This window comes from Pararhodobacter marinus (genome assembly GCF_003122215.1).
Lineage (GTDB): Bacteria > Pseudomonadota > Alphaproteobacteria > Rhodobacterales > Rhodobacteraceae > Pararhodobacter > Pararhodobacter marinus.
Window position 1 is genome coordinate 340,308 of sequence record NZ_QEYD01000002.1, and the last position, 54,231, is coordinate 394,538.

The following is a 54,231-nucleotide window of genomic DNA, read 5'->3' on the forward strand; positions in this document are numbered from 1 at the left end:
CGTCGTCACCCGCATGACACTGCCCATCGCGCTGATCGTCGGGATCTACATCTTCCTGCGCGGGCATAACGAGCCGGGCGGCGGCTTCATCTCGGGGCTGGTCGTGGCGATCGCGCTGTTGATGCAGTACATGGCGTCGGGTTTCGCCTTCAGCACCGAACGGCAGAGGGTGGCCTATCACGGGATGATCTCGGCCGGCGTGCTGATCGCTGTGCTGTCGGGGCTGGCCAGCGTCGTGCTGGGCTGGAACTTCCTGACCTCGACCAATGAATACCTGTATATCCCGGGGCTCGAGCGGATTCACCTGGCCTCGGCCGTGTCGTTCGACCTGGGCGTGTTCCTGACCGTGGTCGGCGCGGTGATGCTGGCGCTGGCCAGCCTCAGCCGGATCGGCCTGCGGGCGGGCGAGGGGGTCAACCTGACCCCGATGGATGTCGATCCGAGCGCCGACCATTCGCGCACCGAGATGCGCGCCGACAGGCAGAAGGAGAACTGAGATGGAAGTGCTTGTCGCGATCTCCATCGGCGCCATGACCGCATCGGGGATCTACCTGATGCTGCGTCTGCGCACCTTTACCGTCGTGCTGGGTCTGTCGATGCTGACCTATGCCGTCAACGTGTTCCTGTTCGCCTCGGGAAGGCTGGTGACCGGCGCCCCGCCGATCCTGGGCTCGCTCGACACGCTGAGCGATCCCTTGCCGCAGGCGCTGGTGCTGACCGCGATCGTGATCTCGTTCGGGATGACGGCGCTGGTCGTGATGCTGGCGCTCAGCGCCTATCTGAACGCGGGCACCGACGAAATCGATATCGAGAAGCCCGGCGAGCAGCCGGAAACCGGGGGTTAAGCGCCAGCCATGGTTCACTGGATTGTTGCCCCCGTGATCATCCCCGCGCTGTTCGGTGCGATGATCATCCTGACCATGCGCCACGACACGCTGCTGCAGCGCGTGGGGTCGCTTGTCTCGTCGGTACTGTCGCTGGCCGTGGCGATTGCGCTTCTGGTCGGCGCCGGAACGGGCGAGGTGTTCAGCTACGAGCTGGGCTCGTGGCCCGCGCCCTTCGGCATCGTGCTGGTGCTTGACCGGCTGAGCGCGATGATGGTGCTGCTGACCGCCGTGCTGGGGTTGGTCGTTCTGTGCTATGCGATCGCCACCAACTGGGACCAGCGCGGGCGCAATTTCCATGCGCTGTTCCAGTTCCAGATCATGGGCCTGTTCGGCGCCATGCTGACCGGCGACATCTTCAACCTGTTCGTGTTCTTCGAGATCCTGCTCATCGCGTCCTACGGGCTGATGACGCATGGCGGCGGGCGGATGCGGATGCGCGGTGGCGTGCAATACGTCATCTACAACCTTGCCGGCTCGACCCTGTTCCTGTTCGCGCTGGGGACGCTTTACGCCGTCTTCGGCACGCTCAACATGGCCGATCTGGCCGAGCGCGCGCCGCAATTGCCGGCAAGCGACGAGGCGCTGGTGCGGGTGACGGCGGTGCTTCTGCTGATGGTCTTCGTCCTGAAGGGCGCGCTTTTGCCGATGCATTTCTGGCTGCCCAACACCTATGCGCTGGCCCCGGCGCCGGTGGCCGCGCTGTTCGCGGTGATGACCAAGGTGGGCGCCTATTCGGTGATCCGCGTCTTCACGCTGATCTTCCCCACCACGCTGGGGGCGGTCGGCGGGCTTGTCGCGGATGTCATGGTGCCGGCCGCGATGGTCACGCTGGCGGTGGGCATGATCGGCGTCCTGGGCGGCGGCACGCTGGCGCGGACGGTGTCGTTCGGGGTGATCGGCTCGATGGGGACGCTGTTTCTGGCCATCGGCACCTTTACCGAAACCTCAATTGCCGCGGGTCTCTATTACCTGCTCCATTCCACGCTGGCCTCGGCCGCGCTGTTCCTGGTGGTCGACCAGGTCCGCGCGCGGCGGGGCAATTCCACCCTGCTGCCGCAATCCCCGATGGAGGGCGCGGGCTTGGTTTCTGCCTTGTTCTTCGTCTCGGCCATCGCCATCGCCGGGATGCCGCCGCTGTCGGGCTTTCTGGGCAAGCTGATGATCATGCAGGCGATCCGGGTCGAGGATTGGTGGGTCTGGGGCTGGGCCTTCATCCTGTGCACCTCGCTTATCGCGGTGGTGGGGCTGTCGCGCGCGGGCTCGGTGCTGTTCTGGCGACCCTTCGACAATGCCTCGCCGCAGGATGACGATTTCACCGTGGTTCCGGGGACCACCGCGCCCCTGGGCACCGCCGTCATGGGCGCGCTTCTGGCGCTGATCGTGCTGCTGACCGTCGCGGCCGGGCCGGTGACGCGCTATGTTCAGGCGACCTCGGCGCAGCTGTTCGACACCCAGACCTATATCTACGCGGTGCTTGGCTCGCCCGAGGAACGCGCCGCGCGCGCCGCCGCCGAAGAGGCGCTCGCCGATGACCTGCACGGCGCGGATCACGGCGCGCCCGTGCGCCGCGAAACCAACGGCCACGAGGAAGGATACTGACATGCTCTCGCGTTTCCTGCCGCATCCGCTGCTGTCGCTTACGCTGGTTGTCGCCTGGATGCTTCTGGTCAACCAGATCACCGTGAACTCGCTGGTCTTCGCGGTGATCCTGGGGCTGGTGATCCCGGTGATCACCCGGCCCTACTGGCCCGACATGCCGCGCCTGCGCCATCCGTTCCGGGCGATCGAGTATGTCTTCGTGGTCCTCTACGACATCGTGAAGGCCAATATCGAGGTCGCGCTTATCGTGCTGTTCAAGCCTAACCGCGACCTCAGGCCCGCCTGGATCACCGTGCCGCTCGACGTCCGCTCGCCCGAGGCCATCACCATGCTTGCCGGCACCATCACGCTGACGCCGGGGACGGTATCGTGCGACCTGGCGGCCAATGGTCACGCGGTCCTGATCCATGCCCTTCACGCGCCCGATCCCGACGTCGTGCGCGACACGATCAAACAGCGCTACGAGCGCCGTCTCAAGGAGATCTTCGCATGATCACCTATGCCCTGATCTTTGCCATCGCCTGTTTCTCGCTGGGGCTTTTGCTGAACCTGTGGCGCGTCATCGTCGGGCCCCGGATCTCGGACCGCATCCTGGCGCTGGACACGATGACCGTGAACTGCATCGCGCTGCTCATCTTGCTGAACTTCTCGCTGGGATCGCCGATCTTCTTCGAGGTGGCGATGCTCTTTGCCCTTGTGGGCTTCGTGTCCACCGTCAGCTATTGCCGCTTCCTGCTGCGCGGCGACATCATCGAGTGAGGAGAACGCCATGACGCACGACCTTCCGCTCTGGGGTGAGATTACCGTCACCGTCTTCCTGATCGTCGCCGGCCTTTTCGCGCTGGTCGGATCGATCGGGCTGGTCAAGCTGCCCGATCCGATCACCCGCCTGCACGCGCCGACCAAGGCGACCACGCTGGGCGTGGGCGGGGTGCTGATCGCCTCGATGGTCTATGTCTTTGCCACCGAGGGCCGGGTGTCGATGCATGAGCTGCTGATCACGCTGTTCCTGCTGCTGACCGCCCCGATCAGTGCGCTGTTCATCGCCAAGGTTCACCTGCATCTGCGCGAAACCCCCGACACCCTGCCCGAGGCGCCCGATTCCGTGGGCTGGGCAGGCTATGCGGCGGATGGCCCCGCGCGGGGCGTCCGCGAAGTGCCGCCGCCCGAGCCGGGCACGACCAGCACGTCGATCTGAGCCCACGAAACGCGCGGACCCGCCTCGAGAGAGGCGGGCGCGCGCCGATCTGACGGATATTTCACATGGGAACGATCCGAAGTTGTTCCGACAACTGACCGGATGCGCTACCGTCTGTCCCGGTCGCCTGGCTTGCACCGCGACCGCAGGATGAGGACGACGTCCGGTGTGGGATGCAATGGCCATCGACGCCCTGACGGAAACCGTGGTGTCGCGGCTTCTGGTCGAGGGGGAAAGCGCGCGCTCGGTCGCCTTCGGGCTGGCCGGGCGTCTTGCCGTCGAAAGCCCGGACATGCCCGCCCTGTCGCTGGCCTTGCCCTTCACGCTGGCCGCCGGGGCGCTTGAAGAGGTGCTGGGCGCGGGCGAAGAGGCCAGGCGCGCGGCGCATGATGCGTGGCGGGTGGCGGCGCTGATCGGCGCGGACAGCCTGGCGCTGAGAGTGCAAAGCCGCAGCGACACGATAGCCGCGCTTTGGGACGCGTGGCGCCATGGGGACGAGGTGTTCCGCACCGACACCCGCTGAGGGCGCCGGTGCGGCCGGGACGGGCGGTTACGCCGTCCGCTCTTTCAGCAGGTCGCGGATCTCGGTCAGCAGCGCTTCGGCCGACGGCGGCGGGGGCGCAGCCGGCTCGGTCGAGGTCACGGGCTCGGCATCCTTGCGCACCGCCGCGTCCTTCACCCGGTTGACCATCTTCACCAGAACGAAGACCACCCAGGCCACGATCAGGAAGTTGATCACCGCCATCACGAACTTGCCCCAGGCAAAGATCGCCGCGCCGGATTCGCGCGCCGCGTCCAGCCCGGTGCCTGCCGCGACCTCGCCCGACAGGACCAGATACTTGTCGGTGAAATCAATGCCGCCGGTGAACAGGCCGATCACCGGGTTGATGATGTCGGCCACCAGCGAACTGACGATCGCGGTAAAGGCCGCACCGATGATGATACCCACGGCCATGTCCATGACATTGCCGCGGGCGATGAAGTCGCGAAATTCCTTGATCACTCTCGATCCCTTTCGTCCGCATTTCCCATGCGTTCCTCTTGTGCCGTGACGGTTGATCCGTCTCACCGGGGCGCTTACCTCGGTACGACAGGGATGATGCGTCCGGTTGGGGACAAGTCAAAGCGTAATTTTTCACCCGCGAAAGGATTAGTCTCTTGGCCACACTCACCGACCACCCCGTCACGCGGCGCTGGCCGCCCGCCGATCCCGGCGTCCTTCAGCTTTATTCGCTGCCCACCCCGAACGGCATGAAGGTCGGCATCATGCTTGAAGAATGCGGGCTGGCCTATGAAGGGCACCGACTGTCTTTCGGCGACAATGACCAGACCACGCCGGAATTCCTGGCACTCAATCCCAACAACAAGATCCCCGCGATCCTCGATCCGGACGGGCCGGGCGGCCAACCGCTGGCCCTGTTCGAAAGCGGCGCGATCCTGCTTTATTTGGCCGAGAAGAGCGGGCAATTCCTGTCGCAGGATCCCGCCGAGCGCTGGCACACGATCCAGTGGGTGATGTGGCAGATGGGCGGCATCGGGCCGATGTTCGGCCAGCTTGGGTTCTTCCACAAATTCGCCGGGAAAGAGATCGAGGACACGCGCCCGCATGAGCGCTATCGCGCCGAATCGGAGCGGCTGCTTAAGGTGCTGGACGACCGGCTCGACGGGCGCGACTGGATCATGGACGACTATTCCATCGCCGATATCGCGACCGCGCCCTGGGTGCGGACGTTAAGGGACTTTTATGGCGCCGCCGATATCGTCGGTTGGGACGCGCTGCGCCACGTGCCCGGCTGGCTGGACCGCTTTCTCGACCGGCCCGGCGTGAAGCGGGGCATGACGGTTCCGGCAGAAAGCTGAGCGCCGGCGCCCGGAACGGCGCGAAACCGGGCAGGCGCGGGGTCGGGGCAGGGCGGCAGCGCGTTTGTTCAGTGTCGGCTGAACTTTCGCCTTGCGCCTCTGGCGGAGCCGTGCGACGAAGCCACAGCCCCCGGTCGCGGGACCCTGCGACCGGGGGCAGCATTGCCAAGCTCTCTGCCGCTGTGGCAAGAGGGTCTGACAGATCCAGACGGAGCCAGATCCATGCCCGATTTCGCCGCCCGCAGGACGACGATGGTCGATACACAGGTGCGCCCTTCGGACGTGACCAAACTGCCCATCATCCAGGCGATGCTCACCGTTCCGCGCGAACGTTTCGTTCCTGCCGCGCTGGCCGAGGCGGCCTATATCGGCGAGAATATCGATCTCGGGAACGGGCGCGTGCTGCTCGACCCGCGCACGCTGTCGAAAATGCTCGATGCGCTAGATCTGAAATCCACCGACCTCGTGCTCGACCTCGCGCCCGGCACCGGCTATTCGACCGCCGTCATCGCGCATATGGTTCAGGCCGTCGTCGCGGTCGAATCCGATGCCTCGCTGGCCGAGGATGCGGGCAACGCGCTGGACGCTGTGGGGGCCAACAATGTCGCGCTGGAAGTGGGCGAGATCGCCTCGGGCGCGGCGGGTCACGGGCCCTATGACGCGATCATCGTCCAGGGCGGGGTCGAAACCTTCCCCGAGCCGCTGGCCGAGCAGCTGAAGGAAGACGGCCGCGTCGTCGCGCTGTTCATGTCGGGCGAACTGGGGACGGTGAAGCTGGGCGTCAAACATGCCGGGACGATCCGCTGGCGCGATATCTTCAACGCCTCGGCCCCGGTGCTGGATGGCTTCGCCACCACGCGCGCCTTCGCGCTCTGAGAGCGGATGAACGCGACCGCGCGGGGCCTGCCGGGCCCGCGCCTGCCTGGCTTCGGCCGTGACACTGGAGACTTTGATGCGCATCGCTAAACGTCTGGCTGCCGCCGTGAGCGCCCTCGCCATCGCAAGTTCCCTTGCCGTGCCCGCCGATGCCGATTCGCTGGCCGACGTTCTGGTGTCGGCCTATCGCAATTCGCATCTTCTGGATCAGAACCGCGCGCTTCTGCGCGCCGCGGACGAAGACGTGCAGCAAAGCATCGCGCAGCTGTACCCGGTGCTGAATTTCGCCGCCACCGCGCTGACCAATTCCGACAACAGCCCCCATGCGGCGGTGACGCTCAGCTTGTCCGCGACGATCCCGCTGATCGATTTCGGGCGCGGCGAACTGGCCGTGCAAGCCGCGCGCGAGGGCGTGATGGCCACCCGCGCGGCGCTGGTCGTGGTGGAGCAGAGCGTGCTTCTGACCGCCGTCTCGGCCTATATGCAGCTCTATTCCGACCTGCAGACGCTGCAGCTTCAGCGCAACAACGTGACGGTGATCTCGCAGCAGCTTCGCGCCGCGCGCGAGCGGTTCGAGCTGGGCGATTCCACCCGCACCGATGTTGCGCTGGCCGAAGCGCGGCTTGCCGCGTCGCGTTCGGCGCTGGCCGCCGCGCAGGGCGATGTCGCGATCTCGCGCGAAGAGCTCAACCTTGCCATCGGCATGTATCCCGACAGTCTCGATTCCCCGCCCAACCTGCCGCAACTGCCCGCCTCGCTGGAGGCCGCGCAGTCGATCGCACGGCGCAATCACCCGGCGATCACGCAGGTGCAGCACCTGGTGGCGGTGGCGGATCTGACCACCGATATCGCGCGGCGCCAGCGTTACGGCACGGTGAGCGGGTCGGTTTCGGCCGATGCCGGGATCCGGCGCGTCGATCCGCTTCCCAGCGCGCGCAGCGCGGATGTCACCGCGTCGATGACCTATTCCGTGCCGCTCTACGATGCCGGGCGCCTGCGCTCGGTCGAGCGGCAGAGCGTCGCGCGCGGTCAGGCCGAGCGCGCGAACCTGCATCAGACCGTGGCGATCGTTCAGCAATCGGTCGCGGCCAGCTGGGCCCGGCTGCAGATCGCGCGCGCCACGCTGGCGGCGGGGGACCTGCAGATCTCGGCGGCGCAATCGGCCTATGATGCCGTCCGCGCCGAGGCCGAGCTGGGCTCGCGTACGACGCTCGATGTTCTCGATGCCGAGCAAGAGCTTCTGGACGCCCGCTCGTCGCGCATCCTGGCGGCGGCGAATGTGCAGCTGGCGGCGTATTCGCTGCTGGAAGCGATGGGGCAGCTGACGGTCGAGTCGCTGGGTCTGGGAATCCCGACCTACGACATCGAAGCCTATTCCAGCGCGCTGCAGCACGGCCCGTCGGGCACGACCCCGTCGGTTCAGGGCTCGCGCCTGGACCGGATCATGAGCCGTTATGCCGACTGAGCGTCATCGGCGGTTGTTTCAGCGCCCCGGTCAGAGTATCCTTTGCCGATAACGAGCAGGGGAAAAAACGGCATGTCCGATCCGATGTCCAATCGCGAGATCGAGGACGTTCTCACATCGATTCGCAGGCTTGTGGCCCAGGAAGGTGACCGGGGAGCCGAGAACGGGCGCCTGATCCTGACCGAAGCCCACCGGGTGAGCGAGCAGGTCAGGGCGCTTGGCGGCGAGCATGAAGAGGCCGCCGCTCTGGTCGAACGCGCCGCCAAGGGCGACGACGTGACGATCCCCGCGCCCGATTTCAGCAAGCTCGAAGCCACCATCGCCGAACTGGAAGCCGCGGTGTCGGGCGTCGAGGGCGAGGGCGCCGAGGCAAAGCCGGTCCACGGGCCGGCTCCGTCGAAACCGTCGAACGTGACCGAGCTTTACGGCAAGATGAGTTTTTCCCATCAGCCGGTCAGCGCCGCGAACGCCGCCCAGCCGGATCCTGCCGGGCCGGATTCTTCCCAGCCTGACGCTGACCAGCCGGCCCCCGCCGACGGGTACCTCGCGACCGAAAACGCGGCCGAGGTCGAGCCCGCGGCCCTCGCGCCCGACGCGACCCCAGAAGTCGAGGCAAAGGTTGAGGCCGCCCCGGCACCCGAGGACGCCGCGCCTGCTGGCCCCGGGGACGAGATCGACGAAGATGGTCTGGCCGATACGATCCTGGACGAAGAAGAGCTGCGGCAGTTCGTGGCGCAGATCGTGCGCGAGGAATTGCGCGGGCAACTGGGCGAGCGGATCACCCAGCAGGTCCGCAAGCTCGTTCGCGCCGAGATCGCCAAGGTGCTCGAAGAACGCGACCTTTTCTGAGCGCACCGGCATTGGACCCATGAAAAAAGGCGCACCCGGCGGGTGCGCCTTTTGCCTGTCCGGGCCGGGCCCGATCAGAGCGTCAGCGACGGAATGATCTGCTTCTTGCGGCTCATGATGCCCGGCAGGACCACGGTGTCGCCCGTGACGCTGGCGCCGAAGCTCTTCTCGGCCATGTCCTTGACCAGATCGTTGGGGATCAGCAGCGTGGCTTCTTCCTTGAGGATGTCGATCACGAACAGCAGAACCTGATCGGCGCCGTCTTCCTTGGCCACGTCGACCATCGAGGCCATCAGGCTGTCTTTGCGGTCCAGCACGACCTTGGGCGCGGTGGTTTCCAGCACCGAGACCCGCAATTCCTTGCCCGCGACGGTGTATTCCTTGGAATCCATGCGCAGCAATTCGGCATCCGAGAAGGCCGAGACATCGGATTTCGCTTCGAACATCCGGGTGGCCAGCGCGTTCATGTCCACGTCCAGATCGGTCGCCAGCGCCTGCGCGACGTTGCGGTCGTGGTCGGTGGTGGTGGGGCTGCGGAATTCCAGCGTGTCGGACAGGATGCATGACAGCATCGCGCCCTTGATCCCGCGCGGCGCCTGCGCGACGGCCTCGCCCATCAGGTCGTAGAGGATGGTGGCCGTGCAGGCCAGCGGGCGCACGGTGATGTCGATCGGCCCCTTGGTTTCCAGCCCGCCGACCAGCTTGTGATGGTCGATGATCGCGCGGATATCGGCGGTATTGATGGCGTCGGGCAGCTCGGCGGGGTTGTTGGTGTCGACGATGACCACCGGCGCACCGGCCTCGACGTCCGAGATGATCTCGGGCTTGTCCAGTTCCCAGTGTTTCAGCACGAACGCGGCTTCGGTATTCGGTTCGCCCAGCAGTACGGGTTTCGCCGGGGTGCCCTTCACTTCGGACAGATACCACGCCCAGACGATGGGCGAGCCGGTCGAATCGGTATCGGGGGATTTGTGGCCGAAAACTTGGATGGTCATGAGGTCTGTCCCGTAATGACGCGAATGTAAGGGCGATTTTTCGCGGGTTTTATAGGCGCGGGGTCGGCGCTTGTCACTAGGTGCCACTGCCGCGCTTTGGTCGCAGTCTCAGCCGGCCAGTTGCCCCAGACCCTGCGCCGCGACGAGACCCAGCGCGATGGCGAAGCCGGTGGCGTAGCGGTCTTCGTCATAGGCTTTGGGAAAGACCTCGATGGCGAGCGAGGCGGCCACCACGCCCGCCGCGAACACCCGGATCACCGCCAGCACGGATTCGCCCACATCCGACAGCGCGAGGTTCCCGATCAGCGCCGCCACGGAAAGCAGGACCGCCGTTCCCGCCCAGATGCCGAAAACCTTCGCTTTCGAATAGCCGTCATCGCGCATCCCCTTGGCGCCGCCTGCCGCTTCGGGCAGGTTCGACAGAAAGATCGAGCCCGCCAGCGCCGCCACTTCAAGCCCCGAGGCGCCGATCAGCGCGACGCCGAGCGCGAGATTTTCAGGCACGCCGTCCAGCGTCACCGAGACCAGAAGCCCGCCGCCCGATTCCGCGCCCAGCTTTCGCTTGACGAAACGGTCGAGCAGCACGAAGGCCCCGGCCCCCGCCATCAGCGATGCCGCCAGCACCAGCCACGGGATATGCGGCGCCGCGCGGTCCACCAGTTCGGACATGATCGACACGATCAGCGCCCCGCCGGCCAGCGCGATCAGGAAGCCCTCGAGCCGTTTGGGGAGCGGTGCCCACAGCCCCCATCCCGCCCCGATGAGCAGGGCCACGGCGACGATAAGGAGCACCACGATGGTTGTCAGCATGAGCGAAGAACGCGGCCCGTTCCCTTCGGTTCCGCGCCGGGCTAGACAATCCTGCATGCCGACCCTACGCGAAGCCGATCTCTATCCGCCCCTGAAAGCCTTTTTCGAAGGGCGCGGTCTGGACGTGAAGGGCGAGATCGGCGCCGCCGACCTGGTGGCGATGGGGGCGGGCGATCCGGTCATCGTGGAGATGAAGCTCAGGTTTTCGCTGACGCTGTATCATCAGGCCATCGCCCGGCTGGCGGTGAGCCCGCAGGTCTATCTGGCCGTCATGCGCCCCGAGGGCAAGCAGGCGCGGCGCATGATCAAGGACAACACCGCGATGTGCCGCAGGCTGGGGCTGGGCCTGCTGACCGTGCGCGCCCGCGACGGCCATGTCGAGCTTCTGGCCGAACCCGGCCCCTATGCGCCGCGTGGCTCGCAGGTAAAGCGTCGGCGGCTCGAGGCCGAGTTCGCGCGGCGGCAGGGCGACCCCAATTCGGGCGGTGCCACGCGCCACGGGCTGGTGACGGGCTATCGGCAGGACGCCCTGCGCTGCGCGGCCTATCTGGCGGAATACGGCCCGTCCAAGGGGGCGGCGGTGGCACGCGATACGGGCGTGCCGGTGGCGACGCGCCTGATGGCCGACAACCATTACGGCTGGTTCCGGCGCGTGGCGACGGGCATCTACGCGCTGACGCCCGAGGGGCGGACGGGGCTGGCCGACTGGGACGGCGCCTTGCCGGATTGAAATGCGATTGAGGGAACGGAGGACGCGATGGCTTTGAAAGACCGTTACGGAAACCCGGTGAGCACCGGCTCGGCCAAGGCCGTCGCGGCCTATGACCGGGGCGTCGAGATGTTCCTGTCGGATCGCTGGGGCGCGGGCGCGGTTTTCGAAGAGGCGCTCGCCGCCGATCCGGGATTCGCCATGGCCCTGACCGGCCTTGCCCGCGCGCAGGCCACCGATGCGCCCCTTGCCCGGCAGACCCTTGCCCGGGCCGAGGCGCTGTCGGATCGGCTGGACGCGCGCGAGAGGGCGCATATCGGCATCCTGAAGCTGGTGCTGAACGGTCGCGCCGCCGAGGCGCGCGACGCGGTCAAGGTCCATGCCCGCGCCTATCCGCGCGACGTGATGATCGTGCAGCTCTGCGGCAGCGTTTTCGGGCTGATCGGCTTCTCGGGCCGGGCGGGCCGCGAGGCCGAGATGCTGGACTACGTGGCCTCGCTGCTGCCGCATTACGGGGATGAGTGGTTCATCCACACCCTGCACGCGATCTCGCTTTGCGAAACCGGGCAGCTTGACCGCTCGCTCGCCGTGATGGAGCGCGCGCTGGCGCAGAACCCGCTGAACGCCAATGCCGCGCATTTCAAGAGCCATGCGCTGTACGAGCTGGGCGAGACACGGGCCGGGCGGCAGTTTCTGGACGGGTGGCTGTCGGGCTTCGACCCGCGCTGCGCGCTGCATGGTCATCTGAGCTGGCATTCGGCGCTCTGGGCGCTTTTCGACGGGGATATCGCGACGATGTGGCGGGTGCTGGATGACAGCGTGGCGCCGGGCGGCTCGCAGGGGCTGCCGATCAACAAGCTCACGGATACCGCGTCGCTTCTGTGGCGGGCCGAGCTGGCCGGCGTGCCCGTTCCGCCCGACCACTGGCGGGTGCTGAGCGATTACGCCGCGCGCTTCTTTCCCGATCCGGGGCAAAGCTTCGTCGATCTGCACAACGCGCTGTGCCATGCGATGGCCGGGCAGGGAGACAGGCTGGCCAGGCTGGCGGAAAACCCCGGGGGCTTCGCGGGCGATCTGGTGCCGCCGGTCGCGGCGGCCTTCGGGGCGATTGCGCGCGGTGACTGGGACAGCGCGCTGGGGGCGCTGGTGCCGGCTCTGGCGCAGCAGGAACGCTTCGGCGGCAGCCGGGCGCAGCGCGATCTGCTGGAACTGACCTATGTGGCAGCGCTGATGCGCACGGGCCGTGCGGACGAAGCCGCGCGGACGCTGCGCCTGCGCCGCCCGGTGATCGCCGCGCAGCTGGCGGGCCCTGTCACGCCGGGCTGAGCCCGCGACGGGCCCAGGCCACCTGGGCATCGGTCTCGACCGCGCCGGGCCGGGCCGCGCGCAGCCGCGTCAGCGCCGCGTCCGGCTCTTCGCCGCTGTCGATCATCAGCCGCAGCGCCAGCATGCCCGACCGGCCCAGCCCGCCCCGGCAATGCACGATCACCGTCCCCGCACGGTCGAGCACGGCGAACACCGCCTGCGCAAGCCCGGTCCAGTCCGCGTCGTCGGGCGGCACGTCGTAATCCGCAACCGGAAAGTGCCGCCAGCCGATCCCTTGGCCGCGCAGCCAATCCGGCAGATCCCCGGCTTCGAGCGCGGTCATCTCGTCGAGCCGCGTCATCGACACGACGAGATCCGGCGCGAAGGCCGCCACGGCCGCGCGCTCGACCGGGGTGACGGGCAGGGGACACAAGGCCAGCGTCCCGCCGCGCAGCGCAAGGGAGGAAATCGAGAACGTCATGGCATGGAGCTACTGCGGCCCCGCGCGCATCGCAAGCAGGCATTGCGTCGCCAGGGGTCTGATTCAGGTCATGGCGCTTTTTCCGGTTTCGCGCGACACTCGCGATGATGCGCAACAGGAGGCAGGAATGGACGACGTAGTGGGCCTGATGAAGGCGACGGTGGCCGAGCTTGAAAAACTGCTCAGCGCCAAGAACGTGCTGGGCGAACCGATCGACCGCGAGAATGCCACGGTGATTCCGCTGGTCAGCTACGGCTTCGGCTTCGGTGCGGGCGGCGGGACCGAGGGCGCCGCACGGCCCAGCGGCACCGGCAGCGCGGCGGGGGGCGGGATCCGGCCCGTGGGGGCGATCATCCTTGACGACAACGGCGCGCGGGTCGAGCCGGTGCGCTCGAACGCGGCCAGCTTTGCCGAGGCCCTGGGCGCGACGGTCAGCCGGGTAATGAAGGCGCGGAAGGGCGACAAGCCCGACACCGAGACCCCGACACCGCCCGAAGGCTGAGATGGCCTCGGTTCTGATCTGGCTGCTGGTCGCCTGTCTGGTGCTGCTGGCCGGTCTTCTGGTCCTGCCGCTTCGCCTTGAAGCCCGGCTGGGCCGTGACCAGGCGCGGCTGCGGCTCTGGCTGGGTTTGGCGGCGGGATTGTTGCGCATCCCGGTCTTTGACAGCGTCCGGCCGGCCGAAGAAAGCCCGCAGGCCAAGCCGGCGCCCGCCGTGGAAACCGCCCCGCGCAGGTCGCGTTCGGGTGCCCGGCGCGGGCGGTTTCTGCGCGCTTTGCCGCGCGCGGCGCTCGATACCCTGCACTGCCTGCGGATCGAGCGGGCCGAGGGCGTGATCCGCCTCGGGCTGGGCGATCCCGCGTTGACCGGCGAGGCCTATGGGCGCGCGATGGGGCTGGTGGCGGCAACCCCGTTGCGCGGACGGCTTCAGCTTGTCCCGGTTTTCGATCGCGCGACGCTCGACGGTGACGGCGTAGTGATCCTCTCCGTCGTTCCGGCGCGGCTTGTGCCCATCGCCGCCCGGCTTGCCTGGGCGCTGCGGCCCGGGGGTCTGACGGGCAAGGCGCACCGGAGGCGGGCGTGACGATCTGCATGCAGGAAATCGCCGGGATCCGGGGCTTTCGCATAGCCGCCCTTGTGGAGCGCTCGGTCGATGTCTACGTCTCGGGGCAGGCGCGTAGCCTTGCTGCGCAGGGACGCCTTGTGCCGCTGGCCATTCTGCTGGCCGGGCCCGGGGGCGTCCGGGCGGTCGCGCCCGATGGCACGGCGCTGAGCCGCGCGCGGGTCGAGGGGCTGGCGCCCGGCGTCTGGGAGCGCTTCGCGCGGGGCGGCCCGGGCGGATTGCCCGAGGCCTTGCCGGGTCCGTGACGTCCGGGCCCGCGCGAAGAAAAAAAATCTGCCGCACCCTTGTTGACAGACGGACGCGCCCTGCCTATTTCGGCGTCGTTAGCACTCACCGGATGTGAGTGCTAAGACTGTTCGAACGTAGCACCCAGGGAGTGTTCACAGATGGCATTCAAACCCCTCCATGACCGCGTGACGGTTCGCCGCGTCGAGAGCGACGACAAGACCAAGGGCGGTCTGATCATCCCCGATTCGGCCAAAGAGAAACCGGCGGAAGGCGAAATCGTCGCCGTGGGCGAAGGCGCGCGCAAGGATTCGGGCGAACTGATCGCCATGTCCGTGAAGCCGGGCGACCGCGTCCTGTTCGGCAAATGGTCGGGCACCGAGGTCACGATCGCCGGCGAAGAGCTGCTGATCATGAAGGAAAGCGACATCCTCGGCATCATCGGCTGAGCCTGTCGCGCGGCGGTGCGTGCAAGCACGCACCCTACAGCGTTGCTTTGACGATGCGCGGCGCCGCGCATCCCCCGCAAGAAACCAGAAATTGGAGCACCCACAATGGCTGCTAAAGACGTCAAGTTCGGCACCGATGCCCGCGACAAGATCCTGAAGGGCGTGAACGTCCTCGCCGATGCCGTGAAGACCACGCTGGGCCCCAAAGGCCGCAACGTCGTCATCGACAAGTCCTTCGGCGCCCCGCGCATCACCAAGGACGGTGTCACCGTCGCCAAGGAAATCGAACTGACCGACAAGTTCGAGAACATGGGCGCGCAGATGGTGAAGGAAGTCGCCTCGCGTACCAATGACGAAGCGGGTGACGGCACCACCACCGCCACCGTGCTGGCCCAGGCCATCGTGCGCGAAGGCATGAAAGCCGTCGCCGCCGGCATGAACCCGATGGATCTGAAGCGCGGCATCGACATGGCGACCACCAAGGTCGTCGAGGCGATCAAGGCTGCTGCCCGCCCGGTGAAGGACTCGGACGAAGTCGCCCAGGTCGGCACCATCTCGGCCAACGGCGAAGCCCAGATCGGCCGCTTCATCGCCGATGCGATGCAGAAGGTCGGCAACGAGGGTGTCATCACCGTCGAAGAGAACAAGGGCATGGAGACAGAGGTCGAAGTGGTCGAAGGCATGCAGTTCGACCGTGGCTACCTGTCGCCCTATTTCGTCACCAACCCCGACAAGATGATCGCCGAGCTGGAAGATTGCTACATCCTGCTGCACGAGAAGAAACTCTCGTCGCTGCAGCCGATGGTGCCGCTGCTCGAAGCCGTGATCCAGTCGCAGAAGCCGCTGCTGATCATCGCCGAGGACGTCGAAGGCGAAGCGCTGGCGACCCTCGTGGTCAACAAGCTGCGGGGCGGCCTGAAGATCGCCGCCGTCAAGGCGCCGGGCTTCGGTGATCGCCGCAAGGCCATGCTGCAGGACATCGCCGTCCTGACCGGCGGCCAGGTGATTTCGGAAGACCTGGGCATGAAGCTTGAAAACGTCGGCATCGACATGCTGGGCGTGGCCAAGAAGGTGCAGATCAACAAGGACAACACCACCATCGTCGATGGCACCGGTGAGAAGGCCGAGATCGAAGCCCGCGTCACGCAGATCCGTCAGCAGATCGAAGAGACCTCGTCGGATTACGACCGTGAGAAACTGCAGGAGCGCCTGGCGAAGCTGGCTGGCGGTGTTGCCGTGATCCGCGTCGGCGGCCTGACCGAAGTCGAAGTGAAAGAGCGCAAGGACCGCGTCGACGACGCCCTGAACGCGACCCGCGCGGCCGTGCAGGAAGGCGTGATCGTCGGTGGCGGCGTGGCGCTGGTTCAGGCCGGCAAGGGGCTGGAAGGCCTGTCGGGCGCCAACAGCGACCAGAATGCGGGCATCGCCATCGTGCGCCGCGCGCTGGAAGCGCCGCTGCGCCAGATCGCCGACAACGCGGGCGTCGACGGCGCTGTCGTCGCCGGCAAGATCCGCGAATCGTCGGACGTCAACTTCGGCTTCAACGCGCAGACCGAAGAATACGGCGACCTGTTCTCGTTCGGCGTGATCGACCCGGCCAAGGTGACCCGCACCGCGCTGGAAGACGCGGCCTCGATCGCAGGCCTGCTGATCACCACCGAAGCCATGATCGCCGAGAAGCCGGAGCCCAAAGGCGCCGGTGGCGGCATGCCCGACATGGGCGGCATGGGCGGCATGGGCGGCATGATGTAATCTGCCGGTTCATCGGACTTGGGAAGGGGCGCTCCGTCGGGGCGCCCCTTTTCCGTTGGAGGCTTGAGTATTTGGGGCAGAATGAAAGCAGGGCACCACAAGGCCCGGCTGAGGGGGCGGCCGTTTTGAGTGCTTGAGATAAGGTGAGGGGGCAGTCAGAAGCCCGAGGCGAGCAGGCTTTCGAGCCGCACGAAGCTGTCCTCCAGCCCCTCGGCGAGGCCGCCCGCGAGCATCTCGTCGCGCGCGGCAGCATCGGGCAGGCGCATGTGCAGCATCAGGTTGGTGCCGCCCGCCTCCGGGGCGAGCAGGGTCTCGACGACATTCTCGGGCGAGGCTTCGGGCAGGTGCAGGCGCTCGACATGCAACAACCGGTAGGGCGGCTCGGCCTCGATCACCTCGCCGGTCAGGGCAAGGGCCTGACCCATCCGGTCGGACCATTCGAGATGGATGAGCCCGCCCGCGCGCGGATCGAACTGCGCGCGGGTCATCGGCCAGCCGGGCGGTCCCATCATCCAGCGGCCCAAGAGCGCGGGGCTGGTATAGGCTTGCCAGACCCGGGCCGGCGCGGCATCGAGGCGGCGGGTAAAGACCAGCGCGCTGTCCCCTTCGCTGGTGCAGCGCAGCAGCATGTCACCAATGCGGCGGGCGCTGATCGGCCAGCGGGATCTGCGTGCCGCTATCCGCTTCGCGCTCGGCCTCGCGCTCCATCAGCATCCCGGTGCGATAGGTCAGCCGGTCGATCTGCGCGCCCTGCGCGCGGACGATATCGGACAGGTCGTCAACCGTCCGGATGAGATGGGCGATGCGTTCTTCGAGGTCTTCGATACGGGACATGCCCCATGATGCGCCCGCGCCGAAGCCGGGTCAATCGCGAAGCGCGCCCGCGCCCGGGGCAGGCCCGGCTTGCCGCCGCGCCCCGGCTGGGCTAGACCACGCGCGGACAAACCGGGTGCGATGATGAGCAAGACCAAGATCCGCCGTCCCAAGGCCGAGACGCCCAAGGGGTTCCGCGATTATTTCGGTGCCGAGGTAACGGCCCGCAAGGCGATGCTGGATCGCATCGCGCATGTCTATCATCGCTATGGCTTCGACCCGCTCGAGACCTCGGCGGTGGAAACGGTCGAGGCGCTGGGAAAATTCCTGCCCGATGTGGATCGCCCCAACGAGGGGGTCTTTGCCTGGCAGGAAGACGGTGGCGCGGAGGGCAAGGCGGGCGACTGGCTGGCGCTGCGTTATGACCTGACGGCGCCGCTGGCACGGGTCGCGGCGCAGTATCGCAACGATCTGCCGTCGCCGTACCGGCGCTATGCGATGGGTCCTGTCTGGCGCAACGAAAAGCCCGGGCCGGGCCGGTTTCGGCAATTCTATCAATGCGATGCGGATACGGTCGGGGCGCCGAGCGTGGCCGCCGACGCCGAGATTTGCGCGATGCTCGCCGATGTGTTCGAGGATCTGGGCCTTGGCGGCGACTTCGTCGTGCGGATCAACAACCGCAAGGTGCTGAACGGGGTGATGGAGGCTGCGGGCGTCCTGGACCCCGAGGATCCGTCGAAATTCGAAGCCGAGCGCGGGATTGTCCTGCGCGCCATCGACAAGCTCGACCGGCTGGGCGAGGACGGGGTGCGCGCCCTGTTGGGGGCCGGGCGCAAGGACGAGTCGGGCGATTTCACCAAGGGCGCAGGTCTCCCCGACAGCGCGGCCGACGTGGTGCTGGCCTTCACCGCCGCGCGCCGCGAGAACGGCGCCGGGACCTGCGCCGAGCTGCGGCGCCTGGTCGGCGACTCGAAGATCGGCGCGGAAGGTGTTGACGAGCTTGAGGAAATGGCCGCGTTGCTTGAGGCGCAGGGCTATGGCTCGGACCGCGTGGTCATCGATCCGTCCGTCGTGCGGGGCCTTGGTTATTACACCGGCCCGGTATTCGAGGCGGAACTGACCTTCGAGATCCTCGACGAGAAGGGCCGCAAGCGGCAATTCGGCTCGGTCGCGGGGGGCGGGCGTTACGATGACCTTGTGAAGCGCTTCACCGGGCAGGCGGTGCCGGCGACGGGGGTGAGTATCGGTGTGGACCGGCTGCTTGCCGCGCTGACCGCCAAGGGGCGCACGCAGACAGACGCGGACGGGCCGGTCGTGGTCACGGTCATGGACCGCGCGCGGATGGCGGATTACCAGAAGATGGTGGGCGCGCTGCGCCGCGCGGGGATCCGCGCCGAGGTCTATCTGGGCAATCCCAAGAACTTCGGCAACCAGTTGAAATACGCCGATAAACGCGGCTCGCCCGTGGCGATCATCCAGGGCTCGGACGAGGCAGAGCGCGGCGTCGTGCAGATCAAGGATCTGGTCCTGGGCGCGAAGATCGCCGAGAGCGCGACGCTGGAGGAATGGAAGGACCGCCCAGCGCAGGTCGAGGTGCCGGTGGCCGACCTGGTGGCCACGGTGCGCGACATGCTGGACAAGGACCGCGCGGGATGAGCATCGTCACGCCCGCCGCCCGCGCCGAGGGCCAGCGCCTGTTCGGCGCGTTCCAGACCTGGGGCGCCGCGCCGGTCGAGGCGGCGGTGCTGCAGCCGGCGGGGACGCTTCTGGACCTGTATGGCGAAGACATCCGCGCGCGCGCCTATGTCACGCAGGACCCGGTGCAGGGCGAGATGATGCTGCGCCCGGATTTCACGGTGCCCGTGGTGCAGGCGCATATGGCGGGCGGGGCCGATCCCGCGCGCTATTGCTACCTGGGCGAAGTGTTCCGCAAGCAGGAGCAGGGCGCCGAGCGCGCCAGCGAATACCTGCAGGTGGGCTACGAGGTTTTCGATCGTGATCAGCCGCTGAGGGCCGATGCCGAGGTCTTCGCGCTGTTCGCGCGGATGCTGGCGGGCAAGGGGCTGCGCGCGGCGACTGGCGATATCGGCATCCTGATCGCCGCCGTCCGGGGCCTGCCCACCAGCGACACGCGCAAGGCCGCGCTGATGCGTCATCTGTGGCGCCCGGTGCGGTTTCGCTCGCTCCTGGAGCGCTTCGCGGGCCGCGCGCCGCTGCCCAAGGGGCGGGCGGCGCTGCTGGCACGGATGAAGGCGGGCGATCCGGTGGAAAGCCCGGCGCCGCAGATCGGTCTGCGCTCGCGCGCCGAGATCGAGACGCGGCTGGCGCGGCTGGCCGAGGATTCGGCGACTCCCGCCATCCCCGCCGACGTGGTCGATGCGCTGGAGGCGCTGGTCGGGGTGGCCGACAAGGCGCCCGCGGCGCTGAGCGCGATGCGCGGCATCGCCGCGGTGATGCCCTGGATCACGCCCTCGCTCGACACGTTCGAGCAGCGGCTCACCGTACTGGCCGCGCATGGCGTCGACGTGGCGGGGCTGGATTTCGAAGCCTCTTACGGGCGCACGACGCTGGAATATTACGACGGCTTCGTCTTTGGCTTTTTCGCCGAAACGCGCCCTGACCTGCCGCCGGTTGCCTCGGGCGGGCGCTATGACGCGCTGACGCAGGTTCTGGGGCAGGGACGCTCGATCCCGGCGGTGGGGGGCGTGATCCGGCCCGCGCTGCTGGTGGAACTGGAGGGCGGGCAATGAGCGTGAAAATCGGCGTGCCCTCGAAGGGCCGGTTGATGGACAAGACATTCGAGTGGTTCGCCGAACGCGGTATCACCATGAAGCGCACCGGGGCCGAGCGGGAATACTCGGGTGCGGTCGAAGGGATCGAGGGCGTGGACCTGGTCCTGCTTTCGGCCAGCGAGATCCCGCGCGAGCTGGCGGCGGGGCGCATCCATATGGGCGTCACCGGCACCGACCTGGTGCGCGAGAAGCTGGGCGACTGGCCCAGCGTGGTCGAAGTCGTGGCGGAAATGGGGTTCGGCCATGCCGACCTGATCATCGCCGTGCCCGATTGCTGGGTTGATGTCGAGACGCTTGACGATCTGGACGCGGCAGCGGCGGCCTTCCGGGCTGATCACGGCTTCCGCCTGCGGATCGCCACCAAGTATCACCGGCTGGTCCGCGACCATCTGCGCGCGCATGGGGTCGCCGATTACCAGCTGGTCGACAGCCAGGGCGCGACCGAGGGCACGATCCGCAACCTGACCGCCGAGGCGGTGGCGGATATCACCTCGACCGGCGAGACGCTGCGCGCCAATCACCTGAAGATCCTCGAAGGCGAGCCGGTGCTGCGCAGCCAGGCGACGCTGTTCGCCTCGCGCTCGGCCCTATGCGAGGGCGCAGATGCCGAGGCCCTGACAGCACTGCGGGCGCGGCTGGCATGAGCGAGAAGATCGACGGTATCGAGGCGGTCCGCGCCATCGTCTGGGATTTCGATGGCGTTCTGAATCGGGCGGGGAAGCGCGACGGCGAGGGCCTGTTCCCCTGGCAGCGCAAGGTCGGCGAGGAACTGGGCATCGATGCGCGCGCCATGGGACAGGCGGTGTTCGGGCGCGACAAGGCGGCCCTGTTCGAGGGGCGCGAGGATGTGCTCGACCGGCTGGCCGACTGGGCGCGCGAGACGGGGGCGGCGTTCGATCCCGAGGACGTGCTGGAGATCTGGTTTCAGACCGACCACGACCCCGATCCCGAGCTGGAGCGCCTGTTGCCGTTGCTGACACAGGCAGGGCTGGCGCAGGTCATCCTGAGCAACAACGAGGCGCGCCGCGCGCGCTGGATCGCGCAGGAGGCGGGCTGGGCCGGGCAGGTGGACGCGGTGTTCGCCTCGGGCGAGACCGGCGTGATGAAACCGTCGGGCAAGGCGTTCGAGCAGGTCGAGCAGGCGCTCGACATGCTGCCGCACGAGATCCTGATGATCGACGACACGCCGGCGAATGTGGCCGCGGCCGAAAAGCGGGGCTGGCTGGGCTGGGATTACGAGCCGGGCGGGGCGATGGCGCTGGTGCAGGCGCTGATGCCACTGCTGGTGCGCTCGCAGGAGTGAGCTTCCACGGAACGGGTGAGCGGTTTCGCCCTCGGACAAGAGGCCTCCGGCCTCTGGCCCTCGCGCGACCGGGCGCGCCGCCCGGGGCGGCGGCGCGCGGCGCCTGATACCTGTCAGGATATAGACCCGGCCTTGGGCGGCGCTTAGTCGGCCAGTGCAAGAAGCTGGCGGTTGGTGATCGTGCCTTCTTCGCTCAGCAGGCCCGCGACCTGGCTGTTGGATAGCAGATCCCGCAGATCCACCTCGCGTCCGTTCACGAAAGCCCGGCGCGAGACCAGCCGGATCCCGTGGCTGTAATCGGCGTATTGTGCGCCATGCACGGTGCTGAGCGGCTGGATTGCCCGGCCGTTGCGCTGGTGCCAGCCATAGATCGCCACCTGACCGGGCCGCGATTGCAGGCGGTTGGTCAGGACCAGATCCTTCTTGTGCCCCGAGACGAGCTGCCCCAGGCGCGCGCCGGCCTGTTGAAGCTGGCCCTGCACGGTGGCGTTGTGGCGCAGGAAGTATCCCGTCGTCACCATGGCCGAGGTCGGGTCCATCGGGCGCGGGTTCAGATGGATCTGCGCCTGACGGTAGATTTCATCCACCATCCGGGTCGTGGGCAGGACCATGTCGAAACGCTCGGCGATGCGCATCGCGGCGGGCAGGCCCAGCGGGACGCGAACGAAATCGCGGTTCGAGCCGACCGAAAGGTAATCGGGCGTCACGCAGATGGTGATCCGCGTCGGACGGCCGCGCGCATCGGTGCCGTCGAAGCTGACGGGCACGAGGTCGCGCAGGAACTCGGGCATGTTGCCACGCAGGATCTCGGCGGTGATGGCGTCATCACGCTCGCGCCCGCCCGAGCCGGTCAGGCGACCGATCACGGTGCTGCCGGCTTCGGCATTGCGGGAGCGGCCGGGCATCGCGCGGGTCATGCTGCCCGCGCATTGGTCGTTGGTGCGGCCTGTCAGAGCCGGGATTTCCAGGGCCGCCGGCGCGTCGCTGGCCGTCCGGCTGCCCGTTGCGTCGCCAGACAGGCTGGCCAGCAGAACGGGCGCCTCGTCGCGCGGGGCTTCGGCCAGCGCGCGTTCGATCCGGGGGCGGCGTTGCGGGGCGGGCGAGGTGAGCGGCGCGCCGCGGTTCTCGAAGGCGGGGGTCTCAGGGGTTTCGGCGAGCGCCAGCGCTTCGGCCTGTTCCTCGGCTTCGGGCGTCTCCTCAGGCGCTTGCGCCGTGACGAAGGGTCGGGCGCGCGGCATCAGCGAGGCGCGCAGGGCCTGCGTCTCGGCGCGCGTGATGACGGCGGTGTCGGGCTGAGCGGGGTCTTGCGCCTCGGTCGTGGCCGTATCCTGAGGGGCGAGCGCGAACAGGCGTTGCGCCGGAGCCGGGACCATGCTGCCTTCGGCACGGCGGCCGCCGACAAGGCTGCCCAGATCGGTTTCGTGCGGATCGCGCAGCGTGGCAAGGCGCGCAATGTCCTGCGGGTCATAGGCGGCCAGCGTAACCGTTGCCTGCGGGGCCTCCGTCGCCGGGGCGCGGCTGCGACCGGCCATCGGGCGCGCGACCATCACCGAGTGATCGAAATCCTGCGAGGCCGCGGGCGGAAGGCTGTCGGGCAGGGCGCTGTACCAGATCTGCGGTGATATACCGGTGTCGGGCAGCAGCGCCGCCGGTGCCGTTGCGCCAAGCGATGCAACCGCCGGCATCGGCCGGGGCACCGGCGCGGTGGTGACCGGCTCGTCCGTCGCGCGCATCATGCCGGCCAGGGGGGTACTTCCCGCCGGTGTGCTGCCCGGATGGTCCAGCATCATCTGGGCGCTGATCGCAATCAGCGTCAGAGCGCCAAGCCCCGTAGCCACCAGTGAAAGCCGCCCCGCGACCGCGGAGATGCGCGCCTTTGCGGCGCGCGTTTCGTTCATGTCCCTCGTCATGGCAGTCGATCTACCGACCGAAAGGATAACCGGCAATGAACGGCAAACGAAGGGCTAAGTTGATCGGCCATGTTTCGCCGACCGAAAAGCGCCGATCGGGCGGTCGGAAACCGGCCTGGCGGAGGGCGTGGTGCGCTCGTCGCCCCGATTTTATCCACAGGTCAAGCGGTTAGGGGCCACGCCCGCCGGGCCTCCCAGCCCGCATGACGCGGCGGCTCATTCCCGCGTCGGAGGTCGCCGGAACCGCGCGCGTTGCGCTCTTGGTCCTTGCGGGATGCTGCGGCGCGGCAACCAAGGCGCCGCGACGCCCGTTTAAGCACGCGTACCGCCGAATCACATTGCCCGGATCAGAGCCGCGTGCGCTTGAAGATCACCTCGGGCAGCAGGCGGATGATCGTCATCACCGCGCGCCAGATCCGGCGGACATAGATCACGTCGCGCTTGTGACGCTGGGCCTGCCAGATCGCCTCGGCCACTTCCTCGGGCAGGGCGGTCAGACGCGGGTTCAGATCCATGCCTTCGGTCATTCTTGTCGCCACGAAGCCCGGCTTGACGGTGATCACCTGCACGCCCGTCTTTGCCAGCCGGTTGCGCAGGCCCGACAGGAAGGCGGTGAACCCGGCCTTGGCCGAGCCATAGACGTAGTTCGACGCCCGGCCCCGGTCGCCCGCGACCGACGAGATGCCGATCAGCACGCCATGGTCGCGCGCCTGCATCTTCTGCGCCAGAAGCCCGAGGATCAGCGCCGGGCCTTCGTAATTCGCCCGCATCACGCGCGCGGCGGCGGCGGGATCAATCTGGCTTTCGGTCTGGTCGCCCATCGCGCCCACCGCGCAGATCACGCTGTCGGGCAGATGCGGCAGGCCATCGAGGAACCCCGCGAAACCGGCCGTGTCGAGCGCGTCGAAGGCGTGGCAGGTGACGATCCGGCCATGGCGCAGGCGCAGATCCTGCGCCTCGGGCTCCAGCGCTTCGGGGTCGCGGCCCGCCAGCATCAGGTCGTAGCCCTCGCGCGCATAGCGATGGGCGCAGGCGCGCGCCACGTCCGAGGTGGCGCCGAGGATCAGCAGGGTGGGGGTCATGTGTCGAGCCTTTCGCTCTGGGCCGAGGCGAAGCTTGCGGCAAGGCCGCTGTCGCGGCGCATCGCCGCGAAATCCGCCCAACGGGGATCGGTGCGCCGCAGGGTCTGGGCCGAGATACGGCTGTCCTTGGCCAGATAGAACCGTCCGCCGTGATCGGCGGTGATCGCGTCGAGCCGGGGCATCAGGTCAAGCGACCGGCGGTTGACGGGAAAGTCGAGCGCCAGCGTATAGCCCTCCATCGGGAAGCTGAGGCGGCTGTCCTGCGGCCCGAAACGCTTGAGCACGGCCAGGAAGGAACCCGCGCCGCTGTCACTGATCGCGCGCAGGATGGCGCGCAGCCCCTCGGCGCGGCTTTCCAGCGGGACGACGCATTGAAATTGCATGAAACCGCGCCGACCGTAGATGCGGTTCCAGTCGCGGATCGCATCCAGCGGGTAGAAGAACGGCTCCCACCCCACCAGAGCGGTCCCCGCCGAGAGCCGTCCCTTGGTCCAGTAAAGCTGGTTGAAGGCCCGGATCGACCACGGGTTCAGCGCGAATCCGGGGAAATCGACCGGCACACGCGGCGACAGATGCCCGCGTGCGGCAAAGGGTTTCGCGCGCTTTGCGGGCGGCAATTCGGCCAGCGTGGCATGTTCGCCATTCATCACCAGCGACCGACCCATGGCCGAGCCGGTGGCGGCGCAGTCGATCCAGGCCATCGAATAGGTGGCGGAATAGGTCCGCTCGAACGCGTCGAGCGCCGCGTCGAGATCGGGGGCGGCGATGGTGGTCTGCCGGATCCAGCCGCTTTCCACCCGTTTCAGCCGGATCGCCGCGCGCAGGACGATCCCGGTCAGCCCCATGCCGCCCAGCGTCCAGTGGAACAGATCGGTATTCTCGTCGCGCGAACAGCGGGTGACGCGGCCATCGGGCCCCATCAGGTCGAACCAGTCGACGAAGGTGCCGAACGAGCCCTCGGAATGGTGGTTCTTGCCATGCACGTCCGAGGCAATCGCGCCGCCAAGCGAGACGAACTGCGTGCCCGGCGTCACCGACAGGAACCAGCCCCGCGGCAGGAAGGCCGACAAGATGTCCTTGAGCGTGACGCCTGCCTCGGCCACCAATTGGCCGGTGGTCTCGTCAAAGGCGATCATATGCGTGAGGTGACGGGTCGAGATGGCATGCGGTCCGATCGCCGCGTCGCCATAGGCCCGGCCCATGCCGCGCGCGATCACCGGACCATTGCGCAAGAGCGCCGCGATGCCCTCGGCGCTGCGCGGCGCGCTCAGTTTGCCTTCGATGCGGGGATAGCGTCCCCAGCCCGACAATTCCATCACACCCCCTCGGCCACGCGCCCGGTGAACACGAAGCGCTTGTCGAGCCGGTATTTCACCACGTAGCCGACGGCAAGGCCCAGCACCGCGCCGATCTCGCGCGCCTCATGCGTTTCGAAGGCCAGCCAGAACGCCGTTTCCGTGCCCCAAAAGATCGCCGTCGTGACCAGCCCCATTACGGTATAGAGCCCGAACTTGCGCGAATGCGCGCGCATCCCGGTTTCGGTGTCGGCAAAGATCCAGCGCTTGTCGAGCGCGTATTTCACCACCAGCCCCAGCCCGGTCCCCGCCACCACGGCCAGCGCGAACAGCAAAGGCCCGTCGCCCAGACGCAGCACCAGCCGCTGCGCGCCCAGATTGGCCAGCGTCGCGATGGCGGCAAAGGCGCTGTAGCGCCACAGAAGGGTCCAGCCCGTCGCGCTCATAACACCTTGGCCGCGATGAAAAGCGCGGCGATCAGCGCGACGATGGTCAGGCTCACCCGGTCGCGCGCGGCATAGACGGTCGGGTCGTCATCCATCTTGCCCCGGCTCGCCACCAGCACCATGCGCGAAATCCAATACAGCATGGCGAGGCAGGCGGCCCACAGAAGCACCGGGTGGCTATAGAGGACCAGCACTTCGGGTTCGTTGAGATAAAGCATCAGCACCAGCACCGCGACGAAGCCCGAGGCGGTCGCCATCTGCGTCACCAGCGGCAGGTCCGACACGCGGTAGCCCCGGCCCGCCGCCTCGTCCACGCCGCGCTGCATCATATCCACCAGCTCGGCCTGCCGTTTCACCGCCGCCAGCGCGAAGAACAGGAAGGCCGAAAAGGCCAGAAGCCAGACCGACAGCCCGATCCCGGCCGCGGCGCCGCCAGCGATCACCCTCATCGTGTACAGGCTGGCCAGCGCGCAGATATCGATGATCGGCCGGCGCTTGAGCCACAGCGAATAGGCCACCGTCAGCGCGTAATAGCCCGCGAGCACCAACAGGAAGACGGGCGGCAGGAACAACCCGACCCCGATCCCCGCAAGCAGCAGCAGCGGGATCAGCATCATGCCCGTTTTCAGCGGCAGCGTGCCCGCCGCCAGCGGTCGCATCCGTTTGCGCGGATGCGCGCGGTCCGAGGCGATGTCGAGCAGATCGTTCAGCAGATAGACCGACGAGGCCACCAGACTGAAGGACACGAAGGCCAGCACGCCCATCGCGAAGGCCATCAGGTTGAAATCATGCGCGGCCACCATCGGGAAGAAGATCAGCATGTTCTTCAGCCATTGATGCGGCCGCACCGCGCGCAGCGCCGCGGGCAGCACCGGCTCCGGCGGCGACAGGTGGCGGGCCTTGGGATGCAGGTCCTCGACCCGTGCGCGCAGCGAGGGGGCGGCGCCCACCGTGAGCGCGTCGCCCGCCTCTTGCCAGACCGCCAGATCGGCGGTGGAATCGCCCGCATAGACATAGCCCCCGGCGCCATACCGCTCGCGCAGCCAGGCGGCCTTGGCCGGGCCCTTGAGATTGGTCAGCCCGTCCGAGGCATGAACCTCGTCGAACAGGTCGAGATGGTCGGCAATCGCCAGCGCAACGCGGCTGTCGGCGGCGGTGACGAGGGCCACGCGCCCGCCCGCCTCGCGCCAGTGGCGGATCTCGTCCAGCACCGCCGTGTCATAGGGAAGGGTGGCCGGATCGGGCAGCGCCATCGCCGCCAGCCGCGCCTTGAGCACCGCCTTGCCGCCCGACAGGCCCCGCAGCGCGATCCACGGCGTGCGCCAGTCCTGCGCCATCGCTGCCCAGAAGGATTCGTACAGCATGTCCGAGCGCACCAGCGTCCCGTCCAGATCCACCGCCAGAACGCGCTCGGTGGCAGGACGGGTATCGGCCAGTTGATCCATCTCGTACGTCCCTGCGCGTTTGTCCGGTTCTTGTGTCACGGAAAATGCCATGCGGGGCAATTGAGACGCAAGAGGGGCAGTCCTGCGCCCATGCCGCGACGGACATGTCACCGACGGTGCCTGTCGACGGTGCCGGTTGGTAAAGGGAGAGGGGTGGTGCCGGCACCAGGAATCGAACCCGGGACCTGATGATTACAAATCAACTGCTCTACCAGCTGAGCTATACCGGCGCTGCGCCCTGATAGCGGTATTCCCGCGCGCCGACAAGAACCCAAGAGCGCGCGCAGGCCGGGCTGCGCTCTTGCTTCGGAACCGGGCAGCGGGCTAGATGCCGGCATGGAAATCGCTTTTCACCTCGGCGCGCATTGCACCGACCGCGATGCGCTCGTGCAATGCCTCATGCGCAACCGGGCGACCCTGCTGGAACAGGGCATCGCCGTCCCCGGGCCGGGCCGCTACCGTCAGCAGCTGCGCCAGATCGCTTTCGACATGCGCGAGCGGGAAACCTCGGCCGAGACGCAGGAAATCCTGCTCGACGGCATCCTCGACGAGGACGAGGTCGACCGCGTCGTGTTCTCGTCCGAGAATCTGCTGTCGATGCCGCCCTGGGTGGTGAATGACGGCCAGCTCTATCACGCCGCCGCCGACCGGGCGGCGATGATCCGTCATCTTTTCCCCGAGGCGCGGCTGGAATTCTTCCTGGCGATTCGCAATCCCGCGACATTGCTGCCCGCGCTTGCGGCCGGTGATTCCAGCGGCGCGCTCGCCCGCCGGCTGGCTGAGGGCGATCCGGGCCTGCTGCGCTGGTCCGACATGCTGGCGCGCGTGACCGAAGCCGTGCCCGACGTGCCGATCACCATCTGGTGCGACGAGGATACGCCGCTCCTGTGGCCCGAGATCCTGCGCGCGGTGTCGGGGCACGCGCCCGATACCGTGCTCGAGGGCTGGCTTGCCTGGTACTGGGATCTGGTGACGCCCAGGACCCATGCCGCGATGCGCCGCTGGTTCGACAGGAACCCGCCCGCCGACGATGCCGCGCGGCGCAAGATGTTGGGCGTGCTGCTCAGCCGCTTCGTGAAAGAGGATGCGGTCGCGCCCGATCCGCTGATCCCCGGCTGGACCGGCGACACGATCGAGCGCCTGACCGAGATCTACGAGGCCGATATCGACCTCGCCGCGTCGATCCCCGGCGTGACCCTGCTCGAACCCTGACGGGCCGCCGCAGGGCGCCGGGCACCCCGCTCACTGCATCCCGAGCGCGGCCTTGTAGAGGTCCAGCACCGCTTCTTCCTCGGCGATCTCGTCGGGCTTCTTCTTGCGCAGGGCGATGATCTTGCGCAGCGCCTTGGTGTCGTAGCCGCGCCCCTTGGCCTCGGCCATCACCTCCTTCTGCTGGTCGGTGATGTCCTTCTTCTCGGCCTCGAGATGCTCGTAGCGCTCGACGAAGCTGCGCAGCTCGTCGGCGGTGACGTCATAGGCGGTGTCGGTGCTGCTCATGGTCCGGCCTCTTTCTGGTGCTGGTTCTGGTTTCCGTTCCTAGCCGCGCGCGCCAGAGGGGGCAAGGCGCTTGCCGCGCCCGCCCGCAGCGGCTAGACCGCACGCGACGAAAACGGAGACCGGTGATGACGACGGGCGAACTCTTGATCTGGGGCGGGGCGGGCGTGACGCTGCTGGGCGTGGTGGGCCTCGTGGCCTGCGTGATCTGGGTCTTGCGCCTGCGCCGTCAGGGGCTCGACGACGCCGCTTTGCGCCGCGGCCTGCAGAAAGGCGTGATGGCCAACATGGCCGCGCTCTTCGTCTCGGTGATCGGCCTGATGATGGTCATCATGGGCATCGCCTTCGCCTGATCGCGCGCGGCACGCCGTCAGCCGTGCGCCCCTCGTCTTTGTTCCGCAAATATCCTCGGGGGTGAATTGGCCGCAGGCCAAGAGGGGGCAGACAGCCCCCTGATCCCGGTCATCCCAGGGGCGCGGTCAGGTCCTTCAGCGCCGCAAGCGGGTCGTCGCGTCCCCAGATTTCGGATCCGATGGCGAAGAAATCGGTGATCGGCGCCAGCATCTCGACCAGATCGCGGGTCAGCGCGCCCTCGGCGACGACCGGCACCTCGATCATTTCCGACCACCAGCCGAACAGCTCGGCCTCGGCGCGCTGCCCGGTACCCAGCCCGGTTTCGCCCACCGGGCCGAAGCTCACGTAATCCGCGCCCGCCTCGGCCGCGTTCATGCCGTCATGGCGCGACGCGCCGCAGGCCGCGCCGATGATCGCGTCATTGCCCAGCATCTTGCGCAGCTTGCGCAGGTCGCGCGCGCCCTCGGGCAGGTGCACGCCATCGAGCCCCAGCCGTTCGGCCAGCACCGCATGGCGGTCGATCACCAGCGGGATGTCGCGGGCATGGGCCAGCTCGCGCAGCTGGTCGGCCGCGCGGGATATCGCGTCCTCGTCGCCCGAGGCCATCGACAGGCGCAGGCAGGCCACCTCGATTCCGTCGCAGATCCGCGCCAGAACCGGCGCGAATTCCTCGGCGTCGAAAGCGGGCGGCGTCACGAGGTAGAGCTGCGGTCGGTCTTTGGCGTCTGGCGTGTCGGACATGGCGGTCTCTGGGGATATCGTCAACGAATTGGCGCCCTGTCTAGACTTACCGGACAGGGCGCGCAATGCGTCTTGAGGGCGGGCGGGGCTCAGTTGCCGGCGCTGGTCATCTTGCGATGGTCGAGCACGCTTTCCAGCCAGCCCAGCTTCATCTCGGGGACCGAGGACAGAAGCAGGTCGGTGTAATCGTCGAAAGGCGGGGTCAGGACCTCGCTTTTCGTACCGTAGCGCTGCACGCGGCCCTGATACATCACGGCGATGGAATCGGCGATGGCGCGGACCGTCGCGATGTCATGGGTGATGAACAGATAGGCCACGCCCTCGCGTTTCTGCAGGTCCAGAAGCAGCTTCAGGATGCCGTCCGCGACCAGCGGATCGAGCGCCGAGGTCACCTCGTCACAGATGATCAGCTTGGGATTGGCCGCCAGCGCCCGGGCGATGCAGACCCGCTGCTTCTGCCCGCCCGACAACTCGGCCGGGTAGCGGTCGGCGAAGCCCTTGCCCAGTTCGATCGCGTCCAGAAGCTCCTGCACCCGTTCGTCGCGCTTGCGCCCGCGCAGCCCGAAATAGAATTCGAGCGGCCGGCCGATGATCGTCGCCACCGTCTGGCGCGGATTCATCGCCACGTCGGCCATCTGGTAGATCATCTGCAACTGGCGCAATTCCTCGCGCGAGCGCTGTTTCAGCGCCGGGGGCAGGGGTTTGCCGTCGAAGGTGATGTTGCCCGTCCGGGGCGGAAGCAGCCCGGTGATCACCCGCGCCATGGTCGATTTGCCCGACCCGGATTCCCCCACCAGCGCCAGCGTCTGACCGGCATGCAGCTCGACCGAGATATTCGACAGCACGTCCTTCGTCATCGACCCGTAACGGGCCGAGACCCCCTCGACCCTGAGCAGGGGCTCGGGCGTGGGTTTCTTCTCTTCGTGCTCGATCGAGCGGACCGAGATCAGCGCGCGCGTATATTCCTCGCGCGGGGCTTCGATGATCTGCTGGACGGTGCCGTGTTCCACCATCTTGCCGTGCCGAAGCACCATGATCTCGTCCGAGACCTGCGCCACGACCGCCAGGTCATGGGTGATGTACAGGGCGGCGACGCCGGTTTCGGCAATCGCCGTCTTGATCGCCGCCAGCACGTCGATCTGCGTGGTCACGTCCAGCGCGGTCGTGGGCTCGTCGAAGATCACCAGGTCCGGCTTCGGGCAGAGCGCCAGCGCGGTCATCGCGCGCTGAAGCTGGCCGCCCGACACCTGGTGCGGATAGCGGTCGCCGAAATGCTCGGGGTCGGGCAGGGACAGCGTGCGGAACAGCTCGACCGCGCGTTTCTCGGCGTCTTCCTTGGACATCACGCCGTGTTTCAGCGTGGCCTCGGTCACCTGTTCCATCAGCTTCTTCGCCGGATTGAAGGCCGCCGCCGCCGATTGCGCGACATAGGTGACTTCGCGCCCCCGCAGGTTGCGCAGCGTGCCCGGTCCGGCGGTGCGGATCTCGCGCCCGTTGAGCCGGATCTCGCCGCCCGACAGCCGGATGCCCCCGCGCCCGTAGGACAAAGCCGACAGCCCGATGGTGGATTTGCCCGCGCCGGATTCGCCGATCAGTCCCATGACCTTGCCGCGCTCCAGCGACAGCGACACATCGTCGACGATGACGATGTCCTTGGGCTTTTCGCCGGGCGCATAGGCCGTGGCCTCGATCCTGAGATTCCGGATCTCGAGCAGGGGTTCTTGAGCGTGATCAGACACCGCGACCTCCTTTCAGGCTGGTGGTGCGGTTGAGCGCCCAGTCGGCCACGAGGTTGACCGAGATCGACAGCGTGACGATGGCGATGGCCGGCATCAGCGCCGCCGAGATGCCATAGACGATGCCTTCGCGGTTTTCCTTCACGATACCGCCCCAGTCGGCATTGGGTGGCTGGATGCCCAGGCCCAGGAACGACAGGGTCGAGATGAAGAGAATGGCGAAGATGAAGCGAAGGCCCAGCTCGGCCACCAGCGGCGACAGGGCGTTGGGCAGGATCTCGCGGAAGATGACCCAGCGCTGGCCTTCGCCGCGCAGGCGGGCCGCTTCTACGAAGTCCATGACGTTGATATCGACCGCGACCGCGCGCGACAGACGGAACACGCGCGTCGAATCCAGGAGCCCCATGACAAGGATCAGGATCGGCAGCGTGACCGGCATCACCGACAGCACGACCAGCGCGAAGATCAGCGTCGGGATCGACATGATGAGGTCGTTGAAACGCGACATCGCCTGATCGACCCAGCCGCCATAGACGGCGGCGGTGAAGCCCAGGATCGCGCCGGTGCAGAACGACACGGCCGTCGCCATCGAGGCCACGAAGATCGTCGTGCGCCCGCCATAGATCATGCGCGTCAGCAGATCGCGGCCCAGATTGTCGGTGCCCAGAAGGAACTGGTCAGACGCCGGTTCCCAGATGTCGCCGACGATTTCGGACATGCCGTAGGGCGCGATCCAGGGGGCGAGGATGGCGGCGATGAAGAAGGCCGCGGTGATGATGAGCCCGAGAAGGGCAGAGATGGGAATGCCCCTCATTTCGGATGCCTCAGCCGGGGGTTGGACAGGATCGAGATGATGTCCGCCAACAGGTTAAGTCCGATATAGATCGTCGCGAAGATCAGCCCGCAGGCCTGCACCACCGGCACGTCCCGTTTCGCGACATGGTCGACCAGGTACTGGCCCATGCCGGGATAGACGAAGACCACTTCGATCACCACGACCCCGACCACCAGATAGGCGAGGTTGATCATCACAACGTTGACGATGGGCGCGATGGCGTTGGGCATCGCGTGGCGGGCGATGATGGTGAAACGGCGCAGACCCTTCAGCTCGGCGGTTTCGATATAGGCCGATTGCATCACGTTCAGGATCGCCGCGCGGGTCATCCGCATCATGTGGGCCAGCACGACGAGCGTGAGCACGATCGCGGGCAGGGCCACGGCGTTCAGTTTTTCCAGGAAGGTCATGCCGTCGTTGATGTTCGACACCGACGGGAACAGCCCCCACTGCACCGAAAAGAAATACATGATCACGTAGCCCAGCAGGAATTCGGGCAGCGAGATCGAGGTAAGCGTGATGGCTGAGATCAGCCTGTCGGGCCAGCGGTCGCGGTAGCGCACGGCCAGAAGGCCCAGAAAAATGGCCAGCGGAACCGAGATGCAGGCGGCGACAGCGGCAAGGAACAGCGTGTTCTGAAGGCGGCCGCCGATCGAGGTGGCGATATCGAGCCCATTCGACAGCGCGGTGCCAAGATCGCCCTGGAGGGCGCTGAAAAGCCAGTCGAAATACCGGGTGAACGCGGGCTGGTCCAGCCCGAGCTCGGCGCGAAGATTCTGCAGGGCCTGTTCGGTGGCACCCTGACCCAGGATCGCCTGGGCCACATCTCCGGGCAGGATCTGGGTTCCGACGAAGATCAGAACCGACGCTGCGAGGAGGAGAAGGAGACCCAGCGCAAGGCGCTGGATCACCAGAGTCAGGACAGGATGCATCGGCCTTATTCGGCCGACCACATCAGGACGGGCGCCCGGCCGTCCATCAGTTCCAGATTGGGGTTGGTCACCCAGCCCGTGATCTGGTCGTTATAGGCGTCGATGAAGTCGTTGAACATCGGGCAGATCAGCCCGCCTTCATCGCGCACCATCATGCCCATTTCGCTGTAGATCGCCTTGCGGCGCGTCTGGTCCAGCTCACCCCGGGCTTCCAGCAGCAGCTCGTCGAAATGGTCGTTGAAGAAGCGCGTGTCGTTCCAGTCCGCGGTCGACAGATAGGCGGTCGAGTACATCTGGTCCTGCACCGGACGCCCGCCCCAATACGAGGCGCAGAAGGGCTGCACGTTCCAGGTCTCGGACCAGTAGCCATCGCCTGGCTCGCGGATGATGTTGATGTCGATCCCGGCGGCGGCGGCGCTTTCCTTGAACAGCTGGGCTGCGTCGACCGCGCCCGGGAAGGACACGTCCGAGACGCGCAGGTCGATGGGACCGGAATGCCCCGAGCGTTCGTAGTGGAAACGCGCCTGGTCGGGATCGTATTCGCGCTGCGGGATCGTGTCGTCGAACAGCGGATACGAGGCGTTGATCGGCATGTCGTTGCCCACCGAGCCATAGCCGCGCAGGATGCGGTCGACCATGTCCTGGCGGTTGATGCCCAGCTTCAGCGCCATGCGCAGATCGTTGTTGTCGAAGGGCGCGGTGTTGCAATGCATGATGAACACGTAATGCCCGCGACCGGCGGTCGATTCCACGGTCACGCCCGGGGCGCGCGACAGCAGGCCCGCAACGCGCGGCTCGACGCGGTTGATCAACTGAACCTGACCCGATTGCAGCGCCGAGTTGCGCGCAGTGGAATCGTTGATGACCAGCATCTCGATCGAGTTGAAGTGACCCGCGCTGTCATCCCAGTAATTCTCGAACTTCTCCAGCACATGGCGCACGCCGGGTTCGTTCTCGACCCATTTGTAGGCGCCCGCGAAGATCCCCGCCGTGGCGTCGTCCATGCCGCCATTGGGCTGGATCATCAGGTGGTAATCGGCCAGCAGGTAGGGCAGGTCGGCATTGGGGCCGTCGGTGGTCAGAACCAGCGTGTCGCCATCGACCGCGATGTCCGTGATGCCGCGCATGATGCCCAGCGCGCCCGACTGGCTTTCCTCGTTCGAATGCCGGCGCAGGGTCTGGGCCACGTCCTCGGCGGTGACGGTCTGACCGTTGTGGAACTCGACGCCCGAGCGGATCTTGAAACGCCAGTTGGTGGCGTCGGACGACGCGGTCCATTCCTCGGCGATGCGCCCGTCAAGGCTGCCGTCGGGCATGATGTTGACCAGCGGTTCGCCCGACACCCGGAGATAGACATAGGGCACCTGGCTGGCGGCCAGCGCCGGGTCGAGCGAGTTGGTGCTTTCGCCACCCTGCATGCCCATCACCAGGCTCCCGCCCCGGCGCGGACCCTGCGCCAGCACGGCTTTCGACAGCAGGCCGGTCGCGGCGGTGCTGGTCACGCCAAGCGCGGCGGCGCGGCCCAGAAAGGCCCGGCGGTCCAGCTTGCCGCGCGCGGCGCGGGTCAGCAGATAGCGAAATTCGTCGTTCATGGATGTCTCCCTGACTAGCCTTCCGACGGGAAGGTCATGGTTATGGCGCTTCTCCAGCGTCCCGTTTTTCTTGACTGTTGAATCAATAACAATCGGCTGCCGGATGAAGCAATCATTATGTTTGCGCTATGTGTAACAATCAGACGTGCTGACGGGCAACCTGCGCATGAAAGTTTCTGTCGATGGTTTCGGGGGCTTCCGCGCCGTCCTTGATGTGAACGCTCAGGCTGGCATCCAGAACAAGCGCGTCGGTTGTGCCGGTCTGCCGCGCTTCGACCCGCGTATCGACCGACCAATCGCCGCGCCGGAAGTGCTGAGTCCAGGTGATCCGGCAACTGGCGCTGAGCGGATCGTCGGGGTGGATCGACCAGATCTCGACCATCGTGTTGCGGGTGATCAGCCCGTGATCGGGGTTCTGGGTCTCGCCGCTGTCCGAGATCACCGTATAGGTTTCCACGCCGCTGACCATGTCGATTTCCCGGCTGCGCGCATCGCGGCTTTCGCTCAATGTTTGCAGGCGTCCGGGCGGCGGAACCTCGGGGTCGGCGAAGGTCCAGCCGGGCGCCTTGCCGTCATGCACGGGCAGGGACAGCGTCCCCGCCGACAGCCGTAGCGCCGCGATTTCCGGCGAGGGCCAGACGAAGGGCCAGTAGGTATTCGACAGCGCCAGCCGCAACCTGTGGCCGGGTGCGATCTCATAGGCCATCTGGTCGAGAACCAGCTCGACTTCGATCTCTTCGCCGGGTGTCAGCGGGGTCGGCGGATCGCTGCGGTGATGGAGGTTCAGCAACCCATGGGCGATCCGGGTCGAGGATCCGTCGGGCGCCACATCGCAAAGCCGGGCACAAACGAAGGCAAAGGGCTTGTCCGAGGTCAGCCGCAGCGACAGCGTCGCGGCACCGAGCAAACGCAGACCATCGGGCAGCGGCGTGTCGAAACAGACCGAATGGGCATCGTCGTCGCGCTGGTCGCCGGCCATTTCGCCGTTCAGGCCCATCGGGAAATACTCGCCCGCCGCCGCGCCCAGCGTCTGCTTGGTGCGAATCGTGGCGTCGGGCGCCGGCCCGTCGCCCAGCACGCCGCCCGCCGAGAGCGGCAGCGCGCGCCAGTTCACATGCGGCGAGGGCAGCGTATCGGCGACCCAATAGCCCGGCCTTTCGGCCGCCGAGGCGTCGGGCGGGGCCGAGGTCATCATGTAGGCGCGGTAGTCGGGCCAGTCCTCGGCCCCGTTCTCGATCCCCTTGAGCCAGCGGTCCCACCATGTCTTCATCTCGGTCAGGAACCCGATGCGCGGCGCGGGGACGGCGGTATGGGGATACTGGTGCACCCAGGGGCCGACGATGGCCTTCCCCATCGCGACATTCTCGACGATATGCGCGGGGGTGTTCATGTAATTGTCGGCCCAGCCGCCGATCGACAGAACAGCGGCATTCATGCGGCCGTAATCCTCGCAGATCGAGCCGTGCTTCCAGTAAGCGTCGCGCGCCTGATGGTTCGACCAGATCTCGGACAGGTGGGGCAGCGTCTCGATCCGCTGGCGCAGATCCTCGCGCCAGTCGGGGCGCAGAAGCGGATCGGCGGGGCGCGAGGCATAGGACAGCATCAGCGTTCCCCAGCCGAAATTCTCGCCCAGCAGGCAACCGCCCTTGAAATGGATGTCGTCGGCAAAGCGGTCCACGGTGGAACAGACGCTGACCACGGCTTTCAGCGCGGGCGGCTGCAGGAAGGCGGTCTGCAGGCAATTGAACCCGCCCCAGCTTTTGCCCATCATCCCCACATTGCCCGAACACCAGTCCTGAGCGGCGATCCAAGCGATCACGTCGCAGGCATCCTGCAGCTCGGTGGGCGAATATTCGTCGTCGAACACGCCCTCGCTGTCGCCATTGCCGCGCACATCGACGCGCAGGCAGGCATAGCCTTGCGCCGCCATCCACGGATGGATCGTCTCGTCGCGCGGCAGCGTGTTGTCGCGCTTGCGATAGGGAATGTATTCCAGAATGGCGGGGACGGGCGCGCCCGATGCCGGGCGCCAGATACGGGCCGAAAGCCTGGTGCCGTCGGGCAGGGGGATGGTCAGGCCATCCTGGTCGATGATGTCCACGCGTGTCTCCGCTTGCTGATGTGCCGGCGCCGAAAATGACCGCCCGTGCCGTGGTTGTCCAATGCCGGCGCGGGGTTGGTCCTGAAAAGCCCGCATAGCCTGCGAGGGCGCTCCGTTCCGGTCAAGGCCGGTCCGAAGCCTGTCGCCCGATTGTTATCCGAATCGATTCGCATCGCGCGTCGCTTGCCGCGTCCTTGCCTACGCCCTCGCCTCGGCCTGGCGGCTGGGTTAGCGTGAAGACGGTGAAGGACGGGGGGCGGATATGGACGACTTGTTGGATCTCGGCGCGTTGGAGCAATCGGCGGCGCTTGCACGGCGCGAGGTCTCGGCCGAGGCGCTGATGCGCGCGACGCTGGCGCGAATCGAGGCGCGCAACCCCGGCGTGAATGCGATCGTCAGCCTTGCCGATCCCGAAACACTGCTCGCGCAGGCCCGCCACGCCGATACCGAGCCGCGCAAGGGCTGGATGCATGGCCTTCCCATGGCGGTCAAGGATCTGGCCAATGTCGCGGGTCTGCCTACCAGCATGGGCTCGACCATCCTGGCCGGGCAGGTCGCGCGTCGCGACGACCTGATGGTCGCCCGGATGCGCGCGGCAGGGGCGCTGTTCATCGGCAAGACCAACACTCCGGAATTCGGGCTGGGCAGTCACACCTTCAACCCGGTGCATGGGCCGACCGGCAACGCCTGGGATCCGACGCGCAGCGCCGGGGGATCGTCGGGTGGCGCGGCGGTGGCGTTGGCCTGCCGCATGACTGCGATTGCCGACGGCTCGGACATGATGGGCAGCCTGCGCAACCCGGCGGGCTGGAACAACGTCTACGGTATGCGCCCCAGCTGGGGCCGGGTTCCGGACGAGGCCGAGGGCGACACGTTCCTGCACCCGCTGGCCACCAATGGCCCGATGGCGCGCAACCCGCGCGATCTGGCCGCGCTGCTCGAGGTGCAGGCCGGGCCGATGGCGGAACGGCCCTTCACCCTTCCGCAGGAAAGCTTTCTCGACCGGATCGAGGCCGATCTGCGCGGCCGTCGCGTGGCATGGCTGGGCGATTGGGGCGGCGCCTATCCGATGGAGACGGGCGTTCTGGACACCTGCACGGCGGCGCTGCGCGTCTTCGACACGCTGGGCGTCACGGTCGAGGCGATCAACGCACCCTTCGATGCCGGCGCCCTGCGGCAAAGCTGGCTGCATCTGCGCGCCTTCGCCAATGCCGACCGGCTGGGCGCGCTCTATGGCAACCCGGAATGGCGCCGGCAGCTCAAGGCGACGGCGATCTGGGAGATCGAAACGGGGCAGTCGCTGACACTGGCCGAGGTCAAGGCGGCCAGCCTGATCCGGTCGCAATGGTACGCTGCCGCCGCGCGTCTGTTCGGGGATTTCGACGCGCTGATCCTGCCCAGCGCGCAGGTCTGGCCCTTCGATCTGTTGCTCGAATACCCGACCGAGATCGCGGGCCGCCCGATGGATACCTATCACCGCTGGATGGAGGTGGTGATTCCCGCCTCGCTCATCGGGTTGCCGGCGCTGTGCGTGCCGGCGGGGTTCGGGGCCAGCGGCTTGCCGATGGGGCTGCAACTGATCGGACGGCACGGGGACGATCTGGGGCTCCTACAACTCGCCCAGGGGTGGCACGAGGCGGCGGAATGGGTGCAGCGGCAACCGGCCCAAACATTCCGTTAACCATATGTTTGAAAGCCGATTTTCTGCAGAGGCGCGACCATATTTCGGTCAGAATCCCCGGTCATTGTGGCGCCGACCGCAACCAGAGGTAGCCATGCCGAATGCCATCAGACACTTCGTCCGTTGCGATGCCGGGGCGGTCACGGTCGATTGGGTGATCCTGACCGCAATCGCCGCCTCGTTCGGTATTCTGGTTTTCGTGACGCTCGGCTCGGGGCCCGACGATGTGGGCGAGCGGATGCAGACTGCGTTCGACGATGCCTCGGTCGCGCAGTTGCCGGAACTCGGCTATTCGCAATAATCCCGCGCCGCGCCTGATCCGCGATCAGGCGATCACTTTCCAATAGACATCGAAGCCGGGATCGAACACCGTCACCGGGCCGGCGCCGGTTTCGATCTTGGCCGGGAAACGAACGGGCTCGGCCTGTTTTTCCAGCGTCAGCGTGCCGTTATTGCGCGCCAGCCCGTAATAATCCGCCCCGAAATGCGCGGTGAATGCCTCCAGCCGGTCCAGCACGCCCTCGCGTTCGAAGATCTGGGCCAGAAGCGGCATCGTGTTGGTGGCGGTGAAACAGCCCGCCGCGCAGCATTCGCATTCCTTGCGGTCATCGCTGTGGGGCGCCGAGTCGGTGCCCAGGAAGAACCGCGCATCGCCCGAGGTCGCGGCCTCGACCAGCGCCTGGCGATGCAGCTCGCGTTTGGCGACGGGCAGGCAGAAGTAATGCGGCCGCATCCCGCCGACGAGCAGGCTGTTGCGGTTGATGATCAGGTGATGCGTGGTGATCGTCGCCGCCAGATCCCGGTCATGCGCGCGCACATACTCGACCGCGTCCTTGGTCGTGACATGCTCCATGATCACCCGCAGGCCCGGATGTTGCCGGCGGATCGGGTCGAGCACCTTGTCGATGAACACCGCCTCGCGGTCGAAGATGTCGATCTCGGGATCGGTGACTTCGCCATGCAGGCAAAGCGGCACGCCGGCTTTCGCCATCGCTTCGAAAACCGGGGCGACCTTGTCGAAGTCGCGCACGCCCGAAGCCGAGTTCGTCGTCGCGCCCGCCGGGTACAGCTTGACCGCCGTGACGATGCCCGCCTGGTGCGCGGCGACGACATCGGCGGGGTCGGTCTCTTCGGTCAGGTAGAGCGTCATCAGGGGCGTGAAATCGGCGCCCGGCAGGCTCTTGTCCAGAGCTGCGGCGATCCGGTCGCGATAGGCCGACGCCTGCGCGCCCGTGACCACCGGCGGCACGAGGTTCGGCATGATGATCGCGCGGGCGAAATCGCGGGCCGTTTCGGGCGCGATGCCGTCGAGCATGGCGCCGTCGCGCAGGTGCAGGTGGAAATCGTCGGGGCGGGTCAGGGTCAAGCGCGTCATGGCGTTCCCATAGCGCGCGGCCCTGACGGTGTGAAGGGTGTTAGTCGCGCAGCGGCTTGCCCGATTGCACGCGCTCCAGCGCCTTGCGCAGCTGCGGATGCTCGACCAGCGAATTGGCCACGGTCAGCGCGCGCAGCAGCAAGGCCGGCCGGTTCTGGATCTGCAGCCGGCCGATCAGCCGTCCGAGATAATGCGCATTGGTGCGCCGCCGCCGCCAGAGCCGGAAGAAAAGCTGCGGGGTCAGGCTGCCGGTACAGGCCGCGTCGATCAGCGGGCGCAGCACGTTGATGCGCGCCAGTTCGGCCTGCGGATCACGACCGATATTGCGCGCGCGCAGCCGGTGGACATGCGGCGCGCGGAACATCGCCGCATGGACGGCGTCGACCTGCTGGATCGGATCGTAGACGATGAATACCGTTTCGCAGCCCTCGACCATGTCGGGGGCAAAGCCGAAGCGGCTGGTGAAATCGAGCCGCCGCGCCTGCAGGAAGCGGCGGTCCCATTCGGCGGCCTCGGTCTGCAGCGTCGATTGCGGGGCAAGGGCCAGCACCGTGCTGCCCGGCGCCGCGACCGAGAACGCTGCCGCGCCATAGCCACCCATGCCCGCGCCGTAGAACACCACGCGGTCGAAATCCTCGAAGAACGCGTCGTCGATCAGCCGATCGAAAAAACCGTAGACCGCCGCGTCGCGATACCAGGTGTCGCCCTGGGCCAGGATCGTCAGCGACGACCAGCCGCGCGGCGCGGCGATCTGGTAGCCCAGCGGCATCTGCCCGCCACCCGCGCCGCGAACGCCCGAAACGGTTTCGAAACTGACCAGCAGAACGGGACCCAGATCCGAGAAAAACGCCGAATGCTTGTCGCCGAGCGGCTCGAAATAGCCCGACTCGTCTCCGATTTCCTGCATGATCGACAGCCAGTCGGAATCGGTGCTGGCCTCGCTGGCGTCGAACATCTCGATGGAATCGTCACTCATCCGTCACATCTGCCTGTCTGGAACACGAATGCCTGTCTGGAATACGAAGGCGCGCCGCCGACGCCGTATCATGACCGAGCTTAGCGCAATGTTGCGGACCTTGAAACGGTGCAATCGTGACCCTGCGGTGACATCGCGGGGCGGCGCGGAAACGATAAGATTTTACCGTTTATTAAAAGGAAACAATGTGCATCGGCTTGCGAGGCGCTGGCCGCCGGCATAGCCTCGCGCGGCAAACGGTGCGGGACGCACAGGCAGGGCAGCAGATGAAATTCGACGATATTCCCGGGTGGTTCATGCCCATCGATCAGGCGGCGTTCAGCTGGGTCCTGCAGCATCAGAACCGCGCGCAGCCCCTGGGCGGCCTGGTCGAGCTGGGCGTCTTCAAGGGCAAGAGCGCCGTCGTGATGGGCAATTTCCAGCGCCCGGGCGAAGTCTTTACCGTCTGCGACCTGTTCGAGGATATCGAAACCGACAGCCATGCGGACCCCGAAGAGCAGCGCTTCTTCAAGGGGCAATCGCTGTCGCAGATGGAATTCGAGCGCAATTACCTCGCCTTCCACCGTGAGCTGCCGCGCATCGTGCGGGCGCCGACCGCGGTCATCACCCGGCATGTCGCCCCCGGCTCGGCGCGCTTTGTGCATGTCGATGCGGGCCATACCTATGACCTTGTGCGCGCGGATACCGCCTCGGCCCGGACCCTGCTGCGCGACGACGGGGTCGTCGTGTTCGACGATTACCGCAAGGCGGGCGCAATGGGGTGCGGCGCGGCGGTATGGGAGGCGATCCTGAACGAAGGGTTGCGGCCCATCGCCAACACGGAATTCAAGCTTTACGCGACCTGGGGCGACCCGGCGCCCTATATCGCCGAGATCGAGGCCCGCGCGCGTGACGCCGGCTGGTGCCGCACCAAGCGCCCGACCATGATCCGAGACATGCCGATGGTCTACCTGCACCGCAGCCCCGGCAACTGACCGGCGCCCCGCCCGTCAAGCGCACATCAGGGGAAGCGTACCTTGCCGATATAGGGCAGGTTGCGGTTGCGCTGCGCGTAGTCGATGCCATAGCCCACGACGAATTCGTCGGGGATCTCGAACCCGGTCCATGTGGCCTTGATGTCGACCTCACGCCGCGTCGGCTTGTCCAGAAGGGCGCAGATTTCCAGCCGTCTTGGGCCCCGTGCGGTCAGCAGGTGCTTGACGTGGTGCAGCGTGAAGCCGGTATCGACGATATCCTCGACCACCAGCACGTCGCGCCCGGCGATCTCGCCGCGCAGATCCTTGAGAATGCGCACCTCGCGGCTGGATTCCATGCTGTCGCCATAGGAACTGGCCTCGAGGAAATCCACCTCGACCGGCAGGTCGATCTCGCGCACCAGATCGGCGATGAACACGAACGAGCCGCGCAGCAATCCCACGACGACCAGCTTGTCGGTGCCGGCGAAAGCCTGGGTGATCTCTTCGGCCAGCGCCTCGACCCGCGCGGCGATGCGCTTGGCCGAGATCATCTGGTCGATCACATAGGCGGGCTGGGTCATGGCGTCGCGTCCTGTCGAAGGGGGGGTTGAAAAGCCGGTCACACAATAGGAAAAGACCACCGCACACGCCAGAGGTCGCAATGCCCCATCATCGCGAAAACCGCCAGCTTCCGTATCGCGCGGATCAGATCTACGATCTGGTGGCCGATGTCGCCAAATATCCCGAATTCCTGCCCTGGACGGCGGCGGCGCGCATCCGCTCGCGCGAGCCCCTGCCCGAACGCGGCGAGGGCGCCGAGGTGATGGAGGCGGATCTGGTCATCAGCTTCAAGGTCTTCCGCGAGAAATTCGGCTCGCGCGTGGTGCTGATCCCGACCGAGAACCGGATCGAGACGGATTACCTGGATGGCCCCTTCAAGTACCTGCATTCCTTCTGGCAGATCGAGCCCGAGGGCGACGGCTGCCGCGTGACCTTCGAGGTGGATTTCGAATTCCGCAACGCGATGCTGCAACGGGTGATCGGGCTGGTCTTCAACGAGGCCATGCGCCGCGTCGTCGGCGCCTTCGAGGCCCGCGCCCGCCAGCTTTACGGCTGACGGGCGGGGCAGGGCGTCACGGGTCAGGGCGTCACGACGTGACGTCGTAGGCGCGCTCGCCATGGACCGACAGGTCGAGCCCGTTGGTCTCGGTCTCGGCATCGACGCGCAGCGGGGTGATCAGGCCGACCAGCTTGATCAGGATCCAGGACATCCCGACCGTATAGACCCCGACGATGATCAGCGCACCCAGCTGCGCGCCCCATGCGGCGTGGCCCAGGGCGGCCAGCATCACCGTGCCGAAGATGCCGCCCACGCCATGCACCGCGAACACATCGAGCGTGTCGTCGACCTTCATCTTGTGGCGCACGAAATTCACGGCTTCCTGGCACAGGATCCCGGCAACCGCGCCGATGATCAGCGCCTCGACCGGGCCCACGAAGCCCGAGGCGGGCGTGATCGAGGCCAGCCCGGCGATCGTGCCGGTCACAAGCCCCACCATCGAGGCGCGGCCGAACTTGATCCGCTCCCACAGCGCCCAGGTCAGAGACGCCGCGGCCGCCGACAGATGCGTCACGGTGATCGCCATCGCCGCCTGACCGTTCGCCGCCAGCGCCGAACCGCCGTTGAAGCCGAACCAGCCGACCCACAGCATCGCCGCGCCCATCATGACCAGCCCCGGGTTATGCGGCGGCGTGACCCGGTTCGTGCGCGGACCCAGCGCGATCGCCAGCATCAGCGCGGCGAGCCCCGCCGTTTCGTGCACGACGATCCCGCCCGCGAAATCGCGCGTGCCGATCGCGCCGAAAATCCCGCCATCGGCCAGGAACCCGCCGCCCCAGATCCAGTGCGTGACCGGCGCGTAGACAAGGATCATCCACAGGGCCGAGAAGACCAGCACGAAGCCATAGCCGATCCGTTCGACATAGGCACCGACGATCAGCGCGGGCGTGATGATGGCAAAGGTCATCTGGAAGACGAAGAACAGCACTTCGGGGACCGACCCCGACAATGTCTCGGCGTCGATGCCGGTCAGGAAGACCTTGGACAGGCCGCCCCAGACCGCGTTGCCCTCGCCGAAGGCCACGGAATAGCCGATGGCCAGCCACAGGACCGACATCAGGCAGGCGATGGAAAAGACGTGCATGAACACGCTCAGCACGTTTCGCGCCCGAACCAGCCCGCCATAAAACAGCGCCAGCGCGGGCAGGGTCATGAACAGCACAAGGGCTGTCGCGGTGATCAGGAAAGCGGTATCCGCAGCGTTCATCTGTCCCCCCTCAGGTTTGATCGCGCTTCTAGAGCGTCTTGCGAGAGGTCAGAAAACGGGCAAAGCGCCGGAAGGACGAAAATATGCCGGGCAATCGGCGAAATGCACGGCATTCAGCCTTCGAAAAAGGCGGTTCGCCCTGAAAAACGGCAAAGATGAATCAGGAAAGGGCGGCTTTGAGCAATGCAAGCGCATGCGCGACCGAGGCCGCGCGCACCTTGGCCCGGCCGATGGCACCGAATTCCACGGTTTCGGTGCGGGTGGTGCCGTCTTTTCGGGCAAGACCAAAACAGACACGTCCTTCGGGTTTGTGCTCCGAACCGCCCGGGCCGGCGATCCCGGTGGTCGAAACCGCGAGCTGTGCGGCGCTGTGGCGGAGCGCGCCCTCGGCCATCTCGCGCGCGATCTGCTCGCTGACGGCGCCATGCGCCTGCAGCGTAGCGTCGCGCACGCCCAGCATGTCGCGCTTCGCGGCGTTCGAATAGGTGACGAAACCCCGGTCGACCACGTCGGACGAGCCGGGAATATCCGTCAGCACCGCCGCGATCATGCCGCCCGTGCAGCTTTCGGCGGTGGCGATCATGACGCCCTTTGCGCGAGCGAGATCAAGGGTTTCGGCGGCGAGGCTCACATCAGGTATCCATGCGCGAGCCCGGCCGCGACGATCACCGCCAGACCGGCGCAGAGCCCGGCGAACAGGTCGTCCAGCATGACGCCCAGCCAGTCATGGCGTTTGTCGGCGCGGCCGATGAACCACGGCTTCCAGATGTCGAACAGCCGGAAGAAAAGGAAAGCCGCGACCCAGCCGGGATAGGGCATCCAGTCGTCCCAGCCGCGCCACCAGAAGGCCAAGGCGGGAAAGGCCAACGCGATCCATTGGCCGGCGATTTCGTCGATGACGATTTCGCTGGGGTCCAGGCCGGGACTGTCCTTGAGCTCGGCGTGACAGGCCCACAGCCCGGCGGCCGTGGCGGCAAGCGCGGCGATGACGAGCATGGGCGCGCCCAGATAGCGGTCGATGACCAGCCCCACGGCAATCGCCGCCGCCGAGCCCCAGGTGCCCGGGGCGGGGCGCATCAGCCCGGCGCCGAAGCCGATGGAGACGAGACGCGCGACTCTCATCTCCGCACCAGCGCCGCAGTGGCGAGTGCCGCGATTCCTTCCTCGCGCCCGGTGAAGCCCAGCCGTTCCGAGGTCGTGGCCTTCACCGAGACGCGGTCGGGCTCTATCTCCATGATCTGCGCAAGCGCCGTGCGCATCGCCTCGGCATGCGGTCCGACCTTGGGCCGCTCGCAGACCAGCGTCACGTCGCAATTGGCGATCGTGTAACCCTTGGACCGGGCCAGATCGGCGGCGTGACGCAGGAAGATATGGCTTTCGGCGCCTTTCCATTGCGGATCCGAGGGCGGGAAATGCCGGCCGATATCGCCCTCGGCCATGGCGCCGTAGATCGCATCGGTCAGCGCGTGCATGCCGACATCGGCATCCGAATGCCCCAGCAGCGCGCGCGTGTGCGGGACCTTCACACCGCAGAGCCAGACGTGATCGCCCTCGGTGAAGGCATGCACGTCATAGCCATTGCCCAGCCGTATATCCATTGTCTGACCTTTGGTTGCCTGACGTTCGACCAGCGCCTGCTCCGCGCGTTCGAAGTCAACAGGATAGGTGAGTTTGATATTGGTTTCCGAGCCCTGAGTTATCCACACAGGGATCCCCGCCGCCCGCGCGATGGCCACGTCATCCGCTGCGTCGCCCGCATGCGCCCGATAGGCGGCCAAGAGCCGGGCATAGTCGAATCCCTGCGGCGTCTGGGCCCGGAACAGGTTGTCGCGGTCGCGCATCGCGACGACGTGACCGTTTTCGCCCTGCCACAGCGCATCGGTCACCGGCAGCGCTGGCGCGGCACCCGGATGCTGGTCCAGCGCGCGCACCACGCCGTCGATCACGCGGGGTTCGACCAGCGGGCGGGCGCCGTCGTGGATCAGCACCTTGGCGGGCGGGGTGGCGCTCAGTGCCTCCAGCGCCGCGCGCACCGATTGCGTCCGCGACGAGCCGCCCAGGACATGGGGCACATCAAGCGCAGCGGCCCGCTCGCGGTCGTCTTCGTGGATCACCAGAAGGATGTTGTGAAGCCCCGCCGCGCGGAAGGCCGCGATCGTATGCGCCAGCACCGGACGGCCGTTCAGCGGGCGCCATTGCTTGGGCACGCCGCCGCCCATCCGGCTGCCGCGACCGGCAGCCACAAGGATCACGGCGATGTCGGTTTTCCCAGTCATGCGATGTGGATTAGGGGATGTGTCGCGACCCTGCAAGCGAATGCGCAGAACGGCGAAGATGCAAAAAAGAGCGTCGCCGCTTGATTGATGACCAATAATTGTGCAAGCGATGAAACAGAAAGCAGAAACCCGTGCGCTCGCCTTTCCGTTTGCCGCTTCTGCGCGCTAGATGGGCACAGCACGCATTGCCGAACCGAGCCTGATGACTTCCTCAGCGTTTCCCGTCTCCCTGACGCCTCCCATCGTCCTGGCCCCGATGTCGGGGATCACCGATCTGCCGTTCCGCCGCATGGTGGCGCGGTTCGGTGCGGGTCTGGTGGTCAGCGAAATGATCGCCTCGGGCGAGATGGTCACCGCGCGTCCGTCGCGCCGTGCCGCGAGCCGCGCGCGGGCCGAGGTCGACGAAAGCGTCCCCACCGCCGTGCAACTGGCCGGACGCCACGCCGACGCGATGGCCGAGGCCGCGCGCATCGCCGAGGGGCAGGGTGCGCCGCTTATCGATATCAATATGGGTTGCCCGGCCAAGAAGGTCGTGGGCGGCGCCGCCGGATCGGCGCTGATGCGCGAGCCGGATCTGGCGCTGCGGCTGATCGAGGCGGTCGTGGGCGCCGTTCGCGTGCCCGTGACGCTGAAGATGCGGCTGGGCTGGGACGGTGATTGCCTGAACGCGCCCGAGATCGCGAAACGGGCCGAGGCGGCGGGGGTGCGGATGCTGACCATCCACGGCCGCACCCGGGCGCAGTTCTACACGGGCCGGGCCGACTGGGAGGCGATTGCCGGCGTGGTCGAGGCCGTGTCGATCCCGGTCATCGCCAATGGCGACATCACCGATGCGCGAAGCGGGCGCGCCGCGCTGGCGGCGTCGGGCGCGGCGGGCATCATGGTCGGGCGCGGCGCGCAGGGGCGCCCCTGGCTTCTGGCGCAGATCGGCGCGGCGCTGCATGGCACGCCGGCGCCCGAGATCCCCGAAGGCGCGGCGCTCGCCGATCTGGTCGCCGATCACTACGAACAGATCCTGTCCTTTTACGGCGCCGAGCTGGGTGTGCGCATCGCGCGCAAGCATCTGGGCTGGTATATCGACGCGGCCGGGGGCTCTGCCGGGTTGCGCGCCGTGCTGATGCGCGAAAGCGATCCGGCGCGGGTCATCCATGCCTTGCCCGATGCGCTGACACCGGATCGGGCGGCGGCATGAGCTACGTTCCGGTCCCCGGCGCGATCTTCGCGGCGCTGCCGATGCCGGCCTTCCTGACCGGGGCCGAGGGCACGAAGGAAATCATCCTCGATTGCAACACGGCCGCCGAGCAATTCTGCTCGGTCTCGTCGCAGGTGCTCAGGGGCGAGCCCGCTTTCGACCGGCTGCTCATCGACGCGCCGATGGAAGAGGCGGTCGAGCGTGCGCGCAAGAACCGCGCGCCGATCTTCATCAACGATTGCGAGGTCACGACCGGCGAGCGTCCGCCCATCCTGTGCACGCTGCAACTGGCGCCGATGAACGACAATTCCGATTCGCTGCTGATGCTGGTCACGCCGCGCGACATTGCCGGGCGGCTGGGGCGCACGCAGGTGGTCAAGGCGGCGGCGAAATCGGCCATCGGTATGGCCGATATGCTGGCGCATGAAATCAAGAACCCGCTGGCGGGGATTGCCGGGGCGGCGCAGCTTCTGTCGATGGGACTGGATGCCGCCGACCGCGAGTTGACCGACCTGATCGTCGCCGAGACGCGGCGCGTGGTGAAGCTTCTTGAACAGGTCGAGCAATTCGGCGACCAGCGCCCGCCCGACCGCAAGGCCACGAATATCCACGATGTTCTGGAGCGCGCGCGGCGTTCGGCCGGGGTCAGTTTCGGCGCGCATATGAAGATCCGCGACGATTACGACCCGTCGCTGCCCGAGGTCTGGGCCGATCCCGACCAGTTGCAGCAGGTCTTTCTGAACCTGCTGAAGAACGCCTCGGAGGCACAGCCCGAGGGCGGCACGATCCGCATCCGCACCCAATTCGAACGCGGGCTGCAGGTCAGCGGGCTCGACGGTCAGCGCGTCGCGCTGCCGATACATGTTCATATCGAGGATGACGGCCCCGGCCTGCCCAACGCGATTGCCGAAAATGTCTTCGAGCCCTTCGTGTCGGGCCGCGAGAACGGCACCGGGCTGGGACTGGCGCTGGTGTCGAAGATCATCGCCGCACATGAAGGCTGGATCGAGGTGAAATCTCGTCCCGGCCAGACGATCTTTCGGGTGTCTCTTCCCATGGCCCCGGTGACAAGCAAGGAGCCCCGCTGATGGATGGAACCGTCCTGGTAGCCGATGACGACCGCACGATCCGCACCGTGCTGACCCAGGCGCTGACGCGGGCCGGCTGCCGCGTGCACGCCACCTCCAGCCTGACGACGCTTTTGCGCTGGGTCGAGGAAGGGAAGGGCGATCTGGTCGTCACCGACGTGATGATGCCCGACGGCAACGGGATCGAGATGCTGCCGCAGATCAAGACGATGCGCCCGGGCCTGCCGGTGATCGTGATCTCGGCGCAGAACACGATCATGACCGCCATTCAGGCGACCGAGGCCGAGGCCTGGGATTACCTGCCCAAACCCTTCGACCTGCCCGATCTTCTGTCGCGCGCGGGCAAGGCCATGGAAAGCTCGCGCCGAGGCAGCGTCCGCGTGAAGGCGCCGGCGCCCGCGGCTGCGGCCCCCGTCGTCGCCCCGGAACCCGCCGCCGCCGCCGATCTGCCGCTGGTCGGGCGCACGCCGTCGATGCAGGCGCTCTACCGGCTGGTCGCGCGGGTGATGAATGCCGAACTGCCCGCGCTCATTACCGGGGAATCGGGCACCGGCAAGTCGCTGCTCGCGCGTGCGCTGCATGATTTCTCGGACCGGCGGGCGCAGCCTTTCGTGCTGGCCTCGGCGCAGGATTTCACCGGCGACCAGAACTCGGCCGGAACGGCGATGATGGCCCGCGCGCGCGGCGGTTCGCTGGTCATCGACGGGCTGGGCGATCTGGATGCCACGGCGCAGGCGCGGCTGGTGCGGCTGCTCGATTCGATGCCGCCCGACGGGCCGCGCATCATCGCCATCGCCGACGGCACGCTCAACGGCACGCTCGAAGCGGGAAATTTCCGCCATGACCTGTATTACCGGCTGTCGGGCGTCACGCTGCATGTCCCGCCGCTGCGCGAACGGATCGAGGATATTCCGCTGCTGGCCGAGCATTTCCTGGCCCGCGCCGCGCGCGACGGCGGCAATCCGCGCCGCCTGTCGACCTCGGCTTTGGAACTGGTGCGGCAATACCGCTGGCCGGGCAATGTGCGTCAGCTGGAAAACGTGATCCGCCGGCTGGTCATCACCGGGCAAGAGCCCGAGATCGGCCGCGCCGAGATCGAGAGCGCGCTCAACGCCCATCCCGCCGCCGCGCCCTCGGGCGAATCGAGCGAGGCGGGCACGCTGGCGGAATCGGTCGCGCGGCATGTGCGCCGGTATTTCGAACTGCACGGCGCCGACCTGCCGCCGCCGGGCGTTTACCAGCGCATCCTGCGCGAGGTCGAGGCGCCGCTCATCGACATCGCGCTGGAATATACCGGCGGCAACCAGGCGCGGTGTGCCGATCTGTTGGGAATCAACCGCAATACCTTGCGCAAGAAAACCAACGAGCTGGATATTCGCGTGACACGGCGCCGCAAATTGATGTAGTCAGGCAACAGGGCGTGGCGCAATTGCCGCACCCCATGCGTTCAACCCCGCGGTCGCGCCTGTGTTGCCTGATATTCATCCATGACTTCGCCCGACTCTCCTGCCGATCCGGCCCAACAGGCCGAAGCCTTCGGGCCGCCCCGCCGCAGCCCGCTGCAAAGGCGGGTTCAGACTCTGGGCACGCTGGCGCTGGTGCTGCTGGCGCCGGTTCTGGTGGCGGCGACGGTGCTGGTGCTGGGGCCGTTCTCGTTCGTGTCGGGGCTGCCCTCGCTGCGCGTCGTGCTGTTCGCGGATCTGGTCTATATCCTTGTCGTCGCGGTGCTGGTTCTGACCCGTATCGTGCGGCTGATCCGCGCGCGTCGCTCGCAGGCGGTGGGCGCAAAGCTGCACCTGCGTCTGTCCTCGCTTTTTGCCGTCATCGCGCTGCTGCCCGCGATCACCGTCGCGGTCTTCGCCGTGGTGACGATCAATCTGGGGCTGGAAAGCTGGTTCTCTGACCGGGTGCGCAACGTGGTGGGCAATTCGCTGGCCGCCGCCGAAGCCTATCAGGGAGAACAGGAGCGTAACCTCATCGAGGATGCGCAGGCCGTGGCCGACGTGCTGGCCGAAGCGCGCCGCCGCAGTCCGACGATCAGCGAGGGCGAGGTGCGTCAGCTTCTCAGCCAGGCGCAGGCGGCGATCCAGCGCGGGCTGCGGGTGGCCTTCATCATCAATTCCGACGGCGAGCTTCTGTTGCGGGGCGACCGGTCGTACCTGTTCGATTTCATCGAACCCGCCGGGCAGGACATCGCCCGCGCGCTCGACGGCGAACTGGTCCTGATCAAGGACTGGCCCAACAGCGAATTCCGCGCGCTGGTGGCGCTGCCGGGCTATGTCGACCGGCTGCTCTATGTCGCGCGCGCCGTCGATGGCGAGATCCTGAGCCTGCTCGATGAAACCCAGCAGACGATCCAGCTTTACACCCAGCTCGAAGCCGAGCGCGGCACCGTGCTGTTCAACTTCGCACTTGTCTATATCGGCTTCGCGCTGATCCTCATCCTCGCCGCCGTCTGGCTGGGCATGTGGTTCGCCGAGGGGCTGTCGCGGCCCATCGGGCGGCTGGCAGCGGCGGCTCAGAATGTCGGCAAGGGCGATCTGGATGTGCAGGTGCCCGAAGAGCGCGGCGATGACGAGATCGCGACGATGGGCCGGGTCTTCAACCAGATGACGTGGCAGTTGAAGGGCCAGCGCGAGGCGCTCTTGTTCAACACCCGGCAGATCGAGGAACGGCGCCGGCTGTTCGATTCGGTTCTGGGCTCGGTCACCGCCGGGGTGATCGGTCTCGATGCCGAGGGCCGGGTCGATTTCGTCAACCGCGCCGCCGAGACCCTGATCGGGGTCGAGGCCGAAGGCGCCGTGCATTCCCCGCTGACCGAGATCGTGCCCGAATTCGAGGTCCTGCTGACCCGCCTGCGCAGCGGCGAAGGCCGGATGCATGGCGGCCGCGTGCAGGACGAGATCCGGCTCAGCCGCAACGGGCGGCTTGAAAGCCTGCTCGTGCGTTTCGCCGAGCGTCGCACCGCGAGCGGCGAGCTGGAGGGCTACGTGGTGGCCTTTGACGACGTGACCGAGCTGGTTTCGGCGCAGCGGATGGCGGCCTGGGGCGACGTGGCGCGGCGCATCGCGCATGAAATCAAGAACCCGCTTACGCCGATCCAGCTGTCGGCCGAGCGTATCAAGCGCAAGTTTTCCAAGGTGATGGGGGACGAGGACGCGGCCTCGCTGGGCAATCTGACCGATGTGATCGTGCGCCAGACGAACGATCTGCGCCGCATCGTCGACGAGTTTTCCCGCTTTGCGCGGATGCCCGAACCCGATCGCCGGCCGCATGACCTGGTGCAGATCCTGCGCGACGTGGCCACCTTGCAGGAGGCCGGGCAGGAAGCGGTCGCCTTCGACATCGCGCTGCCCGACGCGCCGCTGGTGATTGAGATCGACGCGACGATGATCTCTCAGGCGATGACCAACCTGATCAAGAATGCGGGCGAGGCGACCGAGGGCCTGATCGAGGCAGGCAACGCCCCCGTAGGCTACCAGCCGCGCATCGCGCTGCGCATGGACGTGGCCGAGGACCGCGCCACCATTACCATCGCCGATAACGGGATCGGTCTGCCCGAGGATCGGGCGCGGCTGTTCGAACCCTATGTAACCACACGCGAACGCGGGACCGGGCTGGGCCTGCCGATCGTGAAGAAGATCATCGAGGAACACGGCGGCTCGCTGGTTCTGCGTGACGCCCCGGTGATGCCGGGCTGCGCGCATAGCGGCGCTCTGGCCGAAATCCGGCTGCCTATCCTGCGCACCCCGCGCGGCAGCCGCAACGAAAGAACAGGAGCCGAGGCATGAGCGACATCCTGATCGTCGACGACGAGCGCGACATCCGGGAACTGGTGGCCGAAATCCTGCGCGAGGAAGGGTATTCCACCCGTCTCGCCGCCAATTCGGACGAGGCGATGTCCGCCGTCGCCAACGATCCGCCGATGCTGATGATCCTCGATCTGTGGCTGCGCGATTCCAAGATGGACGGGATCGGCATCCTGATGTCGGTGAAGCGCGAATATCCGCATATCCCGGTCGTCATCATCTCGGGGCACGGCAATATCGAGATCGCGGTCGAGGCGATCAAGAAGGGCGCCTATGACTTCATCGAGAAGCCCTTCAATACCGACCAGCTTCTGGTGGTGATCGGGCGCGCGATGGAGACCTCGCGTCTGCGGCGTGAAAACACCAAGCTGAAGAAACGCGATACCGGCCCGACCGAGATGATCGGCCAGAGCCAGTCGATGAAATTCCTGCGCTCGCAGCTGGGCAAGGTCACGCGTTCGAACGGGCGGGTGATGCTGACCGGGCCGTCAGGATCGGGCAAGGAAGTGGCGGCGCGCTACATCCATCTCAACTCGAACCGCGCCGATGCGCCCTTCGTCACCGTTTCCTGCGCCGCGATCGAGCCCGACAAGATGGAGACCGTGCTGTTCGGGCAGGAAAGCGGCGCGCGCGGCGTGATTCCGGGGCTTCTGGAACAGGCCAATGGCGGGATCCTGTATCTGGACGAAGTGGCCGACATGCCGCTGGGGACGCAGTCGAAGATCCTGCGCGTTCTGGTCGAGCAGACCTTTACCCGCGTTGACGGCGCCGACCGGGTCAAGGTGGATCTGCGGGTGATCTCCTCGACCACGCGCGATCTGCGCGCCGAGATTGCGGCGGGCACCTTCCGGCAGGAACTCTATGACCGGCTCAACGTGGTGCCGATTTCGGTGCCTGCGCTGGCTGAACGGCGCGACGACATCCCGGTGCTGGCGCGCCATTTCATCGACCTGCTGCACCAGACGCAGGGCCTGCCCAAACGGGACCTGTCCGAAGAGGCCGAAACACAGCTTCAGTCGATGAACTGGCCGGGCAATATCCGCCAGCTTCGCAACGTCATCGAACGCGCGCTGATTCTGGGCGACGGGCAGGGTGCCAT

The 54,231-nt window shown here is 67.0% G+C and carries 58 protein-coding genes and 1 tRNA gene (2 of these 59 running past the window's edge); 33 read left to right on the forward strand and 26 right to left on the reverse strand.

What is annotated here, in order from left to right; translation table 11 throughout:
- The 7 genes from C4N9_RS04195 to C4N9_RS04225 form a co-directional block, all read left to right on the forward strand.
- A protein-coding gene (locus tag C4N9_RS04195; protein WP_109532038.1) for a monovalent cation/H+ antiporter subunit A crosses the window boundary here: on the forward strand, positions 1–496 show its 3' end. It extends 2,366 nt beyond the left edge of the window; the window shows 496 of its 2,862 coding nt (coding positions 2,367–2,862); its start codon lies off the left edge, out of view; it ends in the stop codon at positions 494–496.
- Between the two features lies 1 nt (position 497).
- The gene (locus C4N9_RS04200; protein ID WP_109532039.1) at positions 498–845 is read left to right on the forward strand and encodes a Na+/H+ antiporter subunit C; all 348 of its coding nucleotides are present in this window, start codon (positions 498–500) and stop codon (positions 843–845) included.
- 9 nt (positions 846–854) lie between these two features.
- Positions 855–2,486 (forward strand): monovalent cation/H+ antiporter subunit D, encoded by a 1,632-nt coding sequence (locus C4N9_RS04205; RefSeq protein ID WP_109532040.1) that lies wholly within the window; start codon positions 855–857, stop codon positions 2,484–2,486.
- Position 2,487: 1 nt separating this feature from the next.
- Positions 2,488–2,979, forward strand: a complete 492-nt coding sequence (locus C4N9_RS04210) for a Na+/H+ antiporter subunit E (RefSeq protein WP_109532041.1) — start codon at positions 2,488–2,490, stop codon at positions 2,977–2,979.
- Positions 2,976–3,245, forward strand: a complete 270-nt coding sequence (locus C4N9_RS04215) for a K+/H+ antiporter subunit F (RefSeq protein WP_109532042.1) — start codon at positions 2,976–2,978, stop codon at positions 3,243–3,245. Before C4N9_RS04210 ends, C4N9_RS04215 begins: the two co-directional genes overlap by 4 nt.
- A gap of 10 nt (positions 3,246–3,255) precedes the next feature.
- Positions 3,256–3,684 (forward strand): Na+/H+ antiporter subunit G, encoded by a 429-nt coding sequence (locus tag C4N9_RS04220; RefSeq protein WP_109532043.1) that lies wholly within the window; start codon positions 3,256–3,258, stop codon positions 3,682–3,684.
- A gap of 178 nt (positions 3,685–3,862) precedes the next feature.
- Complete coding sequence (locus tag C4N9_RS04225) at positions 3,863–4,207, forward strand: hypothetical protein (RefSeq protein WP_109532044.1); 345 nt, start codon at positions 3,863–3,865, stop codon at positions 4,205–4,207.
- A 27-nt stretch (positions 4,208–4,234) separates the two neighbouring features.
- Here the strand turns inward: C4N9_RS04225 and mscL are convergent, their stop codons facing one another.
- A complete protein-coding gene (gene mscL / locus C4N9_RS04230) occupies positions 4,235–4,687 on the reverse strand; it encodes a large conductance mechanosensitive channel protein MscL (protein ID WP_109532045.1) in 453 nt (150 codons plus the stop codon).
- A gap of 155 nt (positions 4,688–4,842) precedes the next feature.
- Between mscL and C4N9_RS04235 the strand changes: the two genes are divergently transcribed.
- The 4 genes from C4N9_RS04235 to C4N9_RS04250 all read left to right on the forward strand — a co-directional run bounded on the left by C4N9_RS04235 (position 4,843) and on the right by C4N9_RS04250 (position 8,734).
- Positions 4,843–5,544 carry a glutathione S-transferase N-terminal domain-containing protein gene (locus tag C4N9_RS04235; protein ID WP_109532046.1) on the forward strand — a complete coding sequence of 234 codons (702 nt, stop codon included), beginning with the start codon at positions 4,843–4,845 and terminating at the stop codon, positions 5,542–5,544.
- A 222-nt stretch (positions 5,545–5,766) separates the two neighbouring features.
- On the forward strand, positions 5,767–6,420 hold the full coding sequence (locus tag C4N9_RS04240) for a protein-L-isoaspartate O-methyltransferase family protein (protein WP_109532047.1): 654 nt from the start codon (positions 5,767–5,769) through the stop codon (positions 6,418–6,420).
- Between the two features lie 76 nt (positions 6,421–6,496).
- Positions 6,497–7,885, forward strand: a complete 1,389-nt coding sequence (locus tag C4N9_RS04245) for a TolC family protein (RefSeq protein WP_109532048.1) — start codon at positions 6,497–6,499, stop codon at positions 7,883–7,885.
- 72 nt (positions 7,886–7,957) lie between these two features.
- Entirely contained in the window at positions 7,958–8,734 is a 777-nt protein-coding gene (locus C4N9_RS04250) for a hypothetical protein (RefSeq protein ID WP_109532049.1), read from the forward strand.
- A gap of 74 nt (positions 8,735–8,808) precedes the next feature.
- On the opposite strand, the gene C4N9_RS04255 is transcribed toward C4N9_RS04250, so the two are convergent.
- Together C4N9_RS04255 and C4N9_RS04260 are read right to left on the reverse strand one after the other, a co-directional pair.
- The gene (locus C4N9_RS04255; protein ID WP_109532050.1) at positions 8,809–9,729 is read right to left on the reverse strand and encodes a manganese-dependent inorganic pyrophosphatase; all 921 of its coding nucleotides are present in this window, start codon (positions 9,727–9,729) and stop codon (positions 8,809–8,811) included.
- A gap of 108 nt (positions 9,730–9,837) precedes the next feature.
- Complete coding sequence (locus tag C4N9_RS04260; RefSeq protein WP_109532051.1) at positions 9,838–10,539, reverse strand: ZIP family metal transporter; 702 nt, start codon at positions 10,537–10,539, stop codon at positions 9,838–9,840.
- 55 nt (positions 10,540–10,594) lie between these two features.
- On the opposite strand from C4N9_RS04260, the gene C4N9_RS04265 reads away from it, so the two are divergent.
- Together C4N9_RS04265 and C4N9_RS04270 are read left to right on the forward strand one after the other, a co-directional pair.
- A complete protein-coding gene (locus tag C4N9_RS04265; protein WP_109532052.1) occupies positions 10,595–11,269 on the forward strand; it encodes a DUF2161 domain-containing phosphodiesterase in 675 nt (224 codons plus the stop codon).
- Positions 11,270–11,296: 27 nt separating this feature from the next.
- A complete protein-coding gene (locus tag C4N9_RS04270; protein ID WP_109532053.1) occupies positions 11,297–12,574 on the forward strand; it encodes a tetratricopeptide repeat protein in 1,278 nt (425 codons plus the stop codon).
- Here the strand turns inward: C4N9_RS04270 and C4N9_RS04275 are convergent.
- Entirely contained in the window at positions 12,561–13,034 is a 474-nt protein-coding gene (locus tag C4N9_RS04275) for a phosphatase domain-containing protein (protein WP_109532054.1), read from the reverse strand. The genes C4N9_RS04270 and C4N9_RS04275 overlap by 14 nt on opposite strands.
- A gap of 127 nt (positions 13,035–13,161) precedes the next feature.
- Between C4N9_RS04275 and C4N9_RS04280 the strand changes: the two genes are divergently transcribed.
- The 5 genes from C4N9_RS04280 to groL all read left to right on the forward strand — a co-directional run bounded on the left by C4N9_RS04280 (position 13,162) and on the right by groL (position 16,581).
- Positions 13,162–13,536: a spore germination protein GerW family protein gene (locus C4N9_RS04280; protein WP_168192111.1), complete on the forward strand. Its 375-nt coding sequence runs from the start codon at positions 13,162–13,164 to the stop codon at positions 13,534–13,536.
- Between the two features lies 1 nt (position 13,537).
- Complete coding sequence (locus C4N9_RS04285) at positions 13,538–14,116, forward strand: DUF2953 domain-containing protein (protein WP_109532055.1); 579 nt, start codon at positions 13,538–13,540, stop codon at positions 14,114–14,116.
- Complete coding sequence (locus C4N9_RS04290) at positions 14,113–14,400, forward strand: hypothetical protein (RefSeq protein ID WP_109532056.1); 288 nt, start codon at positions 14,113–14,115, stop codon at positions 14,398–14,400. Before C4N9_RS04285 ends, C4N9_RS04290 begins: the two co-directional genes overlap by 4 nt.
- A gap of 141 nt (positions 14,401–14,541) precedes the next feature.
- Positions 14,542–14,829, forward strand: coding sequence for a co-chaperone GroES (locus tag C4N9_RS04295; RefSeq protein ID WP_109532057.1), 288 nt, complete (start codon positions 14,542–14,544; stop codon positions 14,827–14,829).
- Positions 14,830–14,934: 105 nt separating this feature from the next.
- Complete coding sequence (gene groL / locus C4N9_RS04300) at positions 14,935–16,581, forward strand: chaperonin GroEL (protein ID WP_109532058.1); 1,647 nt, start codon at positions 14,935–14,937, stop codon at positions 16,579–16,581.
- Between the two features lie 155 nt (positions 16,582–16,736).
- Here groL and C4N9_RS04305 read toward each other — a convergent pair whose 3' ends face one another.
- Together C4N9_RS04305 and C4N9_RS04310 are read right to left on the reverse strand one after the other, a co-directional pair.
- Positions 16,737–17,210, reverse strand: coding sequence for an SRPBCC domain-containing protein (locus tag C4N9_RS04305; protein ID WP_109532059.1), 474 nt, complete (start codon positions 17,208–17,210; stop codon positions 16,737–16,739).
- Between the two features lies 1 nt (position 17,211).
- Entirely contained in the window at positions 17,212–17,415 is a 204-nt protein-coding gene (locus C4N9_RS04310) for a SlyX family protein (protein WP_109532060.1), read from the reverse strand.
- Between the two features lie 123 nt (positions 17,416–17,538).
- Here C4N9_RS04310 and hisS point away from each other — a divergent pair, with 123 nt between their 5' ends.
- The 4 genes from hisS to C4N9_RS04330 are packed head-to-tail and all read left to right on the forward strand — an operon-like array spanning position 17,539 to position 21,489.
- The gene (gene hisS / locus C4N9_RS04315) at positions 17,539–19,050 is read left to right on the forward strand and encodes a histidine--tRNA ligase (protein WP_109532205.1); all 1,512 of its coding nucleotides are present in this window, start codon (positions 17,539–17,541) and stop codon (positions 19,048–19,050) included.
- A 2-nt stretch (positions 19,051–19,052) separates the two neighbouring features.
- Positions 19,053–20,144 carry an ATP phosphoribosyltransferase regulatory subunit gene (locus C4N9_RS04320; RefSeq protein ID WP_168192119.1) on the forward strand — a complete coding sequence of 364 codons (1,092 nt, stop codon included), beginning with the start codon at positions 19,053–19,055 and terminating at the stop codon, positions 20,142–20,144.
- A complete protein-coding gene (hisG, locus tag C4N9_RS04325) occupies positions 20,141–20,830 on the forward strand; it encodes an ATP phosphoribosyltransferase (RefSeq protein WP_109532062.1) in 690 nt (229 codons plus the stop codon). The genes C4N9_RS04320 and hisG overlap by 4 nt, the downstream gene beginning before the upstream one ends.
- The gene (locus tag C4N9_RS04330) at positions 20,827–21,489 is read left to right on the forward strand and encodes an HAD-IA family hydrolase (RefSeq protein WP_168192112.1); all 663 of its coding nucleotides are present in this window, start codon (positions 20,827–20,829) and stop codon (positions 21,487–21,489) included. Before hisG ends, C4N9_RS04330 begins: the two co-directional genes overlap by 4 nt.
- Positions 21,490–21,632: 143 nt before the next feature.
- Here the strand turns inward: C4N9_RS04330 and C4N9_RS21790 are convergent, their stop codons facing one another.
- The 6 genes from C4N9_RS21790 to C4N9_RS04360 form a co-directional block, all read right to left on the reverse strand.
- The gene (locus C4N9_RS21790; RefSeq protein ID WP_168192113.1) at positions 21,633–23,387 is read right to left on the reverse strand and encodes a hypothetical protein; all 1,755 of its coding nucleotides are present in this window, start codon (positions 23,385–23,387) and stop codon (positions 21,633–21,635) included.
- A 359-nt stretch (positions 23,388–23,746) separates the two neighbouring features.
- On the reverse strand, positions 23,747–24,481 hold the full coding sequence (locus tag C4N9_RS04340; RefSeq protein ID WP_109532064.1) for an SDR family oxidoreductase: 735 nt from the start codon (positions 24,479–24,481) through the stop codon (positions 23,747–23,749).
- Positions 24,478–25,797 carry an FAD-binding oxidoreductase gene (locus C4N9_RS04345; RefSeq protein WP_109532065.1) on the reverse strand — a complete coding sequence of 440 codons (1,320 nt, stop codon included), beginning with the start codon at positions 25,795–25,797 and terminating at the stop codon, positions 24,478–24,480. Before C4N9_RS04345 ends, C4N9_RS04340 begins: the two co-directional genes overlap by 4 nt.
- Positions 25,797–26,222, reverse strand: a complete 426-nt coding sequence (locus C4N9_RS04350) for a GtrA family protein (protein ID WP_109532066.1) — start codon at positions 26,220–26,222, stop codon at positions 25,797–25,799. Before C4N9_RS04350 ends, C4N9_RS04345 begins: the two co-directional genes overlap by 1 nt.
- Positions 26,219–27,667: a UbiA family prenyltransferase gene (locus C4N9_RS04355; protein WP_109532067.1), complete on the reverse strand. Its 1,449-nt coding sequence runs from the start codon at positions 27,665–27,667 to the stop codon at positions 26,219–26,221. Before C4N9_RS04355 ends, C4N9_RS04350 begins: the two co-directional genes overlap by 4 nt.
- Before the next feature lie 154 nt (positions 27,668–27,821).
- Positions 27,822–27,897, reverse strand: a tRNA-Thr gene (locus tag C4N9_RS04360).
- Between the two features lie 106 nt (positions 27,898–28,003).
- Here C4N9_RS04360 and C4N9_RS04365 point away from each other — a divergent pair.
- Positions 28,004–28,879 (forward strand): hypothetical protein, encoded by an 876-nt coding sequence (locus C4N9_RS04365; protein WP_109532068.1) that lies wholly within the window; start codon positions 28,004–28,006, stop codon positions 28,877–28,879.
- 30 nt (positions 28,880–28,909) lie between these two features.
- Here the strand turns inward: C4N9_RS04365 and C4N9_RS04370 are convergent, their stop codons facing one another.
- On the reverse strand, positions 28,910–29,164 hold the full coding sequence (locus C4N9_RS04370) for a DUF2312 domain-containing protein (protein WP_109532069.1): 255 nt from the start codon (positions 29,162–29,164) through the stop codon (positions 28,910–28,912).
- A 125-nt stretch (positions 29,165–29,289) separates the two neighbouring features.
- Between C4N9_RS04370 and C4N9_RS04375 the strand changes: the two genes are divergently transcribed.
- Positions 29,290–29,514 (forward strand): hypothetical protein, encoded by a 225-nt coding sequence (locus C4N9_RS04375; protein WP_109532070.1) that lies wholly within the window; start codon positions 29,290–29,292, stop codon positions 29,512–29,514.
- A gap of 109 nt (positions 29,515–29,623) precedes the next feature.
- Here the strand turns inward: C4N9_RS04375 and C4N9_RS04380 are convergent, their stop codons facing one another.
- The 6 genes from C4N9_RS04380 to C4N9_RS04405 form a co-directional block, all read right to left on the reverse strand.
- Positions 29,624–30,256 carry a thiamine phosphate synthase gene (locus C4N9_RS04380; protein WP_109532071.1) on the reverse strand — a complete coding sequence of 211 codons (633 nt, stop codon included), beginning with the start codon at positions 30,254–30,256 and terminating at the stop codon, positions 29,624–29,626.
- Positions 30,257–30,345: 89 nt separating this feature from the next.
- A complete protein-coding gene (locus tag C4N9_RS04385; RefSeq protein WP_109532072.1) occupies positions 30,346–31,995 on the reverse strand; it encodes an ABC transporter ATP-binding protein in 1,650 nt (549 codons plus the stop codon).
- Positions 31,988–32,806, reverse strand: a complete 819-nt coding sequence (locus tag C4N9_RS04390) for an ABC transporter permease (RefSeq protein WP_109532073.1) — start codon at positions 32,804–32,806, stop codon at positions 31,988–31,990. Before C4N9_RS04390 ends, C4N9_RS04385 begins: the two co-directional genes overlap by 8 nt.
- Positions 32,803–33,759 carry an ABC transporter permease gene (locus C4N9_RS04395; RefSeq protein ID WP_109532074.1) on the reverse strand — a complete coding sequence of 319 codons (957 nt, stop codon included), beginning with the start codon at positions 33,757–33,759 and terminating at the stop codon, positions 32,803–32,805. Before C4N9_RS04395 ends, C4N9_RS04390 begins: the two co-directional genes overlap by 4 nt.
- 5 nt (positions 33,760–33,764) lie before the next feature.
- A complete protein-coding gene (locus tag C4N9_RS04400) occupies positions 33,765–35,351 on the reverse strand; it encodes an ABC transporter substrate-binding protein (protein WP_109532075.1) in 1,587 nt (528 codons plus the stop codon).
- A gap of 139 nt (positions 35,352–35,490) precedes the next feature.
- The gene (locus C4N9_RS04405) at positions 35,491–37,452 is read right to left on the reverse strand and encodes a CocE/NonD family hydrolase (RefSeq protein ID WP_245902450.1); all 1,962 of its coding nucleotides are present in this window, start codon (positions 37,450–37,452) and stop codon (positions 35,491–35,493) included.
- A gap of 262 nt (positions 37,453–37,714) precedes the next feature.
- On the opposite strand from C4N9_RS04405, the gene C4N9_RS04410 reads away from it, so the two are divergent.
- Both C4N9_RS04410 and C4N9_RS04415 read left to right on the forward strand, forming a co-directional pair.
- Positions 37,715–39,133: an amidase gene (locus C4N9_RS04410; protein WP_109532077.1), complete on the forward strand. Its 1,419-nt coding sequence runs from the start codon at positions 37,715–37,717 to the stop codon at positions 39,131–39,133.
- A 94-nt stretch (positions 39,134–39,227) separates the two neighbouring features.
- On the forward strand, positions 39,228–39,434 hold the full coding sequence (locus C4N9_RS04415; protein ID WP_109532078.1) for a hypothetical protein: 207 nt from the start codon (positions 39,228–39,230) through the stop codon (positions 39,432–39,434).
- 24 nt (positions 39,435–39,458) lie between these two features.
- Here the strand turns inward: C4N9_RS04415 and pyrC are convergent, their stop codons facing one another.
- Positions 39,459–40,508, reverse strand: coding sequence for a dihydroorotase (gene pyrC, locus C4N9_RS04420; RefSeq protein ID WP_109532079.1), 1,050 nt, complete (start codon positions 40,506–40,508; stop codon positions 39,459–39,461).
- Positions 40,509–40,548: 40 nt separating this feature from the next.
- Positions 40,549–41,484: a phosphoadenosine phosphosulfate reductase gene (locus C4N9_RS04425; RefSeq protein WP_109532080.1), complete on the reverse strand. Its 936-nt coding sequence runs from the start codon at positions 41,482–41,484 to the stop codon at positions 40,549–40,551.
- 266 nt (positions 41,485–41,750) lie between these two features.
- Here C4N9_RS04425 and C4N9_RS04430 point away from each other — a divergent pair, with 266 nt between their 5' ends.
- Positions 41,751–42,458 (forward strand): class I SAM-dependent methyltransferase, encoded by a 708-nt coding sequence (locus C4N9_RS04430; RefSeq protein ID WP_168192114.1) that lies wholly within the window; start codon positions 41,751–41,753, stop codon positions 42,456–42,458.
- Between the two features lie 26 nt (positions 42,459–42,484).
- Here C4N9_RS04430 and hpt read toward each other — a convergent pair whose 3' ends face one another.
- The gene (hpt, locus tag C4N9_RS04435) at positions 42,485–43,021 is read right to left on the reverse strand and encodes a hypoxanthine phosphoribosyltransferase (RefSeq protein WP_109532082.1); all 537 of its coding nucleotides are present in this window, start codon (positions 43,019–43,021) and stop codon (positions 42,485–42,487) included.
- 80 nt (positions 43,022–43,101) lie between these two features.
- Between hpt and C4N9_RS04440 the strand changes: the two genes are divergently transcribed.
- On the forward strand, positions 43,102–43,557 hold the full coding sequence (locus C4N9_RS04440; protein ID WP_109532083.1) for a type II toxin-antitoxin system RatA family toxin: 456 nt from the start codon (positions 43,102–43,104) through the stop codon (positions 43,555–43,557).
- A gap of 31 nt (positions 43,558–43,588) precedes the next feature.
- Here C4N9_RS04440 and C4N9_RS04445 read toward each other — a convergent pair whose 3' ends face one another.
- From C4N9_RS04445 to C4N9_RS04460, 4 genes are all read right to left on the reverse strand, one after another.
- A complete protein-coding gene (locus tag C4N9_RS04445) occupies positions 43,589–44,767 on the reverse strand; it encodes an ammonium transporter (RefSeq protein ID WP_109532084.1) in 1,179 nt (392 codons plus the stop codon).
- Positions 44,768–44,927: 160 nt separating this feature from the next.
- The gene (locus C4N9_RS04450; protein ID WP_281260108.1) at positions 44,928–45,398 is read right to left on the reverse strand and encodes a CinA family protein; all 471 of its coding nucleotides are present in this window, start codon (positions 45,396–45,398) and stop codon (positions 44,928–44,930) included.
- Positions 45,395–45,889: a phosphatidylglycerophosphatase A family protein gene (locus C4N9_RS04455; protein WP_109532086.1), complete on the reverse strand. Its 495-nt coding sequence runs from the start codon at positions 45,887–45,889 to the stop codon at positions 45,395–45,397. The genes C4N9_RS04450 and C4N9_RS04455 overlap by 4 nt, the downstream gene beginning before the upstream one ends.
- Complete coding sequence (locus tag C4N9_RS04460) at positions 45,886–47,043, reverse strand: bifunctional 2-C-methyl-D-erythritol 4-phosphate cytidylyltransferase/2-C-methyl-D-erythritol 2,4-cyclodiphosphate synthase (RefSeq protein ID WP_109532087.1); 1,158 nt, start codon at positions 47,041–47,043, stop codon at positions 45,886–45,888. The genes C4N9_RS04455 and C4N9_RS04460 overlap by 4 nt, the downstream gene beginning before the upstream one ends.
- 202 nt (positions 47,044–47,245) lie before the next feature.
- Here C4N9_RS04460 and dusB point away from each other — a divergent pair, with 202 nt between their 5' ends.
- From dusB to ntrX, 5 genes are all read left to right on the forward strand, one after another.
- Positions 47,246–48,235, forward strand: coding sequence for a tRNA dihydrouridine synthase DusB (gene dusB, locus C4N9_RS04465; protein ID WP_109532088.1), 990 nt, complete (start codon positions 47,246–47,248; stop codon positions 48,233–48,235).
- Entirely contained in the window at positions 48,232–49,323 is a 1,092-nt protein-coding gene (locus tag C4N9_RS04470; protein WP_109532089.1) for a two-component system sensor histidine kinase NtrB, read from the forward strand. Before dusB ends, C4N9_RS04470 begins: the two co-directional genes overlap by 4 nt.
- Complete coding sequence (locus C4N9_RS04475; protein ID WP_109532090.1) at positions 49,323–50,729, forward strand: response regulator; 1,407 nt, start codon at positions 49,323–49,325, stop codon at positions 50,727–50,729. The genes C4N9_RS04470 and C4N9_RS04475 overlap by 1 nt, the downstream gene beginning before the upstream one ends.
- Before the next feature lie 81 nt (positions 50,730–50,810).
- Positions 50,811–53,114: a sensor histidine kinase NtrY-like gene (locus tag C4N9_RS04480; RefSeq protein WP_109532091.1), complete on the forward strand. Its 2,304-nt coding sequence runs from the start codon at positions 50,811–50,813 to the stop codon at positions 53,112–53,114.
- Positions 53,111–54,231 carry the 5' portion of a nitrogen assimilation response regulator NtrX gene (ntrX, locus tag C4N9_RS04485; protein ID WP_109532092.1) on the forward strand. It continues 271 nt past the right edge of the window, so only the first 1,121 of its 1,392 coding nucleotides appear in the window; its start codon is at positions 53,111–53,113; the stop codon falls past the right edge of the window. The genes C4N9_RS04480 and ntrX overlap by 4 nt, the downstream gene beginning before the upstream one ends.

What these genes read in the sequence shown, in the direction of transcription:
- C4N9_RS04200 (WP_109532039.1), top strand. Translation starts at nt 498, where the DNA reads ATGGAAGTGCTTGTCGCGATCTCCATCGGCGCCATGACCGCATCGGGG.
- C4N9_RS04205 (WP_109532040.1), top strand. Translation starts at nt 855, where the DNA reads ATGGTTCACTGGATTGTTGCCCCCGTGATCATCCCCGCGCTGTTCGGT.
- C4N9_RS04210 (WP_109532041.1), top strand. Translation starts at nt 2,488, where the DNA reads ATGCTCTCGCGTTTCCTGCCGCATCCGCTGCTGTCGCTTACGCTGGTT.
- C4N9_RS04215 (WP_109532042.1), top strand. Translation starts at nt 2,976, where the DNA reads ATGATCACCTATGCCCTGATCTTTGCCATCGCCTGTTTCTCGCTGGGG.
- C4N9_RS04220 (WP_109532043.1), top strand. Translation starts at nt 3,256, where the DNA reads ATGACGCACGACCTTCCGCTCTGGGGTGAGATTACCGTCACCGTCTTC.
- C4N9_RS04225 (WP_109532044.1), top strand. Translation starts at nt 3,863, where the DNA reads ATGGCCATCGACGCCCTGACGGAAACCGTGGTGTCGCGGCTTCTGGTC.
- C4N9_RS04240 (WP_109532047.1), top strand. Translation starts at nt 5,767, where the DNA reads ATGCCCGATTTCGCCGCCCGCAGGACGACGATGGTCGATACACAGGTG.
- C4N9_RS04245 (WP_109532048.1), top strand. Translation starts at nt 6,497, where the DNA reads ATGCGCATCGCTAAACGTCTGGCTGCCGCCGTGAGCGCCCTCGCCATC.
- C4N9_RS04250 (WP_109532049.1), top strand. Translation starts at nt 7,958, where the DNA reads ATGTCCGATCCGATGTCCAATCGCGAGATCGAGGACGTTCTCACATCG.
- C4N9_RS04255 (WP_109532050.1), bottom strand. Translation starts at nt 9,729, where the DNA reads ATGACCATCCAAGTTTTCGGCCACAAATCCCCCGATACCGATTCGACC.
- C4N9_RS04260 (WP_109532051.1), bottom strand. Translation starts at nt 10,539, where the DNA reads ATGCTGACAACCATCGTGGTGCTCCTTATCGTCGCCGTGGCCCTGCTC.
- C4N9_RS04265 (WP_109532052.1), top strand. Translation starts at nt 10,595, where the DNA reads ATGCCGACCCTACGCGAAGCCGATCTCTATCCGCCCCTGAAAGCCTTT.
- C4N9_RS04270 (WP_109532053.1), top strand. Translation starts at nt 11,297, where the DNA reads ATGGCTTTGAAAGACCGTTACGGAAACCCGGTGAGCACCGGCTCGGCC.
- C4N9_RS04275 (WP_109532054.1), bottom strand. Translation starts at nt 13,034, where the DNA reads ATGACGTTCTCGATTTCCTCCCTTGCGCTGCGCGGCGGGACGCTGGCC.
- C4N9_RS04280 (WP_168192111.1), top strand. Translation starts at nt 13,162, where the DNA reads ATGGACGACGTAGTGGGCCTGATGAAGGCGACGGTGGCCGAGCTTGAA.
- C4N9_RS04285 (WP_109532055.1), top strand. Translation starts at nt 13,538, where the DNA reads ATGGCCTCGGTTCTGATCTGGCTGCTGGTCGCCTGTCTGGTGCTGCTG.
- C4N9_RS04295 (WP_109532057.1), top strand. Translation starts at nt 14,542, where the DNA reads ATGGCATTCAAACCCCTCCATGACCGCGTGACGGTTCGCCGCGTCGAG.
- groL (WP_109532058.1), top strand. Translation starts at nt 14,935, where the DNA reads ATGGCTGCTAAAGACGTCAAGTTCGGCACCGATGCCCGCGACAAGATC.
- C4N9_RS04305 (WP_109532059.1), bottom strand. Translation starts at nt 17,210, where the DNA reads ATGCTGCTGCGCTGCACCAGCGAAGGGGACAGCGCGCTGGTCTTTACC.
- C4N9_RS04310 (WP_109532060.1), bottom strand. Translation starts at nt 17,415, where the DNA reads ATGTCCCGTATCGAAGACCTCGAAGAACGCATCGCCCATCTCATCCGG.
- hisS (WP_109532205.1), top strand. Translation starts at nt 17,539, where the DNA reads ATGAGCAAGACCAAGATCCGCCGTCCCAAGGCCGAGACGCCCAAGGGG.
- hisG (WP_109532062.1), top strand. Translation starts at nt 20,141, where the DNA reads ATGAGCGTGAAAATCGGCGTGCCCTCGAAGGGCCGGTTGATGGACAAG.
- C4N9_RS04330 (WP_168192112.1), top strand. Translation starts at nt 20,827, where the DNA reads ATGAGCGAGAAGATCGACGGTATCGAGGCGGTCCGCGCCATCGTCTGG.
- C4N9_RS21790 (WP_168192113.1), bottom strand. Translation starts at nt 23,387, where the DNA reads ATGAACGAAACGCGCGCCGCAAAGGCGCGCATCTCCGCGGTCGCGGGG.
- C4N9_RS04340 (WP_109532064.1), bottom strand. Translation starts at nt 24,481, where the DNA reads ATGACCCCCACCCTGCTGATCCTCGGCGCCACCTCGGACGTGGCGCGC.
- C4N9_RS04345 (WP_109532065.1), bottom strand. Translation starts at nt 25,797, where the DNA reads ATGGAATTGTCGGGCTGGGGACGCTATCCCCGCATCGAAGGCAAACTG.
- C4N9_RS04350 (WP_109532066.1), bottom strand. Translation starts at nt 26,222, where the DNA reads ATGAGCGCGACGGGCTGGACCCTTCTGTGGCGCTACAGCGCCTTTGCC.
- C4N9_RS04355 (WP_109532067.1), bottom strand. Translation starts at nt 27,667, where the DNA reads ATGGATCAACTGGCCGATACCCGTCCTGCCACCGAGCGCGTTCTGGCG.
- C4N9_RS04365 (WP_109532068.1), top strand. Translation starts at nt 28,004, where the DNA reads ATGGAAATCGCTTTTCACCTCGGCGCGCATTGCACCGACCGCGATGCG.
- C4N9_RS04370 (WP_109532069.1), bottom strand. Translation starts at nt 29,164, where the DNA reads ATGAGCAGCACCGACACCGCCTATGACGTCACCGCCGACGAGCTGCGC.
- C4N9_RS04375 (WP_109532070.1), top strand. Translation starts at nt 29,290, where the DNA reads ATGACGACGGGCGAACTCTTGATCTGGGGCGGGGCGGGCGTGACGCTG.
- C4N9_RS04380 (WP_109532071.1), bottom strand. Translation starts at nt 30,256, where the DNA reads ATGTCCGACACGCCAGACGCCAAAGACCGACCGCAGCTCTACCTCGTG.
- C4N9_RS04390 (WP_109532073.1), bottom strand. Translation starts at nt 32,806, where the DNA reads ATGAGGGGCATTCCCATCTCTGCCCTTCTCGGGCTCATCATCACCGCG.
- C4N9_RS04395 (WP_109532074.1), bottom strand. Translation starts at nt 33,759, where the DNA reads ATGCATCCTGTCCTGACTCTGGTGATCCAGCGCCTTGCGCTGGGTCTC.
- C4N9_RS04400 (WP_109532075.1), bottom strand. Translation starts at nt 35,351, where the DNA reads ATGAACGACGAATTTCGCTATCTGCTGACCCGCGCCGCGCGCGGCAAG.
- C4N9_RS04410 (WP_109532077.1), top strand. Translation starts at nt 37,715, where the DNA reads ATGGACGACTTGTTGGATCTCGGCGCGTTGGAGCAATCGGCGGCGCTT.
- C4N9_RS04415 (WP_109532078.1), top strand. Translation starts at nt 39,228, where the DNA reads ATGCCGAATGCCATCAGACACTTCGTCCGTTGCGATGCCGGGGCGGTC.
- pyrC (WP_109532079.1), bottom strand. Translation starts at nt 40,508, where the DNA reads ATGACGCGCTTGACCCTGACCCGCCCCGACGATTTCCACCTGCACCTG.
- C4N9_RS04425 (WP_109532080.1), bottom strand. Translation starts at nt 41,484, where the DNA reads ATGAGTGACGATTCCATCGAGATGTTCGACGCCAGCGAGGCCAGCACC.
- C4N9_RS04430 (WP_168192114.1), top strand. Translation starts at nt 41,751, where the DNA reads ATGAAATTCGACGATATTCCCGGGTGGTTCATGCCCATCGATCAGGCG.
- hpt (WP_109532082.1), bottom strand. Translation starts at nt 43,021, where the DNA reads ATGACCCAGCCCGCCTATGTGATCGACCAGATGATCTCGGCCAAGCGC.
- C4N9_RS04440 (WP_109532083.1), top strand. Translation starts at nt 43,102, where the DNA reads ATGCCCCATCATCGCGAAAACCGCCAGCTTCCGTATCGCGCGGATCAG.
- C4N9_RS04445 (WP_109532084.1), bottom strand. Translation starts at nt 44,767, where the DNA reads ATGAACGCTGCGGATACCGCTTTCCTGATCACCGCGACAGCCCTTGTG.
- C4N9_RS04455 (WP_109532086.1), bottom strand. Translation starts at nt 45,889, where the DNA reads ATGAGAGTCGCGCGTCTCGTCTCCATCGGCTTCGGCGCCGGGCTGATG.
- C4N9_RS04460 (WP_109532087.1), bottom strand. Translation starts at nt 47,043, where the DNA reads ATGACTGGGAAAACCGACATCGCCGTGATCCTTGTGGCTGCCGGTCGC.
- dusB (WP_109532088.1), top strand. Translation starts at nt 47,246, where the DNA reads ATGACTTCCTCAGCGTTTCCCGTCTCCCTGACGCCTCCCATCGTCCTG.
- C4N9_RS04470 (WP_109532089.1), top strand. Translation starts at nt 48,232, where the DNA reads ATGAGCTACGTTCCGGTCCCCGGCGCGATCTTCGCGGCGCTGCCGATG.
- C4N9_RS04475 (WP_109532090.1), top strand. Translation starts at nt 49,323, where the DNA reads ATGGATGGAACCGTCCTGGTAGCCGATGACGACCGCACGATCCGCACC.
- C4N9_RS04480 (WP_109532091.1), top strand. Translation starts at nt 50,811, where the DNA reads ATGACTTCGCCCGACTCTCCTGCCGATCCGGCCCAACAGGCCGAAGCC.